36 protein-coding genes (1 of these 36 only partly in view) are annotated in these 41,125 nt (G+C 40.2%); 17 read left to right on the forward strand and 19 right to left on the reverse strand.

The annotated features are described in order from the left end of the window. On the reverse strand, nt 1–608 hold the 5' portion of the coding sequence (locus NU09_RS14580; RefSeq protein ID WP_129752038.1) for a putative DNA modification/repair radical SAM protein. 655 nt of this gene lie to the left of the window's left edge; only the first 608 of its 1,263 coding nucleotides appear in the window; its start codon is at nt 606–608; its stop codon lies off the left edge, out of view. A gap of 59 nt (nt 609–667) precedes the next feature. Continuing rightward, nucleotides 668–1,258: a riboflavin synthase gene (locus NU09_RS14585; RefSeq protein WP_129752039.1), complete on the reverse strand. Its 591-nt coding sequence runs from the start codon at nt 1,256–1,258 to the stop codon at nt 668–670. A 54-nt stretch (nt 1,259–1,312) separates the two neighbouring features. Here NU09_RS14585 and pdxA point away from each other — a divergent pair, with 54 nt between their 5' ends. The 8 genes from pdxA to NU09_RS14625 all read left to right on the forward strand — a co-directional run bounded on the left by pdxA (nt 1,313) and on the right by NU09_RS14625 (nt 7,488). Further along, on the forward strand, nt 1,313–2,362 hold the full coding sequence (gene pdxA, locus NU09_RS14590; protein ID WP_129752040.1) for a 4-hydroxythreonine-4-phosphate dehydrogenase PdxA: 1,050 nt from the start codon (nt 1,313–1,315) through the stop codon (nt 2,360–2,362). Between the two features lie 141 nt (nt 2,363–2,503). Beyond that, nucleotides 2,504–3,037, forward strand: a complete 534-nt coding sequence (locus NU09_RS14595) for a YceD family protein (RefSeq protein WP_129752041.1) — start codon at nt 2,504–2,506, stop codon at nt 3,035–3,037. 9 nt (nt 3,038–3,046) lie between these two features. Continuing rightward, nucleotides 3,047–3,241, forward strand: coding sequence for a 50S ribosomal protein L32 (gene rpmF, locus NU09_RS14600; protein ID WP_082482157.1), 195 nt, complete (start codon nt 3,047–3,049; stop codon nt 3,239–3,241). A gap of 160 nt (nt 3,242–3,401) precedes the next feature. After that, the gene (locus NU09_RS14605) at nt 3,402–4,400 is read left to right on the forward strand and encodes a beta-ketoacyl-ACP synthase III (protein WP_129752042.1); all 999 of its coding nucleotides are present in this window, start codon (nt 3,402–3,404) and stop codon (nt 4,398–4,400) included. A gap of 26 nt (nt 4,401–4,426) precedes the next feature. After that, a complete protein-coding gene (gene accB / locus NU09_RS14610) occupies nt 4,427–4,918 on the forward strand; it encodes an acetyl-CoA carboxylase biotin carboxyl carrier protein (protein ID WP_129752043.1) in 492 nt (163 codons plus the stop codon). An 88-nt stretch (nt 4,919–5,006) separates the two neighbouring features. Beyond that, nucleotides 5,007–6,356 carry an acetyl-CoA carboxylase biotin carboxylase subunit gene (gene accC, locus NU09_RS14615; protein ID WP_129752044.1) on the forward strand — a complete coding sequence of 450 codons (1,350 nt, stop codon included), beginning with the start codon at nt 5,007–5,009 and terminating at the stop codon, nt 6,354–6,356. 119 nt (nt 6,357–6,475) lie between these two features. Next, complete coding sequence (locus tag NU09_RS14620) at nt 6,476–6,847, forward strand: hypothetical protein (protein WP_129752045.1); 372 nt, start codon at nt 6,476–6,478, stop codon at nt 6,845–6,847. A gap of 188 nt (nt 6,848–7,035) precedes the next feature. After that, entirely contained in the window at nt 7,036–7,488 is a 453-nt protein-coding gene (locus NU09_RS14625; RefSeq protein WP_129752046.1) for a hypothetical protein, read from the forward strand. Between the two features lie 58 nt (nt 7,489–7,546). Here the strand turns inward: NU09_RS14625 and NU09_RS14630 are convergent, their stop codons facing one another. The 3 genes from NU09_RS14630 to NU09_RS14640 form a co-directional block, all read right to left on the reverse strand. Then, nucleotides 7,547–9,130, reverse strand: a complete 1,584-nt coding sequence (locus NU09_RS14630; RefSeq protein ID WP_129752047.1) for an FMN-binding glutamate synthase family protein — start codon at nt 9,128–9,130, stop codon at nt 7,547–7,549. Nucleotides 9,131–9,288: 158 nt separating this feature from the next. Next, nucleotides 9,289–10,491 carry an aminopeptidase C gene (locus NU09_RS14635; protein WP_129752048.1) on the reverse strand — a complete coding sequence of 401 codons (1,203 nt, stop codon included), beginning with the start codon at nt 10,489–10,491 and terminating at the stop codon, nt 9,289–9,291. 60 nt (nt 10,492–10,551) lie between these two features. Beyond that, entirely contained in the window at nt 10,552–12,450 is a 1,899-nt protein-coding gene (locus NU09_RS14640) for a S9 family peptidase (protein WP_129752049.1), read from the reverse strand. Between the two features lie 314 nt (nt 12,451–12,764). On the opposite strand from NU09_RS14640, the gene NU09_RS14645 reads away from it, so the two are divergent. Both NU09_RS14645 and NU09_RS14650 read left to right on the forward strand, forming a co-directional pair. After that, nucleotides 12,765–13,484: a DedA family protein gene (locus NU09_RS14645; protein WP_129752050.1), complete on the forward strand. Its 720-nt coding sequence runs from the start codon at nt 12,765–12,767 to the stop codon at nt 13,482–13,484. Between the two features lie 2 nt (nt 13,485–13,486). Continuing rightward, nucleotides 13,487–14,599 carry an NAD(P)/FAD-dependent oxidoreductase gene (locus NU09_RS14650; protein WP_129752051.1) on the forward strand — a complete coding sequence of 371 codons (1,113 nt, stop codon included), beginning with the start codon at nt 13,487–13,489 and terminating at the stop codon, nt 14,597–14,599. Here NU09_RS14650 and NU09_RS14655 read toward each other — a convergent pair. Continuing rightward, a complete protein-coding gene (locus tag NU09_RS14655) occupies nt 14,568–15,098 on the reverse strand; it encodes a GNAT family N-acetyltransferase (protein ID WP_129752052.1) in 531 nt (176 codons plus the stop codon). The genes NU09_RS14650 and NU09_RS14655 overlap by 32 nt on opposite strands. Nucleotides 15,099–15,215: 117 nt before the next feature. Between NU09_RS14655 and mtgA the strand changes: the two genes are divergently transcribed. Continuing rightward, entirely contained in the window at nt 15,216–15,917 is a 702-nt protein-coding gene (mtgA, locus tag NU09_RS14660) for a monofunctional biosynthetic peptidoglycan transglycosylase (RefSeq protein ID WP_129752053.1), read from the forward strand. Further along, nucleotides 15,907–16,854: a lipid A deacylase LpxR family protein gene (locus NU09_RS14665; protein ID WP_129752054.1), complete on the forward strand. Its 948-nt coding sequence runs from the start codon at nt 15,907–15,909 to the stop codon at nt 16,852–16,854. The genes mtgA and NU09_RS14665 overlap by 11 nt, the downstream gene beginning before the upstream one ends. Nucleotides 16,855–16,982: 128 nt before the next feature. Here the strand turns inward: NU09_RS14665 and NU09_RS14670 are convergent, their stop codons facing one another. From NU09_RS14670 to NU09_RS14720, 12 genes are all read right to left on the reverse strand, one after another. After that, on the reverse strand, nt 16,983–19,076 hold the full coding sequence (locus tag NU09_RS14670; RefSeq protein WP_242501886.1) for a prolyl oligopeptidase family serine peptidase: 2,094 nt from the start codon (nt 19,074–19,076) through the stop codon (nt 16,983–16,985). A 65-nt stretch (nt 19,077–19,141) separates the two neighbouring features. Continuing rightward, complete coding sequence (locus NU09_RS14675; protein ID WP_129752056.1) at nt 19,142–19,516, reverse strand: DoxX family membrane protein; 375 nt, start codon at nt 19,514–19,516, stop codon at nt 19,142–19,144. A gap of 123 nt (nt 19,517–19,639) precedes the next feature. Further along, nucleotides 19,640–20,212 (reverse strand): type 1 periplasmic binding fold superfamily protein, encoded by a 573-nt coding sequence (locus NU09_RS14680; protein ID WP_129752057.1) that lies wholly within the window; start codon nt 20,210–20,212, stop codon nt 19,640–19,642. Between the two features lie 17 nt (nt 20,213–20,229). After that, nucleotides 20,230–22,611, reverse strand: coding sequence for a TonB-dependent receptor (locus NU09_RS14685; RefSeq protein WP_129752058.1), 2,382 nt, complete (start codon nt 22,609–22,611; stop codon nt 20,230–20,232). Nucleotides 22,612–22,698: 87 nt separating this feature from the next. Next, nucleotides 22,699–23,058 (reverse strand): hypothetical protein, encoded by a 360-nt coding sequence (locus tag NU09_RS14690; protein ID WP_129752059.1) that lies wholly within the window; start codon nt 23,056–23,058, stop codon nt 22,699–22,701. A gap of 59 nt (nt 23,059–23,117) precedes the next feature. After that, complete coding sequence (locus NU09_RS14695; protein WP_129752060.1) at nt 23,118–24,230, reverse strand: lactonase family protein; 1,113 nt, start codon at nt 24,228–24,230, stop codon at nt 23,118–23,120. Continuing rightward, nucleotides 24,223–24,369: a hypothetical protein gene (locus tag NU09_RS17110; protein WP_165357703.1), complete on the reverse strand. Its 147-nt coding sequence runs from the start codon at nt 24,367–24,369 to the stop codon at nt 24,223–24,225. Before NU09_RS17110 ends, NU09_RS14695 begins: the two co-directional genes overlap by 8 nt. An 82-nt stretch (nt 24,370–24,451) precedes the next feature. Further along, nucleotides 24,452–25,078, reverse strand: coding sequence for a hypothetical protein (locus NU09_RS14700; RefSeq protein ID WP_129752061.1), 627 nt, complete (start codon nt 25,076–25,078; stop codon nt 24,452–24,454). Between the two features lie 19 nt (nt 25,079–25,097). Beyond that, complete coding sequence (locus NU09_RS14705; protein ID WP_129752062.1) at nt 25,098–26,087, reverse strand: aspartate-semialdehyde dehydrogenase; 990 nt, start codon at nt 26,085–26,087, stop codon at nt 25,098–25,100. 151 nt (nt 26,088–26,238) lie between these two features. Then, entirely contained in the window at nt 26,239–26,673 is a 435-nt protein-coding gene (gene mscL / locus NU09_RS14710; RefSeq protein ID WP_129752063.1) for a large-conductance mechanosensitive channel protein MscL, read from the reverse strand. Nucleotides 26,674–26,736: 63 nt separating this feature from the next. Further along, on the reverse strand, nt 26,737–29,175 hold the full coding sequence (locus NU09_RS14715; RefSeq protein WP_129752064.1) for a bifunctional UDP-N-acetylmuramoyl-tripeptide:D-alanyl-D-alanine ligase/alanine racemase: 2,439 nt from the start codon (nt 29,173–29,175) through the stop codon (nt 26,737–26,739). A 21-nt stretch (nt 29,176–29,196) separates the two neighbouring features. After that, the gene (locus NU09_RS14720; protein ID WP_129752065.1) at nt 29,197–29,817 is read right to left on the reverse strand and encodes a thymidine kinase; all 621 of its coding nucleotides are present in this window, start codon (nt 29,815–29,817) and stop codon (nt 29,197–29,199) included. A gap of 102 nt (nt 29,818–29,919) precedes the next feature. On the opposite strand from NU09_RS14720, the gene NU09_RS14725 reads away from it, so the two are divergent. The 4 genes from NU09_RS14725 to NU09_RS14740 all read left to right on the forward strand — a co-directional run bounded on the left by NU09_RS14725 (nt 29,920) and on the right by NU09_RS14740 (nt 33,943). Continuing rightward, nucleotides 29,920–30,993 (forward strand): hypothetical protein, encoded by a 1,074-nt coding sequence (locus NU09_RS14725; protein ID WP_129752066.1) that lies wholly within the window; start codon nt 29,920–29,922, stop codon nt 30,991–30,993. Beyond that, nucleotides 30,993–31,700, forward strand: coding sequence for a 16S rRNA (cytidine(1402)-2'-O)-methyltransferase (gene rsmI / locus NU09_RS14730; protein ID WP_129752067.1), 708 nt, complete (start codon nt 30,993–30,995; stop codon nt 31,698–31,700). The genes NU09_RS14725 and rsmI overlap by 1 nt, the downstream gene beginning before the upstream one ends. Before the next feature lie 109 nt (nt 31,701–31,809). Next, the gene (recJ, locus tag NU09_RS14735) at nt 31,810–33,507 is read left to right on the forward strand and encodes a single-stranded-DNA-specific exonuclease RecJ (protein WP_129752068.1); all 1,698 of its coding nucleotides are present in this window, start codon (nt 31,810–31,812) and stop codon (nt 33,505–33,507) included. An 82-nt stretch (nt 33,508–33,589) separates the two neighbouring features. Beyond that, entirely contained in the window at nt 33,590–33,943 is a 354-nt protein-coding gene (locus NU09_RS14740) for a hypothetical protein (RefSeq protein WP_129752069.1), read from the forward strand. On the opposite strand, the gene NU09_RS14745 is transcribed toward NU09_RS14740, so the two are convergent. Continuing rightward, a complete protein-coding gene (locus tag NU09_RS14745) occupies nt 33,940–34,692 on the reverse strand; it encodes a UDP-2,3-diacylglucosamine diphosphatase (protein WP_129752070.1) in 753 nt (250 codons plus the stop codon). The genes NU09_RS14740 and NU09_RS14745 overlap by 4 nt on opposite strands. A gap of 212 nt (nt 34,693–34,904) precedes the next feature. Between NU09_RS14745 and NU09_RS14750 the strand changes: the two genes are divergently transcribed. Beyond that, nucleotides 34,905–41,125, forward strand: a 6,221-nt coding sequence (locus NU09_RS14750) for a choice-of-anchor L domain-containing protein (protein WP_129752071.1), incomplete at its 3' end; no start/stop codon positions are given.

Here is a 41,125-nt window from a genome sequence, read left to right on the forward strand (position 1 = left end):
TTATATTGTGTAATGGTGTTTTGTATAAAGCCTAAGGGTTTTTTTACCTCTTCGTGCGATTTATCTGGGGCAAGGAGTTTTAGCCCGGTTTCGGTAGGCATTTCAAGATTAATGCTCATCCTGTCGGCATAAAGCCCTGCCTCTGTAAGCAGTTCACGGCTTGCGCCAGGTATGGTCTTTAGATGAATGTAACCGTTAAAGCGCTCCTCAAGGCGAAGTTTTTTTACAATACGTAAAAGGCGCTCCATGGTAAAATCGGCATCCTTAAAAATACCGGAACTTAAAAATAATCCTTCGATATAGTTACGGCGGTAAAAGCTAATGGTAAGGTCTACTACCTCCTGTACAGTAAAGGCAGCACGTTTTATATCGTTGCTTTTGCGGGAAACGCAAAAAGCACAATCATAAATGCAATGGTTGGTAAGCAGAATTTTTAGCAGCGAGACACAGCGTCCGTCTTCGGTATAAGTGTGGCAAATACCACTGGCGTGGCTATTACCAAGACCTTTATTGTCATTTTTTCTGTTGCTGCCACTGGAAGAACAGGAAACATCATACTTGGCGGCGTCAGCTAAAATAGATAGCTTTTCACGGATGCGGTCATACATATAAGATTATTTTCTAACAAAACTATGAAAATAATCTTATATGTGATATTGAACAAAAGTTAATTTCTCAGTTCGTGGATACGACTCACATACTTGCCTATCACATCAAATTCCAGGTTAATTACAGTGCCTGGTTTTATGTGTTTAAAGTTAGTGTGCTCGTGAGTATAAGGTATAATTGCAACGCTAAATTCATTTGGTTTAGAGTTTACCACCGTAAGGCTAACCCCATTTACGGTAATCGAGCCTTTTTCTATAGTGATGTTGCTTAAATTCTTATCATACTCAAAAGTATAGTACCAGCTTCCGTTAGCCTCTTCCACACTTTTGCATACACCTGTTTGGTCAACATGTCCCTGTACGATATGGCCATCCAGCCTGTCGCCCAGTTTCATACCTCTTTCCAGGTTTACAATTTCTCCTTCTTTCCATAAGCCTAAATTTGTTTTTTCAAGTGTTTCCCTAATGGCTGTTACGGTGTAGGTTTCTTCGGTAAGCGATACTACTGTTAGGCAAACCCCGTTGTGTGATACGCTTTGGTCAATTTTAAGTTCGGGTGTTAAAGATGAGTGTATGATTATGTGAAGATTGCCGTTGTCTTTCCTTAATTCTCTAATGGTTCCAAGTGTTTCTACGATTCCTGTAAACATCCTGATTTAATTTTATAAATTTGCAATTCAAAAGTAGCAAATTAAAGCGCCATTATGACCAAAAAAGCAGAAAATGTAATTGTAGGTATATCTATAGGAGACCTAAACGGAATAGGCAGTGAAGTAGTTCTGAAGACCTTTGAGGACAGCAGAATGATGGAGATGTGTACTCCGGTAATCTTTGCTAATGCAAAAATTATGTCCTTTGTAAGGAAAACACTGGGTCTTGATATGCCGCTGCATGGTATAGACAGTATAGATCAGTTAGTGCATGGTAAGTTAAATGTGCTAAATGTATGGCGTGAGGGCGTTAATATAGAATTTGGTGTAAACGATGAGGCAGTAGGGAAGTATGCCATAAAATCGTTTACCGCTGCTACAGAGGCCCTGAAAAATAAAGAAATAGATGTGCTGGTAACAGCACCTATAAATAAATATAATATTCAGTCGGAAGAATTTAAATTCCCGGGGCATACCGATTATTTAAACCAGCAACTGGAGGGCGATGCCCTTATGCTTATGGTACACGATAATTTAAGGGTAGGGCTTTTAACCGATCATTTACCGGTTAACGAAGTTGCTTCTCATTTAACGGCAGAGCTTATAAAGAAAAAGATAACTACGGTAAACAATGCGCTTAAGCAGGACTTTAGGGTTAACAGGCCAAGAATAGCCGTGCTTTGCGTAAACCCGCATTGTGGTGATAATGGTGTTATAGGTGATGAAGATGATAAGGTGATGAAGCCTGCATTAAGAGAGCTGTTTGATGAAGGTATTCTTGCTTTCGGTCCATTTTCTGCTGACGGGTTCTTTGGTAACGGGTCTTATGAAAAGTATGATGCGGTTATTGCTGCTTATCACGATCAGGGGCTTGTGCCGTTTAAAACACTTTCTTTTGGTAACGGTGTAAATTACACAGCAGGCCTTGAAGGTATAAGGACATCTCCCGATCATGGAACGGCTTATGATATTGCAGGTAAGGGCGAGGCCGATTTTAACTCTTTTAAGGAGGCGGTTTATTTAGCATTGGATGTGTTTAATAACCGAAATGATTACAGTGAAATAACCAAAAATCCGCTAAAAACAAAAGAAAAGCAGTTATAAACAAAAAAATGTTGATAACAGGTTTGGATTTACAATAATTTTATATCTTTGCACGCTCAAAACTGTTGTGATGAAGTGAGTTGGGGTTGTGTAGATGGTATATAATCCGTAAATTCATGTGAAATCTAAAAATTGCTACACATGAAAGTGAATAAAGAATTTTTAATCCAGTTCGCCGGGTTAAAACAAGGGAAGCATCAGTTTGAATTTGAGATAGGAAAAGCGTTCTTTGATGACTTTAACTTTGAAGAGTTTAACGACGTAAATGTTAAAGTAAATTTAGTTCTGGAGAAAAAGAGCACAATGCTTGAGTTAACGTTTAAGCATAAAGGTACTGTAAATGTGCCGTGTGACCTTTCTAATGAAGATTTTGATTTACCTGTAAAAGGTAAGCTTAACCTCATAGTGAAATTTGGGGATGAGTATAATGATGAGAATGAAGAGATGCTGGTATTGCCACATGGTGAGTATCAGGTTGATGTAAGCCAGTACATTTATGAAATGATTGTGCTTTCGGTTCCTTCAAAACGAATTCATCCGGGAATTAAAGACGGTACGCTAAACGCCGAAATTTTAGACAAACTGAAGGAGCTTGCTCCCAAAGAAGAACATAAAAAAGAAGATAATACAGATCCCCGTTGGGATCAATTAAAAAAACTATTAACGGATAAATAATATAGTAAAATGGCACATCCTAAGAGAAAGACCTCGAAAACGAGAAGAGACAAGAGAAGGACACACTATAAGGCGTCTGTTCCTCAAATTGCTACATGTCCAGTAACCGGAGAAGCACATTTATACCACAGAGCATACTGGCATGAAGGTAAAATGTACTACAGAGGACAGGTAGTAATAGACAAGCAGGAAGCGGTTGCTTAATTGTTAAGATATAAGAGAAAAACTCTCACATAGTGAGAGTTTTTTTGTTAAACGCAATCTATTTGAAATTAAGGAGGATTATTACAAGCGATTTTATATTTTTTTTGTAATTTCCACCACTTTTTCAAATCCCGGATTTGAATAGAAATAATTTATCCTTATGAATAAAATAACAGCCGCCATTACAGCTGTAGGGGCTTATGTGCCAGATTTTGTCCTTTCTAACCAAGTTCTGGAAACTATGGTTGATACTAATGACGAATGGATTACCACCCGTACAGGTATTAAAGAAAGGCGTATACTTAAAGATAAAGATAAAGGGACTTCCTTTTTGGCTATAAAAGCAGCAGAAGACCTGCTGAAAAAATCAGGAACAAAACCGGAGGACATTGATATGGTTCTTGTTGCAACAGCAACTCCTGATATGCCTGTGGCTGCCACTGCGGTTTATGTGGCTTCACAAATAGGCGCTGTTAATGCCTTTGCATATGATTTGCAGGCAGCATGCTCCAGCTTTTTATACGGTATGTCTACCGCTGCAGCTTATATTCAAAGCGGCAGGTATAAAAAAGTACTTCTTATAGGGGCAGATAAAATGTCATCTATTATAGATTATACAGACAGGGCAACCTGTATTATATTTGGAGACGGTGCAGGTGCTGCATTGTTTGAACCAAATGAAGAAGGTCTTGGTTTGCAGGATGAATATTTAAGAAGCGACGGTATTGGTCGTGAATATCTTAAAATTGATGCGGGAGGGTCTTTACTTCCTCCGTCTGCAGAAACTGTGGCAAACAAACAGCATTATGTTTTTCAGGACGGTAAGACCGTGTTTAAGTATGCGGTATCTAACATGGCCGACGTAAGTGAAAAGATAATGCAACGCAATAATCTTTCTCACGATGATGTAGACTGGCTTATTGCCCACCAGGCAAATAAAAGAATTATTGATGCCACTGCATCAAGAATGAACCTGGATGAATCTAAAGTGCTGATTAATATCGAAAAATACGGTAATACAACATCAGCAACACTACCTTTGCTTTTAAACGATTTTGAACACCTTTTGAAGAAAGGCGATAACCTTGTTTTTGCTTCTTTTGGAGGAGGTTTTACATGGGGTTCAATTTATCTTAAATGGGCCTACGATAAAAAATAGAACAAACTAAACAAAATTCGGAAATTATGGATATTAGAGAAATTCAAAACCTAATTAAGTTTGTAGCAAAATCCGGTGCTACCGAAGTAAAATTAGAAATGGATGATTTTAAAATCACCATCAAAACTACAGAAGCAGGTGCAGAAGCAGCTACTACTTATGTACAGCACGTTCCTGTAGGACAACCGGCTCCTCAGGTAATGCATCAACCGGCGCCTGCCGCTACACCGGCTGCCGCTCCTGCTGCACCAGCTGCTGCTGCTGAAGACGATTCTAAATATATAACTATAAAATCGCCTATTATAGGTACTTTATACAGAAAACCTTCTCCGGACAAAGCTCCGTTTGTTGAGGTAGGAAGCACAATCTCTAAAGGAGATGTTGTTTGTGTTATCGAGGCTATGAAGTTATTCAACGAAATCGAATCTGAAGTTTCAGGTAAAATCGTTAAGGTGTTAGTTGACGATGCTTCACCTGTTGAGTTCGATCAGCCTTTATTCTTAGTTGATCCGTCATAAGGAATTTTAGATACTGATATACGAATGAGGAAGAAACTTCCTCATTTGCTTTATTTAAAATTTACAGTTCAATTTAAAATTTCAAACGATGTTTAAAAAAATATTAATTGCAAACAGGGGAGAGATTGCACTACGTGTAATAAGAACCTGCAGGGAGATGGGCATCAAGACCGTAGCAGTATATTCTACTGCTGATGCAGAAAGCCTTCACGTAAAATTTGCTGATGAAGCTGTATGTATAGGTCCTGCACCAAGCAATTTATCATATCTTAAAATGTCTAACATTATTGCTGCTGCAGAGATTACAAATGCAGATGCAATACATCCTGGGTACGGTTTCCTTTCAGAGAATGCAAAGTTCTCTAAAATATGCCAGGAGCACGGTATTAAGTTTATTGGTGCTTCTCCTGAGATGATTGAAAAAATGGGTGATAAAGCGACTGCAAAAGCTACCATGAAAGCTGCAGGCGTACCATGTGTGCCAGGTTCTGACGGACTTCTTGAGTCTTTTGAGCATGCTCAAAAACTTGCCAAAGAATTTGGTTATCCTGTAATGCTTAAAGCTACTGCCGGTGGTGGTGGTAAAGGTATGAGAGCTGTATGGAAAGCCGAAGACCTGCAAAAAGCATGGGAAAGTGCTAAGCAAGAGGCTGGTGCTGCTTTTGGTAACGACGGTATGTATATGGAAAAACTTATCGAAGAGCCAAGACACATCGAGATTCAGGTTGTAGGAGACTCTTTTGGTAAAGCATGTCACCTTTCAGAAAGAGACTGTTCAGTACAAAGACGTCACCAGAAACTTACAGAAGAAACTCCGTCTCCATTCATGACAGACGAGCTTCGTGAGGCTATGGGTACAGCGGCTGTTAAAGCGGCAGAATACATTCAGTATGAAGGTGCAGGTACAGTTGAGTTCCTTGTAGACAAGCACAGAAACTTCTACTTCATGGAGATGAATACCCGTATTCAGGTTGAGCACCCTATTACAGAGCAGGTTATTGATTATGACCTTATCCGTGAGCAGATACTAGTAGCTGCAGGTGTGCCTATTTCAGGTAAAAACTATCTTCCGCAACTTCACTCAATAGAATGTCGTATTAATGCAGAGGATCCCTATAATGATTTTAGACCGTCACCAGGTAAAATTACTACCCTGCACATGCCGGGAGGTCACGGTGTACGTTTAGATACTCATGTATACTCTGGTTATACAATTCCGCCTAACTACGATTCAATGATTGCTAAGCTTATAACAACTGCCCAAACAAGGGAAGAGGCTATAAACAAAATGAAGCGTGCTCTTGATGAGTTCGTTATTGAAGGTATTAAAACTACTATACCATTCCACAGACAACTGATGGATGAGCCGGATTATGTAGCGGGTAATTATACAACTAAATTCATGGAGAGTTTCAAAATGAATGAGCCTGCAAATTAATTTTGTAGTTAAATAATAAATAGGAAAAGGCCTGCATAATTGCAGGCCTTTTTTATGTGCTTTCATGTTGGTATCAATTTTTCTATATTAGAATGCATTAACTAAAAAATTAACCAACCATGACAAACAAATTCACACAAAGCTTAAGAAGCTTTATCACTACACTTGCGCTTTTTTTAGTGTTTACAGTTGCTGTAAATGCTCAGGATAAAGTACAGGAAGGTGCAGTAAAAGTAACTGCTCACATGAAGTCTCAACTTTCTTTAAATGACGGTCAATACACCAGGGTTTTGGCAATTAATAAGGACTACCTTCAAAAGGTGACCGATAACCCGGGAGCTACTACCGTTGAAAAGGCAAAAAAGAAAAAAGTATATGATGAAGAAAGGGATGAAAAACTGAAATCAGTTCTTAATGCGTCACAGTATAAAATTTATGTTGCAAACCGTTCTTCTAATGCCAGGGTGTATAAAGAAGTAACAGATTTGTAATTTTAACAAAACTTTAACATAGTTAAAAAATAGATACCTTTCATAGAAAGCCTATAAAAACGGGAGTCACGCGTAATCTACTATTTAGATTGGACTTTAACGTTATAAAAATCTTAAGATTTCATTAGGGTTTTTTGACCACAAGGTGTTACTTTTGTAAATGAAAGAGAAAAACTAATAAAAAACCTATGAAAAAGTTAGAAATGCCGCTGTTCAATAACAGCTGCGGCAAACTTTTTAATGACAAAATCGTTCTTGCCTCTGCACACAGGGAAGAGGAAATTGAATTTAAAGAGATCAAGAAAATTAAGTTTGGCTTTAACGTCAGCTTAAAGTCTGTTATGTGGGCACTAATGCCATCAAGTATTTTTGTTTTGCTTTACCTGCAACGCGCTATGCTTGACGGAGCCATGTTCATCTTACTTTCTTTTGTTGCTATTGGTATATCTGTTTTTTCTGTTGTAATGGCAGAGAAGAGTTATTATGTGCTGATAAAGCTAAGAGGAGGTCAAAATGTAAAGGTTAGGGTGTCTGTAGATAACAAGAAGGATGCTAAGAAATTTGCCGATATGGCTATTAAAAGGCTTAGCAGGGTTTCCGGATCAACAGGAGGCTTAAAAGTTGTAAAAGAAGCAGCTTAAGAATTAAAAAGCAATAGAAAGAAAAATCCCGAAGTGTCCAACTTCGGGATTTTTTTATTTAAAAGCGTTCTGCTGAGGCTTTTTTCCAAAAATGAAGGAATGCTGGCGGCACGGTTGATTCTTCTATCATACAGCCTTTATTTGGCTCAGGATAGGTCTCAAGGAATGTTTCGATCTTTGTCCTGTCGGTTCTCATACTTACAACACTTCTGTCTACTTCGTCAGGGTGTCTTAATCCGGCAGAAGCCATTAGTTCCATTGCACTTTTTACCGTTTCATGCTGAAAGCTTGCTACACGATGTTTCTTTTCCTGAGGTACAAGTCCCTTAACGAGTTCAGGGTCCTGTGTAGCGACTCCGGTAGGGCATGTGTTGGCATGGCATTCTAGAGCCTGAATACATCCCAGGGCAAACATCATTCCTCTGGCAGAATTACACAAGTCTGCGCCTGTCGCAAGCGTTTTAATGATGTCAAATCCACTAACAATCTTTCCGCTGCAAATAATCTTTATCTGGTCTTTTATGCCAAAACCTACAAGACAGTCATATACAAAAGCGAGTGCGTCACGAAGCGGCATCCCTACGTGATCTGAATATTCCTGAGGGGCAGCTCCTGTTCCTCCTTCACCACCGTCTACGGTAATAAAGTCGAGATAGGTTCCGGTTTCAACCATGGCTTTACAAATAGAAATAAACTCTGATTTGTTGCCAATACATATTTTAATGCCTACCGGTTTTCCTCCGGATCCTTTTCTGAGAAGCTTTACAAAGTCCATAAGTTCTAATGGAGTTGTAAATGCCGAGTGATAAGGAGGCGATACTATATCATGACCTTTACTAACGATGCGAATAGCGGCAATTTCGTCGGTAACCTTTTCTTTAGGTAATATTCCGCCATGTCCGGGTTTTGCGCCCTGAGAGAATTTTATCTCAATCATCTTTACCGAATCTAGCGCGGCTCTTTTGGCGTATTCGTCATAGTTGAATTTGCCTTCACCATCGCGACAGCTAAAATAGCCGGTACCTATGTTCCAAACTATGTCTCCACCTTCACTAAGGTGGTAAGGTGATAATCCTCCTTCGCCGGTATTATGGTAGAAGCCGCCTATTTTGGCACCGGCATTTAGTGCCAGTATTGCATTTTTACTTAATGAGCCATAGCTCATGGCGCTAATGTTGAAAAGACTTGCTGAATATGGTTTTTCACATTGCGAGGAACCAATAATTACCCTTGGGCTAAAGTTTATATCGGCAAAAGGGATGGCATTTATACTGTGGTTTATCCATTGGTAGCCTATATCATAAATATTAAGCTGGGTACCAAATGGCATGGTGTCAAGTTCCTTTTTACTACGCTGGTAAACCAAGCTTCGTTGCAGACGGTTAAAGGGTTTTCCGTCAAGATCTGTTTCGATAAAATACTGGCGCATTTCAGGTCCTATGGATTCCAATACATAACGTAGCCTTCCTAAAAGAGGGAAGTTACGTCTGATAGTCTTTTTAGACTGGTACATGTCGTAAAGCCCCATTAATATAAGCGGGAGAAAAATAAGTAACAGTAAAATGGATTTCCAGTTAATGTAGGTAAGTAATGCAATAATGGATAAGGAGGTAATTGTAAAAAGAATAAATACTCTTCTCATAAAATAGTATTTTTTAGCGTGTTTGAATGTGCTGTGATTATAAGTATAAAGATAGCGGTTTAACCCGCTCCTGCTACGGGAATGTGTAATTTGAACTTATTATAAACAAAAAGCCCGAAGCATTGCTTCGGGCTTAGTTATATCCTGTAATTAAGCAATTATTGCTTAATGTCTAATTTTTTAGCGATAGATGAAGGAACCCCTCCTTTGTGAAGAAGGATAGCAGTAGTTTTATACTTTACAAAGTTTTTAGTCATATACATATATCCTTTGTAGTCGTTTGTAGCACCCCAAGAGTTTTTGATGATGTAGTACTCTTTACCGTTTTGGTCTTTAGTGATACCAACAATGTGCATACCATGATCATCGGTAGTGTTGTAGTTGTCAAAAGCCGCCTGACGCAAATCTTCTGTGATTTCCATTTCAGGTTTAGGACCTTTAAATATCTCCTCTCTTTCCTGTGGAGTCATATCACTAAATTCTTTTGAAGGGATGTAAGCAACACCGTTTTTCCAGCTAAAACCTTTTTCACTAACGTCACCAGCCCAGGCTACAGAGTAACCTTTTTTAAGGGCATTGTCTATAATATCGGTAAGCTCGTTCATTTTTACATTGTAAACCTGATCAAGAGACCAGTTGTCCGGTACCATTAAAGTGAATTTAGTATAGTACGGGTGTTCTTTAAATGAAGAAATTTCCACATAATCATCGGCATTGATACCTATAACCTCTTTAGCAAAAGTTTGCGGAGTATATGTTTTTCCTTTGTATTTAAATGATTCAGGAACCTCACCAAGGTAAGAGTCGATAACTGCTGTGTAAGCCTTAATCCAGTTTGGTGTAAGTTCTCCATTAGGATTTTTAACGGCAGCTTCAAGAACACCTTGGGCCATAGTTTGCATTTCTGCAAATTTGTTGTTAGTAGTACCGTAGTTTAGTCCGGTATATTCGCTTTGTGGTAACGCACCGTATTTGCGGTACATGTTTATTACATCGTGCAGCGCACCACCATCACCAAGGGTAATAGCACCATGCATACGTACATAGTTTTTTCCTTTTTCAATATAAGCATTACGTGCAGTATATATTTGAGAAATCTCTACAGGCTCTTTGCCCATCCTTATCATTTCTGACTCAAGGAAAGAGTTTGCAGAGTAACTCCAGCACGTACCTGAAGACCCTTGGCTTTTTACCGGCGTATTTTCAATGTTTATTACTTCGGTAAACTGAAAAGAATCTTTACTGTTTTCACTTTGGTTGTTTTTTAACGAGTTAACCAGGTAATCCTGTGCAAACCCGGCATTCATACCTGCCAACAGCACTGTTGCTGCAAGAATTGGTTTAACTGAAAATTTATACATAAGTAGTAATTTGATTTTTATTTTTAAATAGTCGCTAAAATTATCTAAATGTTACGTTTTTTACAAGGTTTCTTTAAGCCATTTAAAAAATTCGCGTTGCCATACCATTCCGTTTTGTGGTTTTAGTACCCAGTGGTTTTCGTCAGGGAAAACTATAAAACGGCTTTTTATGCCTCTAAGCTGTGCTGCCTGGAAGGCTTCCTGTCCCTGCCCGATAGGTACCCTGAAATCTTTATCGCCCTGGAATATAAGGATAGGAGTATCCCATTTGTCTACATTGTTTATTGGATTAAACTGAGAGAATGTTTTTTGCGCTACGGCATTATCCTTTTCCCAGTAAGCTCCGCCGCCGTCCCAGTTGGTAAAGAAAACCTCTTCGGTAGTGCCATACATACTTTGAAGGTTAAATACACCATCATGAGCAATAAGGGTTTTAAAACGTTTGTTGTGGATACCTGCAAGATAGAATACAGAATATCCTCCGTAGCTGGCACCTACAGCCCCTAAACGGTTTTTGTCTACATAAGGTTCTTTAGCAACATCGTCTATAGCTGCAAGGTAATCGTTCATAACCTCACCACCCCAGTCTTTACTTATGGCTTCGTTCCATGCAACACCGTGGCCCGGCATACCTCTTCTGTTAGGGGCTACTATAACATAACCCTGTGCAGCCATAACCTGGAAGTTCCAACGGAAAGAATAGAATTGTGACAGGGCAGACTGTGGTCCTCCCTGGCAGTAAAGCAGGGTAGGATATTTTTTGTTTGCATCAAAGTTAGGAGGCAGTATTACCCATACCAGCATTTTTTTGCCATCGGCAGTGGTAACATATCTTTTCTCAGTTTTGCTTAAAGCTATTTTAGAATAAGCGGCATCGTTTACATGCGAAAGCTGTTTCCAGTCCTTTTTCTTCAGGTTGTAACTGTAAAGCTCGTTAGCATGGTTCATGTCAGATCTTGTAACTATGATATTGTTGTCTGAAAAACCGATGATGCTGTTTACGTCCCAGTAACCATCTGTAAGCTGGGTAACCCTTACGGCAATTCTAGTAAGTCCCGGGAAGTTAACTTCAAAAAGCTGTTTTGTTCCGTCTATAGGTGCAAGGAAATATACTTTCTTGCCGTCTGCACTCCATGTGAAAGAATCTACAGTCCCGTCCCAACCAGCAGTAAGATTGATATCTGCGCCTTTATGGCGAACGATGATGTCATTCTTATCCGCTTCATAACCGTCACGCTTCATTTGTAGCCATGTTAAATCTCCCTGAGGAGAAAATGCAGGCTGAGTGTCATATCCGGGATTGTTAGGTGTAAGGTTCTTAGTGGTTTTGGTGGCCATATCATACTCATACAAGTCAGTATTGGTACTTGTGGCATATGCTGTTCCTGCCTTTTTCTTAGAAACGTAAACAATGTTTCCGTTAGGGGTCCATGTATAATCCTCTTCACCTCCAAAAGGTTTTTGTGGTGAATCATAAGGCTCTCCTTTCATTATATCGGTAAAATTATCGGCATTGTCTACAGGGGAATAACCTACGTGATTGTGTTTTCCCTCGTTCCAGGTATCCCAGTGGCGATAGTCCAGTCCGTCATATATCTGTACGGTAGACTTATCCAGCTCGGGGTAATAATCTCCACCATTTACTTTTTCAACCTTAATTTCCTGGCTGCCTAAAACGTACTTTCCATCCGGTGATACATTACGGTCTTTGAGCAGGTTCTTATAATCTTCAATTTCCTTGCCCTCGCCTCCGTTAACCGGAATACTATAAAACTTAGAGTTGAATTTATTTTCGTCAACATCCGGGGTAGATACCTTGTAGATTATATTCTTTCCGTCTTTAGTAATACCTAAAGGGCTTATCCTGCCCAGTTTCCAAAGCAATTCTGGAGTCATGTGGTCTTGAGCCGTAGCGGTTAATCCCATAACACTTAAGGTTAAAATAAGTAGTTTTTTCATTGTTTTTTCTGTTAAGAGGCCCTAAAAGTAAGGATTTTATTTAATAGGGTAAATTTATAAAAAGGAGTAAATTTTTGTTAGAGTAGCAATAAAGCGGACGATGTATTGTTAAATCTTTGAAAAAAGCATAAAAGAACTGTTTAAAAACATTAAGAGAACGCAGGATTGAAAAAATATAGCTATTTTCACGGACTTAAAATGAACACCGCATATCAGGTATGATTATTGATGAAATCGTACGGGTTTTTGGTAAATGAAGGAGGCGCTTAAAAGCACAAAATTTTTACGGTAACGATTATAATTATTAAAGAAATATGGACAGTTTTCACTGGACACAGTTATTAAATCCTGAGTTTTATATTAACCTTGAAATTGGCGGAGTACCAGTAGGTATCTATGTGGTGCTTTTTATTGTTTTTGCCGAAACCGGCCTTTTTGCCGGATTCTTCCTTCCCGGCGACAGCCTTTTATTCCTTGCAGGGATTTACAGCGGGGAACTTATGGGTACCCTGTTTAATATAGAAAGCGACTTTTTAAATGTGGTTATCCTCGCGCTCCTTGTTGCGGGTGCCGGTATAGTGGGTAATACGTTTGGCTATTGGTTTGGTGCCAAGAGCGGAAATTACCTTTATAACAAAAAGGATACTTTTTGGTTCAAGAAGAAATACCTGTACCAGTCGCACGACTTTTTTGAAAAACACGGGGGCAGGGCTATTGTTTTTGCCCGTTTCCTTCCTATCATCAGGACATTTGCACCTATTATAGCAGGTATAGTAAAAATGGACCGTAAAAAGTTCATGGTTTATAATATAATAAGCTCCATATTATGGGCGTTTACGCTTATATTTTCAGGACACTACCTGTATGAGCTGTTCCTTGCAAAACTTAATATAGACCTTAAGTCTTATATAGAATATATAATACTAATAATTATTGCTGTTACAACAGTACCTCTTGTACTTAATGCACTTAAAGGTAAAAAGGTTACCGAAAAAGAAGCAGAAGAAGAGGCAGAAAAGCACGGCGACTTTTAATTATGAACCTTAGCTATTGGGAAATTAAAAACTGGTACACAGGTGTAGATTACACTGTGGTAGGTAGCGGCATAGTAGGATTGCATACCGCGCTTCGCCTTCGTGAACGTTTTCCTGACAGCAAGATTGTAATTTTAGAGCAGGGCCCCCTTCCGCAGGGCGCCAGTACAAAAAATGCCGGTTTTGCCTGCTTTGGCAGTATCTCTGAAATTATAGAAGACCTTAACAATCATACCGAAGAGGATGTTGTACATCTTATCCATAAACGATGGAACGGCCTTAAGCTTTTAAGGAGGCGTTTGGGCGATGGCGTTTTGGATTATAAACCGTACGGAGGATATGAACTTTTTCTTGAGGATAATACCGATGGTTATGAGGAATGCCTGCGCAAACTGCCGTTTATAAATGATGTGCTTCGCCCGTTATTTAAGAATGATGTTTTTGCAAAGGAGATAGACCGTTTTGACTTTAAAGGGATAAAGGAGTATCTTATCTTTAATCCGTTTGAGGGGCAAATTGATACCGGAAACATGATGCAGGCACTTTTAAAAATAGCTGCAGCAAGTAATATTCATATTCTTAACAGCCACGGCGTAACAGGATGGCATGAAAGGGCCGACCATGTTCAGGTTAATATCGGCGGTTTTTCTTTTAATACCAAAAAGCTGCTTTTTGCTACCAATGGTTTTGCTTCCGAACTTACCGATCATGCTGTAAAACCTGCGCGTGCTCAGGTGCTGATTACAGAGCCTATACAAAACCTTGATATTCGCGGAACTTTCCATATTGAGAAAGGTTATTACTATTTTAGGAATATTGAAAACCGCATTCTTTTTGGCGGGGCAAGAAACCTTGACTTTGAAGGTGAAACCACTACCGAGTTTGGGGAAACCGACCTGATACAAAACCGTCTGGAACAATTACTGAAAGAAGTCATATTACCAAATACAGACTTTACCATTGCCCATCGCTGGAGCGGTATTATGGGTATGGGTAGTCATAAAAAACCTATAGTGGAAAAGGTTTCAGAACACGTTTACTGCGGCGTAAGGCTTGGCGGGATGGGTGTGGCTATAGGAAGCCTTATTGGTGCTGAACTGGCTGATTTGGTTTAAGGCTTCTTTTTATCAGATAAATATATCCTTCATGGCCGTCAAAATCATAATCTTTTGTTCTTGTTAGGCCTATTTTTTCCAAAACTCTTATTGAGGAGCTGTTATTTTTCATTACTCTTCCTATAATAATTGGAATTCTAAATTTATTAAATCCTACTTCAATACATTTTTTAGCTGCTTCGGTGGCATATCCCATGTTCCAATAGTGTCTGAAAAAACGGAAACCAATATCGTATTCATTTTTATCTGAAGAATATTTTAATCCGCACCATCCTAAAAAAGCATTGTCATCTTTCCGGATTACGGCCCATCTGCCTAGTCCATATCTTTTATACTGGTCGTATTCTGCCAAAAATTGTTTCGCAGCTTCTAAATTTTCAAAAGGGATGTCTCCGGTATATTGTAAAACTTCGGTATCCTCATTTAATAAATAAAAATAGTATGCATCATTTACAGATAGCTCTCTTAGTATAAGTCTTTCAGTTATGAAGGGTTTCATGTTTACATAATAACAGTTTTAACAAATGTAAATATTTTACTAATCAATAGGATAAGCATATTGTCATTGCTAACTAATTTGTAATTTCGCTATATCAATCATCTTTACTATTGTTTTATGCTGCGAAAAATATTCCGCTTCCTTTTTAAATTATTCCTTTGGTTTGTTGCACTTTCGGTATTCTCTGTTTTGCTGTTCAGGTTTGTGCCTGTGCCGTGTACTCCGTTAATGGTTATTCGTGCTTTTGAGCAAAAAGCCGACGGAAAGGAAATGCATAGCAGCCACTACTGGGTATCTATAGACGAAATCTCAGTACACATGCAAAAGGCGGTAATTGCGAGTGAAGATGATACTTTCCTTACGCACAATGGCTTTAACTTTAAGGCGATGCAAAAGGCTTATGAAAGCAATAAGAAGGGAAAAAAAATAAAAGGCGGAAGTACCATTAGCCAGCAAACGGCAAAAAATGTTTTCTTATGGCAGGGTCGAAGCTATGTGCGTAAGGGGCTTGAGGCCTATTTTACAATGCTTATAGAGCTGCTTTGGAGCAAGGAGCGTATTATGGAAGTATACCTTAATAGTATTGAAATGGGCGACGGTGTGTATGGTGTTCAGGCAGCGGCACAGCACTGGTACCATAAGGATGCTAAAAACCTTACGGCTTATGAGGCTGCGGGTATAGCTGCGATACTACCTAATCCGCTTAAATACAAGGCTACAAATTCATCAGGATACATAAACAGGAGAAAAGGGAAGATTGTAAGGCTTATGCGTTATGTTCAACTTGATTATAACGCGGAAGCAAAGGATGAGAAATAAAAGGCTGCTATTACCGCTTCTTTTATGTTTTGGGTCTTTGTTTGCGCAAAAGCCCAAAGAAATTGGCCTTATATCCGATAACGACCTGTATACTTCCTTTAAACACGATCGCTACTACACAAACGGAATAGAATTTTTTTACCGTTACCTGGCCTATACCGGAGACGAAAAGGTCGCTAAGGTTATTGGCGAAGTAAAAGCGGGGCAGTACATGTACAATCCGCAGAGTGTAAAGGCTGAGGATATTAACGTGCATGACAGGCCATTTGCAGGTTATCTTTTTGCTCAGGCAGGTGCCAATGTTTTTTATAAAAGCGAAAGTGTATTGAAACTCAATTTTGAGTTGGGTATTGTAGGTAAAGAATCCCTTGCAGAAGCTTTTCAAAAAGGGCTGCACAATGTATTTAATTACCCTAAAGTGAGGGGTTGGGAATACCAGATACATACTACACTCGGGGTTCAGGTAGGGGCATTTTATTCCCATAAAGTGCTTGCTAAGCAATTGCATGAAAAGGTAGATCTGCATATTTTGGCAAAGGCTAAAGCAGGAACCATTTTTACGGGAATAACTGCCGGACCAATGATGCGTATCAGTTTTAAAAGACCACTAAAGCCGGTATATGATTCCACACTCTATGGCGCTACTTTAAGCGAGGGGAGTACATGCGGTGACCAAACCCGTGAGTTTTTTCTTTTTATAAGCCCTAAGGTAAATTACCAGATATATGATGCTACTATACAGGGTAGCCTGTTTAACGATGACAGCCCCGTAACGTTTCCGCTTATACCGTGGCGTTTTGAAGCCGAAACCGGAGTGATGTACCGCAAAAACAGCTGGAACCTTTCCTTCTCGTTCAACTATCAGGGGAAAGAGCTTACCAATAATGTTATACAGGGTTTTTACTACGGAAGGATAGGAGTAGGATATTTGTTATAAAAAAAGACCCTGCTAGAGCAAGGTCTTTTTTTATGTCACTTCGACGATAGGCGAAGTTTCTATTTTCAGTTTTACGAGATTTTTCGACTTCACTGCGTTTCGCTCAAAATGACAAAACGAAATTTTTTCTATTTACGCTTAGGTTCTGCTCCCATATTATAAAGGGCAAAAGCCTGAATGTCGGAATACTCTTCAATCATTTGTGTTATCGATTTTCCTGCCCCGTGTCCGGCATTAACACCAATGCGTATTAATACTGGATTCGGTCCTTTTTGTTTCGCCTGTAGCTGTGCTGCAAACTTAAAACTGTGTGCAGGAACCACTCGGTCGTCATGGTCGCCAGTTGTAATAAGTGTAGCAGGATACTGAACGCCTTCTTTTACATTGTGAACCGGAGAATAACCCTTTAGGTATTCAAACATTTCAGCACTGTCTTCTGTCGTTCCGTAATCATAAGCCCATCCCGCACCAGCGGTAAAGGTATGGTAACGCAACATGTCCAGTACACCTACTGCCGGTAAAGCTACCTTCATAAGGTCAGGGCGCTGTGTCATGGTAGCACCTACTAATAATCCTCCGTTAGAACCTCCGCTTATGGCTAGGTAATCCGATGAAGTATAGTTGTTGGCAATAAGGTATTCTGCAGCAGCAATAAAGTCATCAAACACGTTTTGTTTGTTTGTCTTGGTTCCTGCATCGTGCCATTCCTTGCCATATTCGCCACCACCTCTCAGGTTAGCCACAGCATAAATACCGCCGTTTTCCATCCATACGGCATTAGTAATGCTGAATGATGGCGTAAGGCTTATATTAAACCCTCCGTAACCGTATAGTATGGTTGGGTTGTGGCCGTTAAGTTCAAGGTCTTTTCTGTGGGTTATTATCATTGGTATTTTAGTTCCGTCTTTAGAAGTATAAAATACCTGTTTTGATACATAATCGTCGCTGTTAAAGTTTACTTTGGGTTTTTGGTAAACTTTAGATTCTCCTGTTGCAGGGCTGTATGAGTATATAGTGCCCGGAGTGATGTAGTTTGTGAATGAATAGTAAAGTATCTTTTCATCTTTTTTGCCACTGAATCCTCCGGCAGAACCAATACCAGGTAGCTCTACATTGCGCACAAGTTTTCCGTTATAGTCGTATTGCTCCACAACCGAAACTGCATCTTTCATGTACTCTGCAAAAATATATCCTGAACCTGTTGAAGGGCTTAATACATTCTTCGTTTCCGGAATAAGGTCTTTCCATTTGGAAGGTACAGGGTTAGAAGCGTCTGCTGTAACTATCCTGTTGTTAGGAGCATTGTAATTAGTAGCGATAATTAATCTTGTGCCCTCATTGTCTAAAATATGTGTGTCGGTATCAAAATTATCTATAATGGTTACTATAGGGCTGTTGGCTTTGGTAAGGTCTTTAATATAAAGTTCGTTACCTGATGTAGAGTTTGCTGCCGATATAACCAGATACTTTTGATCTTCGGTAACATTAGCACCCACATACCTTCTTTTTTGTTTGTCGCCAAAAATTACTTTATCGTCTTTTTGCGGTGTGCCCAGTTTGTGGTAATACAGTTTATGCTGATCGGTCTTTGCCGAAAGTTCGCTGCCTGTTGGCTTCTCATAGCTTGAATAATAAAATCCGTCGCTGTCTTTCCATGAAATGCCGCTAAACTTAACATCTACTAAAGTTTCGCCTACAAGTTTTTTGGTTTTTGTGTCCATTACAAAAACTTTTCTCCAGTCGCTTCCCCCTTCTGAAATGGAGTAGGCAGCCAAATCACCTTTTTTGGTAAAGCTAACGCCGCTAAGTGATGTGGTGCCGTCTTTAGAGAAAGTGTTAGGATCAAGAAAAACCTCTTCAGCGCCGGTTACATCCCTGCGGTATAGTACCGACTGGTTTTGTAAACCATCGTTTTTATAATAGTAAGTGTAATTGCCTTCCTTAAACGGAGCCGATATCCTTTCATAATTCCATAGCTGTTGCATACGGTTCTTTATCTCCTCCCTAAATGGTATCTGTTTCAGGTAGGCAAAAGTTACCTCATTTTCAGCTTTAACCCATTCTGCCGTTTCTGCAGAGCGGTCGTTTTCCAGCCAACGGTATGGGTCTTGCACTTTAGTGCCAAAATAATCGTCTGTCTGGTTTCCTTTTTTTGTTTCGGGATATTTAATCTCTCCGTTTTGTGTTTGTGCGTTCATGCTAAGACTGCAAGCCAAAGCCATGCCTAAAATCGTTTTATTCATTCTGGCTTAATTTGATTATACACAAAAATAAGGAAATAGGCTTATCAGCTGAACAGCGGGCTGTATTTTTGACGGTATTTATAAATTAATATACCGTTTAGGGCTACCACCACTATGGCTGTTGCTATTGCCGGCACATCTAAGAACATGTGGAACAGTAATATGTTAAGCGAAATAGGTGCTAAAAGCAGTATGGCAAACGGTACCCATTTTTTGGCTAACAGCATAACTCCAATAGCAACTTCAAAAAAGGCAACAACGTATAAAACATAGCCTGTTTCTGCAAGGGAGTTCATAAAGTTGGCGGCTGCTTCGGGAGGTTGTGGTAGAGGGATAAAAGGATGGAATTTGTTTAACCCGAATACCAAAAGGATAACACCTAAAAGTATTCGTACAATCTTTGTGAATTGTGAATTCATAATTTAGTGTTTTGGTGATAGTAATAATATTTTAACTAAATTAATGAATATTTAAATAAAATGTTAACTTAAAATTATTTAATTGTGAACACCCTGTTGATAAGGGTGTTCACAATGAAAAAGTTACGGTTGTGCAACGTTTATCGTGAATGTAACTGTAGCATCTGTATTGCCTCCTGCGTTTGTAATAATACCATTGCTTACACCTTCCGCATCCTTATTTGGCTCATGTCTAAGGGTAATAGTAAGGTTGCCGGAAGTTGCTGTTGCACTGGCCTGATAAGTAAACTGCAGTCCAATAGGGTTTCCGTTTATATCTTCATCGGCATAAGTAAATGTGCCTAAACCATTTTGCTGATAGAACAGCTGGTGCTCGTCACCTTCTTCATGTATTTCTTCTGTAATGTCTTCCGTAGGATTGGCAAGCTCGTTTAAAAAAGTAACAGTACCATTATAATTAATGCCGGCTGTAAAGTCACCCGAAACGGTTACAACTGGAGCATCAGGCCCGTCACCGTCAAGATCGCGTGACTGAAGTACAATAGTTTCTCCGCCGCCTTGCGGTGTAAAGGTTGCTGTAATGGTTGTTATTACCTCTTCTTCATTTACAGGAACAAGAGCATCGTTGTCGCTGCTGCATGAGGTAAAGGACACTGTTGCAATTAGGGCTAATAATGAAATTTTTAAGTTTTTCATGATACTTGTTTTTATGATTAATAATTGAATTTTAACTGTAGTATAAAGTTTCTTCCTATGTCATCGGTATGCAGCCTTTGACGGTTAAGGTAATCCCTGTAGGAAGTATTGAAAATATTGTTTACGGTAAAGCTTACCGATGTAAGGGTTTTACCCAGTGTGAAATCCATTCCTGAGCTGAAGTTAAGCAGATGGTAGCCCGGCGGGGGAGTGCTTACATCTACCAATACCGGAACCAGTTCGCCATCCTGGGGGACATCGGCATAAAAATTATAGTTGGGGTAGCGGTTTTGTTTAAATACTGCCTGACTGTTCAATTCCAAATAGGAATTATGCCTGTCGTTAAATGTATAAAGGAGGGAATTATCCATAATAAAAGGCGGCATGTCTATAAGCGGTTCATCGGTATCTCTGTTGGTGCCGTGCACATAAGCCATATTTAGGCTGTATTTTAAATGTTTACCGAGGTATACATCCGAATGGAAATCAACTCCGGTAAGCAGTGCGTCATCTTGGATGTATTGGTACACAGGGAATGATCCGCGTATGGTGTACTCTGCCCCTGTGGGCTTAAGGAAAATAAAATTGCTAATAAAATTAGCATAGGGTGTGATCTCAAAACTAATAATGCTCCCCTGTTTTTTAAGTGTTGTTGATAGCTTGTAAGATTCCTCTTTTTGAGTACGTAAATCACCCAGTTCTATGGTTCCGTTAGAGTGGTGCAGCCCATCGCTAAAAAGTTCTGATGGGTTTGGATTACGCATGGCCAGCCCCGCATTGGCTATCAATTCCCAGTTAGGGTTGAATTGCTTATTGATGCCCAAGCTGGCGGATATATTGTTGTAGGTGAATTTTGGATTAGTGAGCCATTGCGTGCCATAATCGACAACTATAAAATTGTCAAATTCCCCCTCGTAGCCTAAGCTTGTCCATCGGCTTTTCTGATAAAACTTATCTGCATCTACATGAGAGAAATCGTAGCGTAAACCTGCTTCAGCACTAAAGCTGTTGGTAAAGCGGTGTGCTGCTATAGCATAGGCGCCCGCATCGGTACGGTTATAGTTGGGTATAAGAGGGCGTATTCCCGTATCAGGACTCGCCTCGTTGTTTTGCATAGCGAAGCTTACACCACTTTTAAGTGTATTGTCATCTTTCTCGTATTTCCAGTCGGCCTGTAGTGAATGGGTTATAAGGGTGAGGTCAAGGGCTGCTTTATTGCGGTCGTCACCACGGCGTATGTCAAACTCTTTCCTGTGGTTAAGCTGAAAAGCATATTGAAGTGCCAGTTTTGAAAACGGACTAAGATCTGTGTTGAAGTTGAGCTTAGCCAAATGATGCTGGATTTCCTGTTTGGGTGCTTTAATGGTATAGGTAAACGGATTGACTACTGCCGGGATGCCGCTGTTTATTGCGTTTGCCAAATCGGCGGTGCTACCTATGTGTGTAGCCGAAGCAATGCCTATGGTGGCGTTATAAAAACTGTAGCTAGCAGAAAGATCATAGGTGTTGGCTATGTACTTAACGTCACCAAAAAAGTTTCCTTCCCTGTTGCCTGTATTGGAGAGCACATAATCGGGCGATTCACGATCACCAAAGTACTTGAATGTTCCTCCCACATTCCACGCCCAGCCTTTTTCGGCACCTTTATGCAGGCTGCTGGTAACACTGCCGCCGCGACCGTTTGAATTTAATGAAACGATTGACCTGCCATACAATGTATCCTTTAAAACCGATACCGGTTCCACCAGTACAAGTCCGCCAATAGCATCGCCGCCATATTGCAGGGCAGAGGCACCCTTTATAACCGAAACCTTTCCTGCCGAGTTGATATCCAGGTTAGGCGCATGCTCTGTACCCCACTGTTGGTCTTCCAGTCTTACATTGTTTACCAAAACAGGAACCCTGCTGCTGTGAAGTCCGTTAATAACGGGTTTTACAATGCTGTTTCCTGTTTTAAGGGAATATACGCCCGGTATTTCCTTTAAGGCATCGCCTAATGTGGCACTACTATATTTTTCAAGTGTTATGAGTTTTACATCCTGCTTTACAACAGCACTTTTTGAAACTCTTGCTGACTCACTCAATACCACCTCTTCCAGTTGGGTGCTTTGGTACCTAAGTACGGCATTAAGCACCATATCCTCTCGGATATCGATAATGGTATCAAGAGCGGAATACCCGATATAGGATATCACAACCCTTTGTTGTCCATTTGAGATATTGTGTAATTCGTATGTCCCAGCCGGATTGCTAAGGGCGTGCCGTTCGCCTATGTGTATATGAGCCCCGTCCAGAGGCTGGTTTTTGGTATCAGTCACCTTTCCGCTAAGCGTACTTTGAGAATAGGTGCTGTTGCTCATTGCCACCAGGGCAAAAAGCAATAGTATATTAAATCGCATGATAATTTCAGTTCAGTAATGAATAAAGTCACGTTTAAATACGTGCTGTTACTCCCCTCTCTATTGGAGAGGGGCCGGGGGGGAGGCTTATACTGAAAGAGGGGGACCGCGGTGTGCGAAAAGGCTTCCGGCAAATGAAGGAGAACCTTCAATACTGCTGAAAGTGTAGTGTATTTGTTTATAAGGGAAATAAAGCCTTAGGCAAAACTGCTGTGGTGCCACAAAAAAGTCGAAGTGGAAACTACATACACAACAGTCGTCATCGTCGTGCTGTTGTGTGTGGTCTGTTCCGCTAAACTGTTTTACAGTTTTAGATACTTCGGTATGTTTGTGGTAATGCCCGGCAGCATAATGCTCGTGGCTAAAGGCGTGAAAAGACTGAAAGGCAGTTGTAAGGAGTACAACAGCCATAAGTGCAAGGTTAAATATTGCAAACTTTCTTTTCATTACCGCAAAGGTAGGTAAAAAGAATTTACAATTGCAACAAGGTTGCAGTTAAAAATGTATTAATAGGTTTTTATCTTCACGCAGCTTACATGTTCTATAGCCGTTTCGCTGGTTTTGGTAAGCTGTCCGGTAGTTTTATTGATCCTGAACACGACTGCCGAACTACTGTTAACGTTAGTCACAATAAGAAAGTTGCCGGTAGAATCTATGGCGAAAGTGCGTGGGTGTTTCCCGAAGGTAGACTGATAGCCGATGTTTTTTAGAGTTCCGTTTTCCCGGATAGAGAAAATAGCAATGTTGTTTTCGGTTCCCCTGTTGGTAGCATACAAAAACCTGCCATCGGGTGTGCAATGTACATCAGAACTTTCAAAGCCTTCGGTAATCGAATCTTCATGTGTTGCAATTTCCTGGGCGAGTTTCAGTTCGCCGTTGCGGTATTCATATACGGTTACAATGCCCGTCAGTTCCTCTATGCAATAAGCATATTCCCCGTTAGGATGAAAAGTAAAATGCCTTGGGCCACTACCGGGAGGGGTTTTTATTGGTGCTATTTCTGTTAGAGGTTGTTTTGTTAGTGTATCAAACTCGAAGCATCTTATTTTATCACTACCCAAGTCAGGGACAAAAACAAATTTCCCATCGGGAGAAAATACGGTTGAATGAATATGTGAATTTCCCTGCCTTTCGGGGTTGACACTGCCTTCAAAATATCTTAAAAGCTGTACAGGGGGTTCAATGCTGCCATCAATGTTAAGAGGACAAAGAGAAATACCGCTTTCGGTATAGTTGCCGTTTATAAGCCAGTTGCCCGAAGGATGCACGGCACAGTATACCGGGTTTTCACCTCCACCTGACTGGCTGTTTACAAACGTGATGGTTTTCTTTACAGGATTAAATGCAAAACTGCTCACACTGCCCGCATTAGGTGTTTTGGTATCGGTGCAGGCATATATAAAATTCCCGGTAGGGGAAAGGGTAAGGTAAGAAGGGTTGTGTATTTTGGCTGAGGTAGCCTTTTTAAGACTGCCTTTTATCGTGTCCAATTCATAAACGTACAGGCCTTCCTTATTTTTATCATGATTGTAAGATCCGAAAAAAGCATAGGTCTGGCTGTAGCCCTTATAGCTTAGAAATAACAGAATAAGGGAGATAAGGAAAGATTTACTATTCATGTTCTTTAAAACTAAGGATAAAAACAATCAACGCAATAAAACACAGTAGTAATCCTCCCATAAACAGTATTCCGTTTAGGGTAGATCCCATAGTTGAGGTATAGCCAATTCCTATAGATAGCCATCCTGTGATTCCCATTCCTATTGAGCTTAATAATAATTTAGTTTGTTTTTTCATGATGGTAAGGGCTTATGGTTTAAGCAGATTAATTATCAAAAACTTATTCCCATGGAAAAATTTCCTTTTTTTCTTCTTCTTCAAGGTTTCTGGGATTTCCATTCTCCTCAAAAATTATTGATTTAAAGGTGTTTACAGCTTTTCGGGTTGAATTTATTTCTACCAATAGATAATAATCTCGTACACTATCTGTCATGAGCCAGTCATCTGCATAATAATGTAAATAATCTATTTTTTCTAATAGATAGTTCTCTAGTATAAAATCCTGTATATAAAATCCTTCCGAAAGGTCATCATATTCATGCTTAATGTCTAATTTAAATCCGCTTAAGCCTTTTATGTAAAATTTCTTTCCTGAGTTTCGGTCATAAACGAGTGCAGAACATTCAACTGTTTCTACCAGACAGTCTACATTGTTCCATATAAATACATATACAATGTTTGTTGGCTTGGTAAGGCTGTCTTTTAATTGTTGAAATATTACCTTAGTAGGATTCCAGTCTCTTTCTAGATCAATTTTATGATTATATTCTTTCGCGAAAGAATTGACACTTTTGTCAATATCTCTATAAATCTTGTTAGAGGAACACGAGACAATGAATAATGGGATAAATAAGTATTTTATATTTTTTATCATAAAACAAAAGGCTGCCAAATGGCAGCCTTTCAAAGATATTAAATATTATAAATTACACTAATCCGTTTGCAACAAGGTATTCTGCAATTTGTACTGCATTGGTAGCTGCACCCTTACGAAGGTTATCTGCCACAATCCACATGTTAAGTGTGTTTGGCTGGCTTTCGTCACGGCGTATACGCCCTACAAAAACATCATCCTTGCCTTCTGCATAAAGCGGCATTGGATATGTAAAAGTATCGGTATTGTCCTGTACTGTAATACCCGGCGTGTTGTGTAGTATACTACGAACCTCGTTAAGGTCAAAATCATTACTGAACTCAATGTTTACCGCTTCACTGTGTCCGCCCACGGTTGGTATACGCACTGTAGTAGCCGTTACCCTTATCGAGTCGTCACCCATAATCTTTTTGGTTTCGCGGGTCATTTTCATTTCCTCCTTAGTGTAGCCGTTATCTTCAAACACGTCTATCTGAGGGATAGCATTACGGTGAATAGGGTATTTGTAAGCCATTTCGCCCTGTACGCCTGAATATTCGTTCTCTAACTGCTGTACAGCCTTAACGCCTGTGCCGGTAACCGACTGGTAGGTAGATACCACCACGCGCTCAATGTTGTACTTTTTATGCAGCGGGTTAAGTGCCAGTACCATTTGTATGGTAGAGCAGTTAGGGTTAGCAATGATCTTGTCTTCTTTAGTAAGCTCAGAGGCGTTGATTTCCGGAACCACAAGTTTTTTTGTCGGGTCCATTCTCCACGCGCTTGAGTTATCAATTACGGTTGTTCCTGCTTCGGCAAACTTAGGAGCCCACTCTTTTGAAGTATCGCCTCCTGCAGAAAATAATGCAATTTGAGGCTTCATGGCAACTGCCGTTTCAAGACTCACAACCTTGTACTTCTTACCGTTAAAATCGATTTCCTTACCTACAGATTTCTCTGAAGCAACAGGGATTAATTCGGTTATCGGAAAATTTCTTTCCGCAAGTACTTTTCGCATTACTTCGCCTACCATACCGGTAGCGCCTACAACAGCAACTTTCATAGTATTGAATTATTAAATTATATAAATTTTGCGGCAAAATTAGTTATAAATTTGTTTCGAAACGAAAAAATATAACAAAGAAAAACCGTCTTTTTCAGACGGTTTTGTTAGAAATATAAGAATATGCAATGTAGCGGAAACTTCTGTAACTCTACTGTTTAGTTTTAAGAATGTCGCGTATTTCCATAAGCAATTGCTCCTCTGTAGTTGGTGCAGGAGGTGCTGCCGGAGTCTCGGCTTGTTTCTTCTTAGTTCTTTCATACATTTTAAGTGCAATGAAAATACAGAAACCAACAATTACAAAGTCAAGGGTTATCTGTACAAAGTTACCGTAGTTAATGGTAACGGCATCTATTGCAGGCTGGGTTACACCGTCTACAACTGTTTCTGGTACACCTTCCTTAAGGGTAAGCTTCAGGTCTTTAAAATCAACACCATTAAGAAGCATGCCTATAGGCGGCATTAAAATGTCGTTTGTAAAAGATTTTACGATGTTACCAAAGGCACCACCAATAATAACGGCTGTTGCCAGATTTACAATATCACCTTTCATCAAAAAGGCCTTAAAATCCTTAAAAAATCCCATAGGCTAAAATTTTGGTTAATTAAATTGATTGTTCAGCTAAAGCTAATTTACAAAAAACTTGGATTATTCCTTATAAAAAACACGTTTTACCCGTTGGGAAATGCTTGTTAAAATCTCATAGGGGATGGTTCCCAGTGCGTTTGCCATTTCCACAACTGTTGGCGCGGTGCCAAAAATTATGGCCCTGTCACCTTCTTTACAGTCTATATGGGTAACATCTACCATCATCATATCCATAGAAATGGTTCCGGTAATAACCGCTTTTTGGCCTTTTATCATTACATAGCCTTTTTCGTTACCCCAACTTCGAGGTATGCCATCGGCATATCCTATAGGCAGGGTAGCGGTGCGTATTTTTTTGTCGGCCATAAACCTGCGGCTGTATCCTACGCTTTCTCCCGGTTCGATATCCTTTATCTGAAGGATAACCGTTTTAAGCGTGCCTACGTTTTCCAGTGCTTTTAATTCTTCGGCGTCATTGCCTACGCCATAAAGCCCTATACCCAAGCGGACCATGTTAAACTGATGTTCCGGGAAATTATAAATGCCTGATGTGTTTAGTATATGGCGAATAGGGTTGATACCTAAAGCGTCGATTATCTTTTGAGAACGATTACTGAATTTTTCAATCTGTTCCAATGTGAAATCCCTGTACTGCGGAACATCACTTGACGACAGGTGGGAGAAAATACTCTTAACCGAAACGAAGTTGTTGTTTTTAAGCAGGTCGATGAGTTCATCCAGCTGATGGGCCTCAAACCCCAAACGGTGCATGCCGGTATCCAGTTTTATATGGATAGGGTAGTCCGATAGGTTTTTTTGCTGTGCAATAGCTATAAATGCCCTAAGCTCCCTTGCCGAATAGACTTCGGGTTCCAGGTTGTAGGCAATCATAGCATTAAAGGCGCTTGCCTCAGGGTTCATTACTATAATGGGGGTACTTATACCCGCATTACGAAGGGCAATACCTTCGTCGGCAAAAGCCACACCCAGATAATCCACTTTATGATGTGAAAGCAGTTTGGCAATTTCATAGCTGCCGCTGCCGTAACCAAAAGCCTTTACCATAACCATGATTTTGGTTTCGGGCTTTAGTTTTGCACGGTAAAAATTGAGGTTGTGGACTATGGCGTTGAGGTTTATCTCAAGGACCGTTTCGTGGGTCTTCTCCTCAAGCAGTACAACGATTTCCTCAAAACGGAAACTCCTTGCTCCCTTAACCAAAATGGTCTCGTTGCTAAAACTGTTAGCATTGTATTGTGCTAAAAACTCCTGAGTGGTTTTGTAGCTTATAAAATTCGGAAAATCCGAAAGTCTTTTGCTTATCGTTTCACCTATGCCTATTACCCTGCTAATATTATTAGCAGCCAAGAGTCGGCTTACTTTAGCGTAGAGTTCCTCTACGGCAAATCCGCTCTGGAAAACATCCGAAAGGATAATAGTTTTCTTTTTATGGGTTTTGTGCTGTTCTAAAAAGTCAAGGGCTATTTTTAGGGATTGGTAGTCAGAACTGTAACTGTCGTCTATAATGGTGCAGTCGTTAATGCCGCTTTTTACCTGTAATCGCATTTCTACGGGATACAGTCCGGCAAGGCGCTCCCTTATGGCTTCATGGTTATAGCCCAAATGCAAAAGCAGCATAAGGCAGGTTATGGCATTTTCTACAAATACCTCATCAAAAAACGGAATTACAACTTCAAAACTGTCGCCATTGTATTTTAAGGAAAGCAATGTCCCCTCTTGGGTTGACTGCCTGTTAAGGTTTACATCGGCATCATTATTAAAGCTCCAGGTAAAAGTTTTTTTGCCGTTCAGTTCCTGTAAAACGGCATCGTCCTTTTTAAGGATAACAATATCTGAATCATTAAACAGTTTTAGCTTCTCCTGTATTTTCTGCTGCCTGTCGGTAAAGCCTTCATCATGTGCAGTGCCTATATGGGTAAGTATTCCTATGCCGGGTTTTATTATGGCTGCCAGTTTTTCCATTTCTCCCGAAGTGGAAATCCCTGCCTCAAAAATACCCAGGTTGTGCTTTTCGTTAATACCGATAACCGAAAGCGGTACACCCACCTGAGAGTTGTAGCTTTTAGGGCTTCGGATAATATTATAATCGGGGCTTAAAAGGTAGTTAAGCCATTCCTTCACTATGGTTTTGCCGTTACTGCCCGTTACCCCAATAACCGGAAAACTGAAAAGATTTCGGTAGTAAACCGCAAAATCCTGAAGTGCTTTCAGGGTGTCTTCCACTACAAAAAAGTTGGCTTTTCCTTTACTGTCGGCAGGTATATGGGTAACAACAAAATTAAGTACCCCTTTAGCGATAAGTTCAGGTATATAGTAATGTCCGTCGCGGTTTTGTCCCGGCAGGGCAAAAAACAGCGTACCGGCATTGTTTTGCAGCGAACGGCTGTCTATAGAAACATTGTCAATTTCCATATCGGGCTGTATGCCTTCAAAACGAGGGTTTACAGCCTTAATGATATCCTGTGTTTTTATGCTCAAGGGTAGTGTATTTTAGTTTCTTTACAAAAGGCCTTCTTTGTCTTCCTTTTTAGATTCTTTTGCCTGCTCTTTCATTGCCCTGAAAAAAGCTGCCCTGCTAAGGGGTTCATATTCTTCGGTTTCGCCAAGTAGTACCAGTTTGTCGTTTTGTGCCTTACGGAAACTGTAATTGGCCAGGTTTCCGGTTCGGGTGCAAACCGCATGAACTTTAGTGACATATTCGGCTGTTGCCATAAGTGCGGGCATGGGGCCAAAAGGATTGCCTTTAAAATCCATGTCAAGTCCGGCTACAATAACCCTTATGCCGTTGTTGGCAAGGTCGTTGCAAACCGATACGATCTCATCATCAAAAAACTGGGCTTCGTCTATGCCTACCACATCACACCCCTGTGCTAACAGGCGCAGTATGGAGGCCGATTCTACTGGAGTGGAGCGTATTTCGTTTGCGTCGTGCGACACTACCATGTCATCATTGTAGCGGGTGTCTATAGTGGGTTTAAAAATCTCTACACGTTGCCGGGCAAACTTTGCCCTTTTTAAACGGCGTATAAGTTCTTCGGTTTTACCCGAAAACATCGAGCCGCAGATGACTTCAATCCACCCAAATTGTTCTTTATGATTTACTGTATTTTCGAGAAACATTTTGTATTTTTCAGGCTGTAAAACAGAAATGTTTTATGTTACTTTGTATTTAAACAAATTTATTAAAAAAGTATTGCGCCACTCTTTATTGTTCCAAAAGTTATGAAGAAAAAATTAGAAGCAGAATTGATAAGCATTGCACACAGGATACTGAAGCTTAAGAATAAGGCAGAGATAGAGCAGCTGCAGCAGGAAACGCTTAAGCTGTATGAAAAACTGTCGGTGCTTAAATTTGTAGAGGAGAATTTTCATGATGTAAAGCCTACCATTGGCTATGCTTCTGCAGAGGAGAAGCTGGAAGATATTTACGGAGTAAAAGAAGAAGCGGACAAACCGGAAGCCGTTAAGGAAGCCCCTGCTGATGCCGGAGAGCCTAAAGAAGAACTGGGTGAGACCGAAAAAGAGGCTGTTGCCGAAAGTATAGAGGAGATTGCTGAAGTAAAAGAAGAGGTACAGGAGGAAGCTAAAGAAGAAACCCCTGAGCCGGAACATCAGATTGAGCTTGAAAAAACCGAAGAGGAACTTGAGGCGATGGAAGAATCTGTTGAGGCGGTATACGAAAAAGAACAGGACAGTACCGAGGAGGAGGAAGAACAGGCTGCCGATGCCGAGATGATTACCCTTGAACCGGAAGAAGATGTTGAGGTAGAGAAATCGGATGTTGGTTTTGAGTTTGCTTTTGAAAGAAAAGCTGCTCCTGAAGAACCTAAAGAAGAGCCTAAAAAGGAAATCGGGATAGACGATTTTCATGATTATGTAGAGCCTGAATTTGTAAAGAAATCAGACTTTGAAGCTCCAAAACAGGAAGAACCAAAAGAGGAACCTGTAGCAGAAACTCCTAGCGAGCCTGTGTTTGAACCTGTAAAAGAAGAGCCAAAAGCGGAAGAGCCTAAAAAAGAAGACAGCTGGGCACCTGCATCATCAAGGTCGCTAAACGATACGTTTGCCAAAACCATTACATTAGGGTTAAACGACCGTATTGCTTTTGAGAAACATCTTTTTGGCGGCAGTGCCGATGATCTTAACCGTGTGGTTTCGCAGCTTAATACTATCAATACCTATGATGAGGCCAAAACGTTTATAAACGATCTTATCAAGCCTGATTATAACAACTGGGAAGGGAAAGAGGAGTATGAAGAGCGTTTCTTCCAACTGGTTGAAAAAAGATTTGATTAATGTCTAAACTATACATAGTACCCACGCCGATAGGCAACCTGGAGGATATGACTTTCAGGGCAATTAAAGTGCTTAAGGAAGCCGACCTGATACTGGCGGAAGACACCCGTACCAGCGGTAAGCTGATGAAGCATTTTGAAATTGCCACCCACATGCAGAGCCACCACATGCACAACGAGCACAAAACCGTTGAGAATATTGTAAAGCGACTGCAAATGGGGGAGACCATTGCCCTTATCTCGGATGCGGGTACACCTGCTATTTCCGATCCAGGATTTTTGCTTACACGTGCCTGTGTGGAAAACAATATACCTGTAGAATGCCTGCCGGGAGCTACGGCTTTTGTGCCTGCACTGGTAAACAGCGGATTGCCAAACGACAAGTTTGTTTTTGAAGGTTTCCTGCCAGATAAAAAGGGGAGGCAAACCCGCTTTTTAGCCCTAGCCGAAGAAACCCGTACCATGATATTTTATGTGTCGCCACACAAGCTGGTTAAAACCCTTGGTGAGTTTGTACAGTATTTTGGGGAGGAGAGGCCGGTATCGGTTTCACGTGAGTTGAGTAAGCTGCACGAGGAAACGGTGCGTGGTACAGCAACTGAAGTACTGGAGCATTTTACAAAAAAAGAGCCAAAAGGCGAAATAGTGGTTATTGTAGGTGGTAAACCTGAGGTAAAGAAGGGTAAGAAGGAAAAATCGGAAAATTAATTTTCCATTAGTAGTATGTATTGGTAATTATCCCAAAAAGTAATACTAAATTACCTATTAGTTGTCTATGCGTTTCTCTTTAATTACATTTGAAGAATAAATTTTCTACATGCGCTGGACCCTCAAATCTAAACCCGATTCTCAAAAAGTAAAACATTTAATGCAGGTACTTCAAATTGATGAGGTTGTGGCCTCATTACTGGTGCAACGTGGTATTGAAACTTTTGAGGAGGCAAAAACATTTTTTCGTCCGGATTTAAGTGATTTGCATGATCCGTATCTTATGAAAGATATGGATAAGGCGGTTATGCGTATTGAAAAAGCTGTTGCAGAGGGTGAAAACATTATGGTTTTTGGAGATTATGATGTAGACGGTACTACGGCTGTGTCGTTGGTTTCATCGTATTTAAGGTCATTCTATCCTAATGTGGCGACCTATATTCCCGACAGGTATAAGGAAGGTTACGGAGTTTCGGATGCCGGAATTGATTTTGCTGATGATAATGGTATGACCCTTATTATTGCTTTGGACTGCGGGATAAAATCAATAGATAAGGTCGAGTACGCCAAATCTAAAGGGATAGATTTTATTATTTGTGACCACCACCGCCCCGGTGATGAATTACCGGACGCTGTAGCCGTTTTAGATCCGAAGCGTGCAGACTGTAATTATCCGTATGATGAGCTTTGCGGTTGCGGAGTAGGGTTTAAGCTGGTTCAGGCACTGGCAGAGAGGAGAGGACAAACGATTACTGATCTTGTTCCTTATCTTGACCTTGTGGCTACTGCTATAGCTGCCGATATTGTACCCATAACAGGAGAGAACCGTGTACTTGCCACCTTTGGTCTCGATATCATTAATACTTTTCCAAGGCCGGGCATACAGGCGCTTATTCAAAACGTAAAAAAGCAAAAGTTAACCATAAGTGATGTGGTGTTTATTATAGCGCCACGTATTAATGCCGCAGGCCGTATTTATCATGGTAACAAAGCGGTTGAACTGCTTACCGAATTCAATTTGGAGCAGGCAGAAGAATTTGCTTCGCAGATTGAAGGCCTTAATACCGATCGTAAGGATTTGGATAAGCAAATTACGGTTGAAGCACTTATGCAGATAGAAACGAACAACGAACAGGAACGTTTTTCTACTGTTGTATATGATGAGAACTGGCATAAAGGAGTTATAGGCATTGTAGCATCCCGTCTTATAGAAACCTATTACAGGCCAACACTGGTTTTTACTAAGAGCGGTGAAAAATTGGCTGCTTCGGCACGTTCTGTAAAGGATTTTGATATTTACAATGCACTGGAAGCCTGTGCCGATTATCTCGAACAGTTTGGCGGGCATATGTATGCTGCAGGACTAACACTTAAAGAAGAACAGTTTGCAGGTTTTAAGCAAAAGTTTGAGGAAGTGGTTTCGGCTACCATTGCTCCCGAGCTTTTAATTCCGGAGGTCTCGGTAGATGCCGAAATTGATTTTATGGATATTACACCTAAATTTTTCAGGATTCTTAAACAGTTTGAGCCTTTTGGTCCGGGTAATATGACTCCGGTTTTCCTTTCACGCGGATTAAGGGATACCGGTTATGGTAAGCCTATAGGGGCTGATGAAACGCATTTGAGACTGTTTGTAAAGCAGGGGGAAGGCGAGGGATTTGGTGCAATTGGTTTCGGACTGGCTTCAAAAATGAATATTGCCTGTGGCGATGAGCTTTTTGATGCCGTTTACTCTGTTGAGGAAAACGAATGGAACGGTAATGTTACGCTTCAGTTACGATTAAGGGATATTCGTTGTGAAGAATAACCGTTAATAACTTTTTCCTAAAAACAGCTATTTTATTTAGAACGGTTTTAAATAATTTATATTTTTGTTTAAAACCATAGCAATGAAAGAGATTAAGCAAATATATTTTAACGACTTTGGTGTTTCGTTTTACTGGCGAAAAAATGATGTTGTATTAAAAGACAGGGTACAGATAATCTTTAAGGAAACCGGTTTTTACTTTACGCATGATGAGGTAAAACAGTTTGCCGGAATTGTTAGCGATATGGTTGATAATGCCAATTGTAATGGCTGCGGTTTCAGGAACAAATGCCATAAGGTTTTATTAAAAACGCCTGTAAAAGAAATTGATTTAGCAGTGTCTTCTCAGGAGCTTACGGATATAAAAGACCTGCTGGAGGGTACTTTATTTACTATCAGCCTTAATGAATATATAAATAACGTTTGCCGTAATTAATTTTTATATTCTTTCAGTTCAAATTTTTCCCCGTCAAAAATACCATAGGTAAAGTAACCTATCCAGTCTCCAAGGTTAATGTAAGTGGAGTTTTTGCCAAGGTCTATGGTCATAGGTAAATGCCTGTGGCCAAAAACAAAAAAATCATAATGTTTTTTCTCCAGTTTCCTTTTGGAATAAAGTACCAGCCATTCATTTTCTTCTCCTAAAAATCTCACATCGGCATCACCGGAAATAAGTTTGTTTTTTACCGAAAGATATTGTGCCAATCGTACCCCTAGATCAGGATGCAGCCATCTGAAAAGCCATTTTGAGAAAGGATTGGTAAAAACCTTTTTCATACGCTTATAGCCTTTGTCTCCGGGACCTAAGCCATCTCCGTGACCTATAAGAAAGGTCTTGTTGTTAAAGGTAAATTCTTTCGGTTTGTGGTATACCGGAATATTAAGTTCCTTTTCAAAATAATCGCACATCCAAAGGTCATGATTTCCCGTAAAAAAATATATAGGAGTACCCGAATCACGAATTTCGGCTAGTTTGCCTAAAACGCGTACAAACCCTTTAGGTACAACGGTTTTATACTCAAACCAAAAATCGAAGAGGTCTCCTAAAAGGAATATAATATCGGCGTCATGTTTAATTTCATCCAGCCAGGCAACAAATTTTTTCTCTCTGGGGAAACTGGCTTGGGCAGTTGGAGCTCCTAAATGTTGGTCGGAAGCGAAGTATATTTTGAGTCTGTCAGACATGAAAAATCTTAATGTTTATGCCAAAGATATAAAGAGTATTTTAAAATTATGACATAACGTTATGTTATTGATATATTTTTAAATTCATAACAAATTGCGTAAAATTTGTTTTTTTTAGTTAAAACTTAAATAATCGGTACCCTCTGATGTGTTAAATTGTCTTTTTTTTTCTATTTTCGGTAACTTAAACATAAACTACTAAATATTAATCTATGAAAAAAATTACTCTATTATTTTTCATGTCATTATTGTCGTTGTGCACTTTTGCGCAGGATCTGGGTATAGATCCGCCGGAAGGCTTTGAAGGCGCAACTTTCCCTCCTACGGGGTGGACAAGTTACAATAATGGTATAGGAAATTTACAGCAATGGAAGCAGACAATTATTGCTGCAAATGACACTTATCCTCCACATACTGGAGATTATGCTGCTTTTATTGATCGTGAAAACGTGCCGGATACAGGTGATCCTGCAAAAGACTGGTTGGTAACGCCACTATTTGAGATGCCTGTTAACGGGCAGTTACGTTTTTGGTCAAGACTGACCCTTCCTGGTAACCAGGGAACTATTTACAGAATTATGATAGCTCCTGAAGGTGCTGATTTATCTGATCTTGCGTCTTACACGACAGTGCAGACTTATACTGAAGCTTTAATTAACCCGTCTCAAACAGAATATAATGAGATTGTGCTTAACCTTCCGGGTACTGCAGGACAAAACTACCACGTGGCTTTCATCATGGAGGGTGACTTCCAGGATCGTTGGTTAATTGATGACGTGGGTATTGTTCAGCAGTGTTTACCTCCTACTAACTTAGGTGTTTCAGGAGTTACAGATACAACTGCTACTTTAACCTGGACAGGTGCTGCTCCTCAATATGAGGTTGAGGTTGTTCAGCTTACTGAGGTTCCTACAGGTTCTGGTGAGATAGTGGATACTAACTCTTATGTGGCTGATCCTTTATTACCAATGACTCCTTACAGATTTTATGTTAGATCTGTGTGTGGTGTAGGTAATACCAGTGATTGGGCAGGGCCGTTTAACTTTAGTACTGCACCTGAAAATGATGCTTGTGCCGATGCCATTGCATTAACGGTTAACCCAACTAATATTTGTACTTCAAGTACACCGGGAAGTATTAACGGTGCTACGGCTTCTGCCGAGGCAAATACTTGTTTTGGTACTGATGACGATGACGTTTGGTTTACTTTTGTGGCTACAGCTACTACTCACTTAATTAATTTAAACAATATTACAAATGGTACTACAGACCTGTATCACGTAGTTTACTCGGGTACAAGCTGTGGTGCTTTAACTCAGTTATATTGTAGCGACCCTAACAATAGTACTGCTAATGGTTTAACTGTTGGTCAGACCTATTATATTAGAGTATATTCATGGACTGCTACTGCGGGACAAACATCAAACTTTAATATTTGTGTAGGTACACCACCACCGCCACCGGCAAATGATGAGTGTGCTACAGCTACAGCAGTTGCTGTTAACCCTGATTTAAACTGTGCTCAGTTTGCAACAGGTACAATCTATTCGGCAACAGCTTCTCCGGATGCTAACTCTTGTGGAGGTACAGACGATGACGACGTATGGTTCTCATTTGTGGCTACAAGTGCTAATCATACAATTAACCTTAACAATATTACAGGTGGTACAACAGATTTATTCCACGCTGTATATTCAGGTTCTTGTGGTTCATTAACAAACCTTGTTTGTAGTGACCCTAATAACAGTATTGTGGGTGGGCTTACAATAGGTAATACTTATTATGTAAGGGTTTATTCATGGACTGCTACAGCTAATCAAACATCAGTTTTTGATATCTGTATTGGTACACCACCACCACCGCCTGCAAACGATGACTGTGTTAACGCTACTGCTGTTGCTGTTAACCCGGACTTAAACTGTACGCAGTTTACTCAGGGTACAATCGCATGGGCTACACCTTCTATTGATGCTAACTCTTGTGGTGGTACAGATGATGACGATGTATGGTTCTCATTTGTTGCAACTGCTACTACTCACACAATCAACCTTAATAATATTACAGGTGGTACAACAGATTTATTCCACGCTGTATATTCAGGTTCTTGTGGTACATTAACAAACCTTGTTTGTAGTGATCCTAACAACAGTTTAGTGGGTGGACTTACAATAGGTAATACTTATTATGTAAGGGTTTATTCATGGACATCTACTCCGGGACAAACATCAGTATTTGATATTTGTGTTGGTACACCGCCGCCGCCGCCGGCAAATGACGAGTGTGCTAATGCTACTGTAGTATTAACAAATCCTGATTTACTTTGTGGTAACGTTGGTACCGGTACAATTGCATGGGCTACAGGTTCTGCTGAAGCTAACTCATGTTTTGGTACAGACGATGACGACGTATGGTTCCAGTTTGTGGCTACAAGTACAACTCATACTATCGATTTAACTAACATTACTGGTAGTACTACAGATTTATACCATGCTGTTTATTCAGGTTCTTGTGGTGCATTAACAAACCTTGTTTGTAGTGACCCTAACAATAGTATTGTTGGCGGACTTACAATAGGTAATACTTATTATGTAAGAGTTTACTCCTGGACATCTACTTCTGGGCAAACATCTGCATTTAATATTTGTATAGGTACTCCGCCACCGCCACCGGCAAATGATGAGTGTGCTGATGCAATTCAGGTTTTAACAAATACTGATTTAAGCTGTACTAATTTTGAGTCTGGTACAATTGCGTGGGCTACAGGTTCACTGGAGCCAAACTCATGTTTTGGTACAGACGACGATGACGTATGGTTCTCATTCGTTGCAACAAACGATGTTCATACTATAAACCTTAATAACGTGGTTGGTAGTACTACGTTCCTTTACCATGTTTTATATGAAGGTGTTTCTTGTGGTTCTATGACTCAGGTTTACTGTTCTACGGTTAACTCGAGCTTAGCAACAGGTTTAACTGTAGGTAATACCTATTATGTAAGGGTTTATTCTTCTACAGCTACAGGTGGTCAAACTACTACATTTGATATTTGTGTTGGTACACCACCACCGCCACCTGCAAACGACGAGTGTGCTCAGGCTGTTCCGGTACCGGTTAACCCAACTCAGATATGTGCACAAACAGTACCTGGTTCAATTGCATGGACTACACCATCTGCAGAAGGTAACACATGTTTTGGTACAGACGATGACGACGTATGGTTTGAGTTCGTGGCAACTGGCCCAACTCACCTAATCAGTCTTATAAATATTACTGGTGGTACAACAGATTTATATCACGTACTATACCAGGGAGATGAGTGTGGTACTTTAACGCAGCTTTACTGTAGTGACCCTAACCAAAGTGTTGCTAACGGTTTAACGGCAGGTACTACTTATAAAATAAGAGTTTACTCTTGGACTTCAACATCTAACCAACAATCAAGCTTTGAGGTTTGTGTAGGCACACCGCCACCGCCACCTGCAAATGATGATTGTGCTGAAGCTATCCCTGTGCCGGTTAACCCTGCTCAGTTCTGTATTGAGACAGTACCGGGTACAATTTATTCAGCAACGGCTTCTGCAGAAGGTAACACTTGTGGTGGTACGGATGACGATGACGTATGGTTTGAGTTCGTGGCAACAGGGCCGGAACATATTATCTCTTTATTAAATATTACTGATGGTACAACAGATTTATATCACGTACTTTATCAGGGAGATGAGTGTGGTACTTTAACGCAGCTTTACTGTAGTGATCCTAACCAGAGTTTGGCAACAGGTTTAACGGCAGGTACTACTTATAAAATAAGAGTTTATTCATGGACTTCTACAGCTAACCAAACTTCAAGCTTTGATGTTTGTGTGGGTACACCTCCACCGCCACCTGCAAATGATGAGTGTGCAGAGGCAACAGTAGTTCCGGTAAATCCGGGTACAGAATGTATTGAATCTGTAACGGCTTCAATCTACTCAGCTACCGCTTCACCGGAAGGTAATACTTGTGGAGGTACAGATGACGATGACGTATGGTTTGAATTTACTGCGACGAATCCAACTCACTTTATTACACTTTATAACATAAACGGAGGTACAACAGATTTATACCACGTACTTTATGAAGGTGATGAGTGTGGTACATTAACTCAGGTATATTGTAGTGATAATAACCAGAGTTTAGCCCAAAACTTAACAGTAGGTACTACTTATAAAGTAAGGGTATACTCTTGGACTGCAACAGCGGGACAAACATCAAACTTTGATATTTGTGTAGGTACTCCTGCAGGTTCAATTCTTGTAGATGATACTACATTTACTACAGAGCAGCTTGTTGAGACAGTACTTATCGGATCTGAGTGTGCTATTGTGTCTAACATTACTTCTCAGTCAGGTTCTGATTTTGGAGGATCAAGCAGTATCGGTTACTTTAACTTTAACGATTCAAGCTTCCCGTTCAATGACGGTGTAATACTGGCAACAGGTAGTATTAACGAAGCTCCTGGACCAAACCCTAATAACAACGCAGGTACAGTAGGTACCGGTTGGGGTGGTGATGCAGATCTGTCTGCAATTATAGCAGAGGGTGGTAACACAGGTACACTAAACAATGCTACAATCCTTGAGTTTGATTTCATACCGTTAACAAACCAGATAACGTTTGATTTCCTATTTGCTTCAAATGAGTACGGTACTTTCCAGTGTAACTTCTCTGATGCATTTGCATTCATCCTTACAGATTTAGAAGATGATACAGCAGATCCGGTAAACTTAGCGGTTATACCAGGGACAAACGTACCGGTATCAGTTGTAAATATTAGAGATGCGGCTTATAATGCTGGTTGTGCTTCTGTTAATCCTGAGTATTTTGATACTTTCAACCAGGATAACCCTTACGGTTCGGCTATTGGCTATATAGGACAAACTGTTGTAATGACTGCTGCAGGAGATGTAATACCGGGTAACCAGTACCATATCAAGCTTGTAATTGCCGATTATAATGATTCGGCCTTTAACTCTGCCGTATTCCTTGCGGGTGGTAGTTTTGATATCGGAGGTATAGATATTGGAGCTGACCTTACTATTGAAGGTGGTACAGCTATATGTGATCAGGAAGAATCTACAATTTCAACAGGATTAGACGAAGAATTTTATGACTTTGTATGGTACACTGTTGATGAAGATGGTATAGCTACTGAAATTCCGGGTGAAACAGGAACAGATTTAGTAGTTAATGAAACTAATGATTATAGAGTAATTGCTACTTATACAGGTTCTACATGTTCACTGGAAGGTAACAAACGTGTTGAGTTCTATCTTCCGGTTCCTGAAACTGTAGGAGCTCCGGTAGACCTTATAGCTTGTGATGCAAGTGGATTCTCTACTTTTGACTTTACTTCTAATACAGATCTTATTGAGGCTGGTGTAATTGAAGGTTACGATGTTGCAGATTTTGTGATTTCTTACCACGAATCTGAGGCTGATGCCCAAAATGATGTTAACCCTATAGGCCCTGTGTATGAAAATACCGTTGCAGAATCTCAGCCAATATATGTAAGGGTAGAGTACACGCCAACAGGATGTGTGGGTATACTTAGCTTTAACCTGATCATTCAGGATCTTACACCTGATTTTGATATGGGTGGCGACTTTAATATCTGTGAGGGTACTACAGGTGTAACTATCGATCTTGTAGCTAATAACTTCGACCCTGCATCACCGGATGTTACCTACTCATGGACTTACAATGGAGACCCATTACCTGATACAGGAAGCAGCGTAGCTGTTACTGGAGAAGGTACTTATGAAGTTACGGTTAGCAACTCAGGTTGTGAGGCAACACAGTCGGTATTTGTAACGGTTACTCCGGTGCCGGTTGCAGATGTTATGACAGATGTTACTTCTTGTGATAGTTATGTATTACCAGCTCTAAGTGCAGGAAATAATTATTATACAGGTCCTGCTGGTTCAGGTGATATGCTTGCGGCAGGTACTGAGTTAACAACAGATCAGATGATTTATATCTATGCGGAATCAGGTACTGCACCGGTAAACTGTACAGATGAAAGCAGCTTTATGGTAAGTGTTGTTCCTACTCCGGTACTTGGTATAACAGGTGGTTGTGAAGGCGGAATTTATACCCTTGAGGTTTCTCTTGATGATAATTATACTGAAGAAACAGTTCTTATTGAATGGACAGGCCCTAACGGATCTACGGTAGGTACAGGTCTTACAGCTGTTGCAGAGGAAATAGGTGATTATATGGTAACCGTAACCCCTGTTGGTGGTGATATCTGTTCTTCTGTCCTTGTGCAGACTGTAGAGAGTATTGCTTGTACAATCCCACGTGGTATCTCTCCAAATGGTGACGGTATGAACGATGAGTTTGATTTGACCGGATTTAATGTAACCAAAATAGGCATCTTTAACCGTTATGGTAA

It is taken from the genome of Flavobacterium beibuense, assembly GCF_004151245.1.
Lineage (GTDB): Bacteria > Bacteroidota > Bacteroidia > Flavobacteriales > Flavobacteriaceae > Flavobacterium > Flavobacterium beibuense_A.

Coding starts and splice junctions, on each gene's coding strand:
- NU09_RS14625 (WP_129752046.1), top strand. CDS start 7,036: ATGAAAAAGTTAGAAATGCCGCTGTTCAATAACAGCTGCGGCAAACTT.
- NU09_RS14720 (WP_129752065.1), bottom strand. CDS start 29,817: ATGTTTCTCGAAAATACAGTAAATCATAAAGAACAATTTGGGTGGATT.
- NU09_RS14665 (WP_129752054.1), top strand. CDS start 15,907: ATGAGAAATAAAAGGCTGCTATTACCGCTTCTTTTATGTTTTGGGTCT.
- NU09_RS17110 (WP_165357703.1), bottom strand. CDS start 24,369: ATGGGAATCACAGGATGGCTATCTATAGGAATTGGCTATACCTCAACT.
- accC (WP_129752044.1), top strand. CDS start 5,007: ATGTTTAAAAAAATATTAATTGCAAACAGGGGAGAGATTGCACTACGT.
- NU09_RS14655 (WP_129752052.1), bottom strand. CDS start 15,098: ATGAAACCCTTCATAACTGAAAGACTTATACTAAGAGAGCTATCTGTA.
- NU09_RS14645 (WP_129752050.1), top strand. CDS start 12,765: ATGGACAGTTTTCACTGGACACAGTTATTAAATCCTGAGTTTTATATT.
- NU09_RS14630 (WP_129752047.1), bottom strand. CDS start 9,130: ATGAGAAGAGTATTTATTCTTTTTACAATTACCTCCTTATCCATTATT.
- NU09_RS14680 (WP_129752057.1), bottom strand. CDS start 20,212: ATGAAAAACTTAAAAATTTCATTATTAGCCCTAATTGCAACAGTGTCC.
- NU09_RS14640 (WP_129752049.1), bottom strand. CDS start 12,450: ATGAAAAAACTACTTATTTTAACCTTAAGTGTTATGGGATTAACCGCT.
- NU09_RS14635 (WP_129752048.1), bottom strand. CDS start 10,491: ATGTATAAATTTTCAGTTAAACCAATTCTTGCAGCAACAGTGCTGTTG.
- mscL (WP_129752063.1), bottom strand. CDS start 26,673: ATGGGATTTTTTAAGGATTTTAAGGCCTTTTTGATGAAAGGTGATATT.
- NU09_RS14605 (WP_129752042.1), top strand. CDS start 3,402: ATGAATAAAATAACAGCCGCCATTACAGCTGTAGGGGCTTATGTGCCA.
- NU09_RS14675 (WP_129752056.1), bottom strand. CDS start 19,516: ATGAATTCACAATTCACAAAGATTGTACGAATACTTTTAGGTGTTATC.
- NU09_RS14620 (WP_129752045.1), top strand. CDS start 6,476: ATGACAAACAAATTCACACAAAGCTTAAGAAGCTTTATCACTACACTT.
- accB (WP_129752043.1), top strand. CDS start 4,427: ATGGATATTAGAGAAATTCAAAACCTAATTAAGTTTGTAGCAAAATCC.
- NU09_RS14585 (WP_129752039.1), bottom strand. CDS start 1,258: ATGTTTACAGGAATCGTAGAAACACTTGGAACCATTAGAGAATTAAGG.
- NU09_RS14705 (WP_129752062.1), bottom strand. CDS start 26,087: ATGAAAGTTGCTGTTGTAGGCGCTACCGGTATGGTAGGCGAAGTAATG.
- NU09_RS14595 (WP_129752041.1), top strand. CDS start 2,504: ATGAAAGTGAATAAAGAATTTTTAATCCAGTTCGCCGGGTTAAAACAA.
- NU09_RS14740 (WP_129752069.1), top strand. CDS start 33,590: ATGAAAGAGATTAAGCAAATATATTTTAACGACTTTGGTGTTTCGTTT.
- recJ (WP_129752068.1), top strand. CDS start 31,810: ATGCGCTGGACCCTCAAATCTAAACCCGATTCTCAAAAAGTAAAACAT.
- NU09_RS14690 (WP_129752059.1), bottom strand. CDS start 23,058: ATGAAAAGAAAGTTTGCAATATTTAACCTTGCACTTATGGCTGTTGTA.
- mtgA (WP_129752053.1), top strand. CDS start 15,216: ATGCTGCGAAAAATATTCCGCTTCCTTTTTAAATTATTCCTTTGGTTT.
- NU09_RS14695 (WP_129752060.1), bottom strand. CDS start 24,230: ATGAATAGTAAATCTTTCCTTATCTCCCTTATTCTGTTATTTCTAAGC.
- NU09_RS14745 (WP_129752070.1), bottom strand. CDS start 34,692: ATGTCTGACAGACTCAAAATATACTTCGCTTCCGACCAACATTTAGGA.
- pdxA (WP_129752040.1), top strand. CDS start 1,313: ATGACCAAAAAAGCAGAAAATGTAATTGTAGGTATATCTATAGGAGAC.
- rpmF (WP_082482157.1), top strand. CDS start 3,047: ATGGCACATCCTAAGAGAAAGACCTCGAAAACGAGAAGAGACAAGAGA.
- NU09_RS14725 (WP_129752066.1), top strand. CDS start 29,920: ATGAAGAAAAAATTAGAAGCAGAATTGATAAGCATTGCACACAGGATA.
- NU09_RS14670 (WP_242501886.1), bottom strand. CDS start 19,076: ATGGCTTTGGCTTGCAGTCTTAGCATGAACGCACAAACACAAAACGGA.
- NU09_RS14650 (WP_129752051.1), top strand. CDS start 13,487: ATGAACCTTAGCTATTGGGAAATTAAAAACTGGTACACAGGTGTAGAT.
- NU09_RS14685 (WP_129752058.1), bottom strand. CDS start 22,611: ATGCGATTTAATATACTATTGCTTTTTGCCCTGGTGGCAATGAGCAAC.
- rsmI (WP_129752067.1), top strand. CDS start 30,993: ATGTCTAAACTATACATAGTACCCACGCCGATAGGCAACCTGGAGGAT.